General features: G+C 65.6%; 53 protein-coding genes and 4 pseudogenes (2 of these 57 cut by a window edge). 42 read left to right on the top strand and 15 right to left on the bottom strand.

Annotated features, from left to right (window positions below; genetic code table 11):
• Together HK436_RS29755 and HK436_RS29750 are read left to right on the top strand one after the other, a co-directional pair.
• Window positions 1–5, top strand: the 3' end of a protein-coding gene (locus HK436_RS29755; RefSeq protein WP_173195166.1) for a hypothetical protein. The gene continues 268 nt to the left of window position 1, outside the view; the window shows 5 of its 273 coding nt (coding positions 269–273); its start codon lies off the left edge, out of view; its stop codon occupies window positions 3–5.
• Window positions 6–215: 210 nt separating this feature from the next.
• Window positions 216–1,115 (top strand): DUF3991 and TOPRIM domain-containing protein, encoded by a 900-nt coding sequence (locus HK436_RS29750; RefSeq protein ID WP_173195165.1) that lies wholly within the window; start codon window positions 216–218, stop codon window positions 1,113–1,115.
• Window positions 1,116–1,171: 56 nt separating this feature from the next.
• Here HK436_RS29750 and HK436_RS29745 read toward each other — a convergent pair whose 3' ends face one another.
• A complete protein-coding gene (locus tag HK436_RS29745) occupies window positions 1,172–1,804 on the bottom strand; it encodes a hypothetical protein (protein WP_173195164.1) in 633 nt (210 codons plus the stop codon).
• 116 nt (window positions 1,805–1,920) lie between these two features.
• On the opposite strand from HK436_RS29745, the gene HK436_RS29740 reads away from it, so the two are divergent.
• Genes HK436_RS29740 through HK436_RS29715 form a run of 7 tightly spaced genes read left to right on the top strand, consistent with a single transcriptional unit; the run spans window position 1,921 to window position 5,648 of the window.
• On the top strand, window positions 1,921–2,391 hold the full coding sequence (locus HK436_RS29740; protein ID WP_173195163.1) for a hypothetical protein: 471 nt from the start codon (window positions 1,921–1,923) through the stop codon (window positions 2,389–2,391).
• Window positions 2,388–3,170, top strand: a complete 783-nt coding sequence (locus HK436_RS29735; RefSeq protein ID WP_173195162.1) for a hypothetical protein — start codon at window positions 2,388–2,390, stop codon at window positions 3,168–3,170. Before HK436_RS29740 ends, HK436_RS29735 begins: the two co-directional genes overlap by 4 nt.
• Window positions 3,059–4,216, top strand: a complete 1,158-nt coding sequence (locus HK436_RS29730; protein ID WP_173195161.1) for a PcfJ domain-containing protein — start codon at window positions 3,059–3,061, stop codon at window positions 4,214–4,216. The genes HK436_RS29735 and HK436_RS29730 overlap by 112 nt, the downstream gene beginning before the upstream one ends.
• A gap of 51 nt (window positions 4,217–4,267) precedes the next feature.
• Complete coding sequence (locus HK436_RS32150; protein WP_244649550.1) at window positions 4,268–4,618, top strand: DUF6915 family protein; 351 nt, start codon at window positions 4,268–4,270, stop codon at window positions 4,616–4,618.
• 6 nt (window positions 4,619–4,624) lie between these two features.
• Window positions 4,625–4,969: a DUF6915 family protein gene (locus tag HK436_RS32145; RefSeq protein WP_244649549.1), complete on the top strand. Its 345-nt coding sequence runs from the start codon at window positions 4,625–4,627 to the stop codon at window positions 4,967–4,969.
• Window positions 4,956–5,249: a DUF5983 family protein gene (locus HK436_RS29720; protein ID WP_173195160.1), complete on the top strand. Its 294-nt coding sequence runs from the start codon at window positions 4,956–4,958 to the stop codon at window positions 5,247–5,249. Before HK436_RS32145 ends, HK436_RS29720 begins: the two co-directional genes overlap by 14 nt.
• 42 nt (window positions 5,250–5,291) lie before the next feature.
• Window positions 5,292–5,648, top strand: a complete 357-nt coding sequence (locus tag HK436_RS29715) for an iron chaperone (protein WP_173195159.1) — start codon at window positions 5,292–5,294, stop codon at window positions 5,646–5,648.
• A gap of 54 nt (window positions 5,649–5,702) precedes the next feature.
• Here HK436_RS29715 and HK436_RS29710 read toward each other — a convergent pair whose 3' ends face one another.
• Together HK436_RS29710 and HK436_RS29705 are read right to left on the bottom strand one after the other, a co-directional pair.
• Window positions 5,703–6,239, bottom strand: a complete 537-nt coding sequence (locus HK436_RS29710; RefSeq protein ID WP_173195158.1) for a GNAT family N-acetyltransferase — start codon at window positions 6,237–6,239, stop codon at window positions 5,703–5,705.
• Window positions 6,236–6,514: a type II toxin-antitoxin system TacA family antitoxin gene (locus HK436_RS29705; protein ID WP_173195157.1), complete on the bottom strand. Its 279-nt coding sequence runs from the start codon at window positions 6,512–6,514 to the stop codon at window positions 6,236–6,238. The genes HK436_RS29710 and HK436_RS29705 overlap by 4 nt, the downstream gene beginning before the upstream one ends.
• 174 nt (window positions 6,515–6,688) lie before the next feature.
• Between HK436_RS29705 and HK436_RS29700 the strand changes: the two genes are divergently transcribed.
• The 18 genes and pseudogenes from HK436_RS29700 (at window position 6,689) to HK436_RS29615 (ending at window position 25,484) form a co-directional block, all read left to right on the top strand.
• Entirely contained in the window at window positions 6,689–6,943 is a 255-nt protein-coding gene (locus tag HK436_RS29700) for a hypothetical protein (RefSeq protein WP_173195156.1), read from the top strand.
• A gap of 68 nt (window positions 6,944–7,011) precedes the next feature.
• Window positions 7,012–8,544, top strand: coding sequence for an adenine nucleotide alpha hydrolase family protein (locus HK436_RS29695; RefSeq protein ID WP_206680660.1), 1,533 nt, complete (start codon window positions 7,012–7,014; stop codon window positions 8,542–8,544).
• Window positions 8,545–8,750: 206 nt separating this feature from the next.
• Window positions 8,751–9,356, top strand: coding sequence for a DUF1419 domain-containing protein (locus HK436_RS29690; RefSeq protein WP_173195155.1), 606 nt, complete (start codon window positions 8,751–8,753; stop codon window positions 9,354–9,356).
• Between the two features lie 10 nt (window positions 9,357–9,366).
• A pseudogene (locus tag HK436_RS29685) lies at window positions 9,367–9,764 on the top strand (DUF3085 domain-containing protein).
• A gap of 86 nt (window positions 9,765–9,850) precedes the next feature.
• Window positions 9,851–14,947: a helicase-like domain-containing protein gene (locus tag HK436_RS29680; RefSeq protein WP_173195154.1), complete on the top strand. Its 5,097-nt coding sequence runs from the start codon at window positions 9,851–9,853 to the stop codon at window positions 14,945–14,947.
• 336 nt (window positions 14,948–15,283) lie between these two features.
• Entirely contained in the window at window positions 15,284–16,990 is a 1,707-nt protein-coding gene (locus HK436_RS29675; RefSeq protein ID WP_173195153.1) for a ParB N-terminal domain-containing protein, read from the top strand.
• A gap of 87 nt (window positions 16,991–17,077) precedes the next feature.
• Window positions 17,078–17,554, top strand: a complete 477-nt coding sequence (locus HK436_RS29670) for a UCP036055 family protein (protein ID WP_173195152.1) — start codon at window positions 17,078–17,080, stop codon at window positions 17,552–17,554.
• A gap of 79 nt (window positions 17,555–17,633) precedes the next feature.
• Window positions 17,634–18,437 carry a DUF7007 domain-containing protein gene (locus HK436_RS29665; protein WP_244649548.1) on the top strand — a complete coding sequence of 268 codons (804 nt, stop codon included), beginning with the start codon at window positions 17,634–17,636 and terminating at the stop codon, window positions 18,435–18,437.
• Complete coding sequence (locus HK436_RS29660) at window positions 18,434–18,763, top strand: hypothetical protein (protein WP_173195151.1); 330 nt, start codon at window positions 18,434–18,436, stop codon at window positions 18,761–18,763. Before HK436_RS29665 ends, HK436_RS29660 begins: the two co-directional genes overlap by 4 nt.
• Before the next feature lie 42 nt (window positions 18,764–18,805).
• On the top strand, window positions 18,806–19,225 hold the full coding sequence (locus tag HK436_RS29655; RefSeq protein WP_173195150.1) for a hypothetical protein: 420 nt from the start codon (window positions 18,806–18,808) through the stop codon (window positions 19,223–19,225).
• Window positions 19,226–19,238: 13 nt separating this feature from the next.
• A complete protein-coding gene (locus HK436_RS29650) occupies window positions 19,239–19,466 on the top strand; it encodes a hypothetical protein (protein WP_173195149.1) in 228 nt (75 codons plus the stop codon).
• Between the two features lie 31 nt (window positions 19,467–19,497).
• Window positions 19,498–19,824: a DUF7673 family protein gene (locus HK436_RS29645; RefSeq protein WP_312860806.1), complete on the top strand. Its 327-nt coding sequence runs from the start codon at window positions 19,498–19,500 to the stop codon at window positions 19,822–19,824.
• Window positions 19,825–20,321: 497 nt separating this feature from the next.
• Complete coding sequence (locus HK436_RS29640) at window positions 20,322–20,909, top strand: hypothetical protein (RefSeq protein ID WP_173195148.1); 588 nt, start codon at window positions 20,322–20,324, stop codon at window positions 20,907–20,909.
• A 578-nt stretch (window positions 20,910–21,487) separates the two neighbouring features.
• Window positions 21,488–21,673 carry a hypothetical protein gene (locus HK436_RS29635; RefSeq protein WP_173195147.1) on the top strand — a complete coding sequence of 62 codons (186 nt, stop codon included), beginning with the start codon at window positions 21,488–21,490 and terminating at the stop codon, window positions 21,671–21,673.
• 273 nt (window positions 21,674–21,946) lie between these two features.
• Window positions 21,947–22,891 carry an ArdC family protein gene (locus tag HK436_RS29630; protein WP_173195223.1) on the top strand — a complete coding sequence of 315 codons (945 nt, stop codon included), beginning with the start codon at window positions 21,947–21,949 and terminating at the stop codon, window positions 22,889–22,891.
• Window positions 22,891–23,952 carry a phosphoadenosine phosphosulfate reductase domain-containing protein gene (locus HK436_RS29625; RefSeq protein WP_173195146.1) on the top strand — a complete coding sequence of 354 codons (1,062 nt, stop codon included), beginning with the start codon at window positions 22,891–22,893 and terminating at the stop codon, window positions 23,950–23,952. Before HK436_RS29630 ends, HK436_RS29625 begins: the two co-directional genes overlap by 1 nt.
• 649 nt (window positions 23,953–24,601) lie before the next feature.
• Window positions 24,602–25,000, top strand: coding sequence for a single-stranded DNA-binding protein (locus tag HK436_RS29620; RefSeq protein ID WP_173195145.1), 399 nt, complete (start codon window positions 24,602–24,604; stop codon window positions 24,998–25,000).
• A 319-nt stretch (window positions 25,001–25,319) separates the two neighbouring features.
• Complete coding sequence (locus HK436_RS29615; RefSeq protein ID WP_173195144.1) at window positions 25,320–25,484, top strand: hypothetical protein; 165 nt, start codon at window positions 25,320–25,322, stop codon at window positions 25,482–25,484.
• A gap of 49 nt (window positions 25,485–25,533) precedes the next feature.
• On the opposite strand, the gene HK436_RS29610 is transcribed toward HK436_RS29615, so the two are convergent.
• Window positions 25,534–25,779 (bottom strand): WGR domain-containing protein, encoded by a 246-nt coding sequence (locus HK436_RS29610; protein WP_173195143.1) that lies wholly within the window; start codon window positions 25,777–25,779, stop codon window positions 25,534–25,536.
• A gap of 535 nt (window positions 25,780–26,314) precedes the next feature.
• Here HK436_RS29610 and HK436_RS29605 point away from each other — a divergent pair.
• From HK436_RS29605 to HK436_RS29585, 5 genes are all read left to right on the top strand, one after another.
• Window positions 26,315–26,758, top strand: coding sequence for a hypothetical protein (locus HK436_RS29605; protein WP_173195142.1), 444 nt, complete (start codon window positions 26,315–26,317; stop codon window positions 26,756–26,758).
• Window positions 26,759–27,154: 396 nt separating this feature from the next.
• Window positions 27,155–27,709, top strand: a complete 555-nt coding sequence (locus tag HK436_RS29600; protein WP_173195141.1) for a hypothetical protein — start codon at window positions 27,155–27,157, stop codon at window positions 27,707–27,709.
• A 308-nt stretch (window positions 27,710–28,017) separates the two neighbouring features.
• Window positions 28,018–28,563, top strand: a complete 546-nt coding sequence (locus HK436_RS29595; RefSeq protein WP_173195140.1) for a hypothetical protein — start codon at window positions 28,018–28,020, stop codon at window positions 28,561–28,563.
• Window positions 28,564–28,902: 339 nt separating this feature from the next.
• Complete coding sequence (locus tag HK436_RS29590) at window positions 28,903–29,337, top strand: DUF3846 domain-containing protein (RefSeq protein WP_173195139.1); 435 nt, start codon at window positions 28,903–28,905, stop codon at window positions 29,335–29,337.
• Window positions 29,338–29,738: 401 nt separating this feature from the next.
• Window positions 29,739–30,287 carry a hypothetical protein gene (locus tag HK436_RS29585; RefSeq protein ID WP_173195138.1) on the top strand — a complete coding sequence of 183 codons (549 nt, stop codon included), beginning with the start codon at window positions 29,739–29,741 and terminating at the stop codon, window positions 30,285–30,287.
• 237 nt (window positions 30,288–30,524) lie between these two features.
• Here the strand turns inward: HK436_RS29585 and HK436_RS29580 are convergent, their stop codons facing one another.
• The 4 genes and pseudogenes from HK436_RS29580 to HK436_RS29565 all read right to left on the bottom strand — a co-directional run bounded on the left by HK436_RS29580 (window position 30,525) and on the right by HK436_RS29565 (window position 34,118).
• On the bottom strand, window positions 30,525–31,724 hold the full coding sequence (locus HK436_RS29580) for a DUF1173 domain-containing protein (RefSeq protein ID WP_173195137.1): 1,200 nt from the start codon (window positions 31,722–31,724) through the stop codon (window positions 30,525–30,527).
• Window positions 31,724–33,645: pseudogene (gene traG, locus HK436_RS29575) on the bottom strand (Ti-type conjugative transfer system protein TraG). Before traG ends, HK436_RS29580 begins: the two are co-directional and overlap by 1 nt.
• The gene (locus HK436_RS29570) at window positions 33,569–33,862 is read right to left on the bottom strand and encodes a conjugal transfer protein TraD (RefSeq protein WP_312860805.1); all 294 of its coding nucleotides are present in this window, start codon (window positions 33,860–33,862) and stop codon (window positions 33,569–33,571) included. Before HK436_RS29570 ends, traG begins: the two are co-directional and overlap by 77 nt.
• A gap of 31 nt (window positions 33,863–33,893) precedes the next feature.
• Window positions 33,894–34,118 carry a TraC family protein gene (locus tag HK436_RS29565; RefSeq protein ID WP_173195136.1) on the bottom strand — a complete coding sequence of 75 codons (225 nt, stop codon included), beginning with the start codon at window positions 34,116–34,118 and terminating at the stop codon, window positions 33,894–33,896.
• A 370-nt stretch (window positions 34,119–34,488) separates the two neighbouring features.
• Here HK436_RS29565 and traA point away from each other — a divergent pair, with 370 nt between their 5' ends.
• The 6 genes and pseudogenes from traA to HK436_RS29535 all read left to right on the top strand — a co-directional run bounded on the left by traA (window position 34,489) and on the right by HK436_RS29535 (window position 41,914).
• Window positions 34,489–37,386: a Ti-type conjugative transfer relaxase TraA gene (gene traA / locus HK436_RS29560; protein ID WP_173195135.1), complete on the top strand. Its 2,898-nt coding sequence runs from the start codon at window positions 34,489–34,491 to the stop codon at window positions 37,384–37,386.
• Window positions 37,299–38,768: a BID domain-containing protein gene (locus HK436_RS29555; protein WP_173195134.1), complete on the top strand. Its 1,470-nt coding sequence runs from the start codon at window positions 37,299–37,301 to the stop codon at window positions 38,766–38,768. Before traA ends, HK436_RS29555 begins: the two co-directional genes overlap by 88 nt.
• 174 nt (window positions 38,769–38,942) lie before the next feature.
• Complete coding sequence (locus HK436_RS29550) at window positions 38,943–39,422, top strand: thermonuclease family protein (protein ID WP_173195133.1); 480 nt, start codon at window positions 38,943–38,945, stop codon at window positions 39,420–39,422.
• 169 nt (window positions 39,423–39,591) lie between these two features.
• A complete protein-coding gene (gene traF / locus HK436_RS29545; protein ID WP_173195132.1) occupies window positions 39,592–40,125 on the top strand; it encodes a conjugative transfer signal peptidase TraF in 534 nt (177 codons plus the stop codon).
• Between the two features lies 1 nt (window position 40,126).
• Window positions 40,127–41,280: pseudogene (locus HK436_RS29540) on the top strand (conjugal transfer protein TraB).
• Between the two features lie 13 nt (window positions 41,281–41,293).
• Window positions 41,294–41,914, top strand: coding sequence for a TraH family protein (locus tag HK436_RS29535; protein ID WP_173195131.1), 621 nt, complete (start codon window positions 41,294–41,296; stop codon window positions 41,912–41,914).
• A gap of 141 nt (window positions 41,915–42,055) precedes the next feature.
• On the opposite strand, the gene HK436_RS29530 is transcribed toward HK436_RS29535, so the two are convergent.
• The 3 genes from HK436_RS29530 to HK436_RS29520 are packed head-to-tail and all read right to left on the bottom strand — an operon-like array spanning window position 42,056 to window position 45,271.
• The gene (locus HK436_RS29530) at window positions 42,056–42,856 is read right to left on the bottom strand and encodes a TlpA disulfide reductase family protein (protein WP_173195130.1); all 801 of its coding nucleotides are present in this window, start codon (window positions 42,854–42,856) and stop codon (window positions 42,056–42,058) included.
• A gap of 57 nt (window positions 42,857–42,913) precedes the next feature.
• On the bottom strand, window positions 42,914–44,674 hold the full coding sequence (dsbD, locus tag HK436_RS29525) for a protein-disulfide reductase DsbD (protein WP_244649547.1): 1,761 nt from the start codon (window positions 44,672–44,674) through the stop codon (window positions 42,914–42,916).
• A 33-nt stretch (window positions 44,675–44,707) separates the two neighbouring features.
• Window positions 44,708–45,271 (bottom strand): DsbA family protein, encoded by a 564-nt coding sequence (locus HK436_RS29520; RefSeq protein ID WP_173195129.1) that lies wholly within the window; start codon window positions 45,269–45,271, stop codon window positions 44,708–44,710.
• 586 nt (window positions 45,272–45,857) lie between these two features.
• Between HK436_RS29520 and HK436_RS29515 the strand changes: the two genes are divergently transcribed.
• The 4 genes from HK436_RS29515 to HK436_RS30845 all read left to right on the top strand — a co-directional run bounded on the left by HK436_RS29515 (window position 45,858) and on the right by HK436_RS30845 (window position 50,708).
• Window positions 45,858–46,955, top strand: a complete 1,098-nt coding sequence (locus HK436_RS29515; protein WP_173195128.1) for a TRAP transporter substrate-binding protein — start codon at window positions 45,858–45,860, stop codon at window positions 46,953–46,955.
• Window positions 46,956–47,067: 112 nt separating this feature from the next.
• A complete protein-coding gene (locus tag HK436_RS29510; protein WP_173195127.1) occupies window positions 47,068–48,057 on the top strand; it encodes a TRAP transporter small permease subunit in 990 nt (329 codons plus the stop codon).
• A 6-nt stretch (window positions 48,058–48,063) separates the two neighbouring features.
• Complete coding sequence (locus HK436_RS30850) at window positions 48,064–49,671, top strand: TRAP transporter large permease (RefSeq protein ID WP_206680659.1); 1,608 nt, start codon at window positions 48,064–48,066, stop codon at window positions 49,669–49,671.
• A complete protein-coding gene (locus HK436_RS30845; protein WP_206680658.1) occupies window positions 49,620–50,708 on the top strand; it encodes a hypothetical protein in 1,089 nt (362 codons plus the stop codon). Before HK436_RS30850 ends, HK436_RS30845 begins: the two co-directional genes overlap by 52 nt.
• A 240-nt stretch (window positions 50,709–50,948) precedes the next feature.
• Here HK436_RS30845 and HK436_RS29500 read toward each other — a convergent pair.
• From HK436_RS29500 to HK436_RS29485, 4 genes and pseudogenes are all read right to left on the bottom strand, one after another.
• A pseudogene (locus HK436_RS29500) lies at window positions 50,949–52,060 on the bottom strand (8-amino-7-oxononanoate synthase).
• 388 nt (window positions 52,061–52,448) lie between these two features.
• On the bottom strand, window positions 52,449–52,988 hold the full coding sequence (locus HK436_RS29495; protein WP_173195126.1) for a biotin transporter BioY: 540 nt from the start codon (window positions 52,986–52,988) through the stop codon (window positions 52,449–52,451).
• A 98-nt stretch (window positions 52,989–53,086) separates the two neighbouring features.
• On the bottom strand, window positions 53,087–54,124 hold the full coding sequence (locus tag HK436_RS29490) for an ABC transporter permease (protein WP_173195125.1): 1,038 nt from the start codon (window positions 54,122–54,124) through the stop codon (window positions 53,087–53,089).
• Window positions 54,124–55,076 carry the 3' portion of a sugar ABC transporter ATP-binding protein gene (locus tag HK436_RS29485; RefSeq protein WP_173195124.1) on the bottom strand. 559 nt of this gene lie beyond the right edge of the window, so 953 of the gene's 1,512 nt are visible here — the last part of the coding sequence; its start codon lies beyond the right edge, outside the window; its stop codon occupies window positions 54,124–54,126. The genes HK436_RS29490 and HK436_RS29485 overlap by 1 nt, the downstream gene beginning before the upstream one ends.

Below are 55,076 nucleotides of genomic sequence, written 5' to 3'. Positions count from 1 at the left end.
ATTGATCGGGCGGAGGGTGCCGCTTGCGCGCTACGGCCGACAAGGGAGGCTGCGCCGCGGCCCTCTCCCGGCAAACCCGGCAAACCCGGCAACAATGCCGGGTTGCGGGGCCGCGCCCTTGTCTGCCTTGCTCTTCGCGGCCTTGCGGTTTCTGCCCCCTAACGGAAGGGGGAGCGTGAAACCGAAGGAAGGGCGCCCGAGGGGCGCCGACGAAGATGGAACGAGCAGAACTGGAAGAGCTGAGAGGAAAGGTGTCCTGCGCCGCCGCGCTGGAGGAGCGCGGCTTTGCGCTCGACCGCAAGGAAAGCACACGCCGGGCGCGAAAATATCGCCGGAACGGCGAGATCATCATCGTCATCCATGATGGGCTCGGCTGGTTCGATCCCCTGTCCGAGGCCAAGGGCGACGTCTTCCGGCTGGTCGAACGTCTTGCGGGCGTGCCCTTTGTCGAGGCTCTCGGTCACGTCGCCGGTCTCGTCGGATATGAGCCTGCCGAACCGGCATGGAACCGGGAGGAACGCTCCCGCAAGCCGGATCGCTCCGTCCCCGAGCGCTGGCAGGCCCGCCGCAAGCCGTGGCGCGGATCGGCCACCTGGCGCTATCTGCGCGATACCCGTCGCCTACCCGAACGCATCATCCGGGCAGCGGTCTCGGCCGGCGTTCTGCGCGAGGGACCGTATGGCAGCATGTGGGCGGCCCATACCGATGCCGATGCGGCCATATGCGGGTGGGAGGAGCGCGGTCCCGAATGGCGCGGATTCGCGACCGGGGGCGCCAAGGTGCTGTTCCGGCTCGGTCCCGCGGACGCACTGCGGCTGTGCGTGACCGAGGCCGCGATCGACGCCATGAGCCTTGCCGCCCTCGAGAACCTGCGGCCCGACACGCTCTATCTCAGCACGGGCGGCGGCTGGTCGCCGGCAACGGCCGCGGCGATCTCGATGCTGTTCGCCCGTCCGGGCGCCCGCTTGGTCGCAGCCACCGACGCCAATGCGCAGGGCGAGACCTACGCCGCCCGGCTGCTGGCGCTCAAGGGCGGACCGAGCTCAAGTGCCGAGCGCCTGCGCCCCTCGTGGGATGACTGGAACGTGGTGCTCAAGGACACCCCGCACCAATGACGCCCGCTATGGCGAGGTGCGTGGCAGCAGGCGCACGAGCCCGACCTTGTGCGTGGTCATCTCCATGCGCAGCGGGCGCCGATCCGGCTTTCGCTTTCGCGCCGCAGCGCCTCGACATCGACGCCATGGGCCTCGGGCGCGTAGATCTCGAGCACGATCTCCCCGGACCGTTCGTCCGCATAGGTTCTCTGGAGGCCAGGGAAGGTCCCGCGAAGCCATTCCAGGTTATCGGCGTGACGCTTTTCGAGGTCTTCGCGCGCGTGCATCTGCCCGGCGATGAACGCGACGGTGAGCGGCTCGCCGCACACCGTCAGATGGCGGTCGGTCTCCCGCTCGTCGCCGACGAGGCGCACCACCAGCCGGCTCGCCTCGCCCTCCCGCTGATCCCAGAACAGCCCAGCCAGCCGATCCGCATAGGTTTCGCGCAGTTCGCGCACGATCGCGTCGCCGCCGAACTGGACGCGCAGGCGCCTCGCCATTTCCCGAGTGTCCGCATCGAGGATTGGCGTCGAGCAATCGAACGGGGGATCGACCCGGTCCGGGGAGTCCTGGGCGGTTGCGCTGGGCGTTGCGGCGGCGAGAAAGCCGAATGCGAGGAACGTCCTCAATCTCTTGGAGCGAGCACAGCCGATGGGTGCGGCCAAATTGGGGAGGGAGAGGGGAAAGGAGGAAACGGTCAACTGCCGCATGCCCGCCGTCCGCGTCAAGGGTGAAGCTTCGCCCGGCTGACGCCGGCCCTTGACCCGGCCGGACGGCGAGGCGGCCGCCCGGAGGTGTTTTCAACACCAATGGGAAGGACCTGAAAATGGACCACAACCAGCGATTGGGTGCGATCCTGCGCGCCCTCGACATCATCGAAATCGAATACACGCTCAATGGCAGCGGGGATTCGGGCGAAACCGACCTCGAACGCGTCCAGTACCGGGGAGGCCGCCCCGAGACCTCGACACTGCCGGATATCCCGATCTTCATCACCGATGGCGGCGCTATCCTGTCGCTTCCGAACCTGCTGCACCGCATCGTCGCGGACGCCCCGGACGGCGACTGGGTCAACAACGAGGGCGGATACGGCACGGTCTATGTGCGCCCGTTCGAGGACGAGGGAGACCCCTTCGTCGAATGCAACATGACGTATCGCGAGGACGGGGACTACGGCGACGGCGACGGCGACGACTACGACGATGAAGACGAGTTCGTCGACGACGGGCTGAGCGAAGCCGAGACCCGGATCGACGTGGCGGTCCCGCTGATCGTGGTCGGCGAGGTGGCGTCATGAGCGCGCGAAGCTGGACCCGGCTCAAGGCCGATGCGGCCGCAAACCTCACCGCCGCGTGCCCCGGACTCAAGAAACAGTCCCAGATCCTCGGCGCCCTCTCGACCGTTACCGCCTTCAAGGACGTTGACGTCACGATCCGGACGATCGCAGACCGCCTCGACCCCGAACTGCGCATATCGCCCAGCGTCGCCGGCGACGGGCTTGCGCAAGAGCTCGTCGACATGATCGCCCAGGCGGCGACGGACAATGCGTCCACGGCGGACGCCTTGTTCGCGCCCGCTTTCGGAGACTGGATCGAGGATCGGGGCTTCTCCGACATGTGCATCGCGCTCCTTTCGGGCGGTGCCGACTGGCAGACGCTCAAAGCCGCCGGGAGCATCGTGGCGCGCGCGGTGAGGGACGTCTCCGGGCGTTCGCTGGAGCTGGGGCGGGATCATCTCCAGGACATCCTGACCCGCGACCTGCCCCCGGCGCTGTTTCTCCAACGCGGTCTCAACAAGGTCGCGGCATGGCTCCTCGCGCCAGAGGCGAGCGGGCAAGCCGATCGACCCGAGATCCTCAAGCGCCGCATGCAGGCCATGACGCTCTATGGCGCGGTGTCCGGCACGCTGCGCGACGATGACGTAACCAGGGTCATCGACGCAGGCCTCCCCTCGCGCCCGTCCTTATGGACAGGCTCGGGCTCAGTGCCTCCGAGCTCCGTTCGCTGCGCGGCAGCCGCACCCTTCGGCACACGATCGAAGCCCAGGCCGACTTCCATGTCGCGGTCGAGGAGCTGAAGGTCCACGAAGTGCCGCTCAACGAATGGCCGGGCGGCGGGCAACCCGATCAGCCGCGGGCCTGGCAGACCTCGGCCTGGACGACGGGCTCACGGCAGCACTTCGTGCGCCCGGACTACCTCGAGCCCCACAAGGAAGCCGTCAACGACGCGATCAACGCCCTGCGTCAGGATCTGCTGCGTCCCCTGGTCACCGAGCGCATTCGTATTGGAGGCTACCAGCAATCCTACGCGGCCGGGAACTTCGCCCGCAGCGTCGAGCTCGACAGGTCAGGGGCGACCGCGCCCGCACGCCGCCGGCTGATCGGCGCGCTGCGCACGGCCATCGTCGGCAAGCGCAAGGCGAAGGCGCTTCATGCCGCCGTCGCGTTGTGGCACCGGCGCGTCGCCTCGCTGTCGGCCTTGCGCCACGAGCGCACAGCCGAACGCCCCGGCTGGCCGGCGCTGTGCAGTCCGTGGCGGTCGGCCTGCGGCCGCTTCGAGATCGTCGTGCTGGCCTCGGCCGCGGACCTCGTTGAGGAGGGCCGCATGCTCGATCACTGCGTCGGCGGCTACTATGACATCTGCAGGCGCGGCGATACCCAGATCCTGTCGTTGCGTCAGGATGGCAAGCGGGTTGCGACGGTCGAACTGAAGCTGCGCCCCGATCTCGATGCCCTCGTCTTCGAGGTCGGCCAGTTCAAGGGCTGGCGTAATTCGGCCGCGGGTGTCCATCTCCACGATCCGCTGCGCGCGTTCCTCAATTACGTCCGCACCGGTAACCACCCGGTCAACGCCCTCGCGCTGGCGCGCTATCGCAAGGCGATGCGTGATGTGTGGGACGGCGCATCGAGCAGCACGCCACTCTCGCTCAACCATGCACGGGAGGTCTTTCCCTTCTACCTCCCATTGCTTCCGCGCGGCACACCTGTGAGCCTCGATGCGTGGAGCGAGGCGACGGGCCTGGTCGCGGCAATCGACGCGGCACTGGCACATCTCGAAGCGTCGGGCGAGGCGAAGGGAATGGCCACGGCGATCGATGCGGCCCTCGCCATCCTACGGGCCTAGCGCCATCCGGCCTCAATCGTTCCAACCCTCATCTAGCAAAGGAGAGCAACGATGCATCCCTACGATCACGCGCGCTCGTCGGCGCGCACCCATGGCGGCGCATGGCAGGACTATTTTGCCCTGCACGCCTGGTTCGACCACACCAAATCACTTCTGTGCCGCTTCACGCACCGCGCGCTGCGCCACCACCGAGAAGGCGTGGCCGAAGCGGTCTTCGTCTTCGGCGCTGCGATCCGCAACCAGGACGGCATGGAGATCGACACTGTTGAACTCGGCCGCCAGCATCTCCTGGAAGATTGTCCCCGCATCGTTTGCGCGGCCGACTGGATGGCCGGCTTCGAGCCCCGGAATGGCTTCCTGTCTCGACCCCGGAAGCGGACGACCTCGCCGGGGCGAGCGTGATGCGGTTTGGGGGACAAACACCATTTCCTGCCGCTGCACCGCTGGTTCCTCGCGACGGCGTCGTGGTCCGCAGGACCAGAGTACCTTGCCTTTCGTCACCACGCGTTCGGCGTGTTCGAGGCCGAGGCGCGCTTCGGCCCGGTCATCGCGCTGGGGGACGGCAAGGCGATCCCGACCCGTGTCGTCGCCGAGCGCCACGTTCAGGAGGTTCTTGGCCGCATCCCGCCGGCCACCGAATTTCTCCGCCGCATCAAGGGCGAGCGCTGGATGCTGCAGGCGACCTCGCCCCGCCGGCTCGGGCTCGACGGCTCGCTGGCCGATAGCAGGGAGACCGCCAATGTCCTCGCTTGAAGTCCGAACCTTCGTCGTCATCGGAACGGCGCATGTGACCGAGGCGAGTGCGAAGTTGCTCGACACGGTGCCGTCTTCGCAATGGCCGTGCGTTGGCGGCCGCTATGGCGACTATGGCTGGTTCCTCCATGCCCATGAGGAAAACTGCGGGACCGGAAAGGACAGGATCCCCGACGACATTTTTGCCGTCATGACCTGGGCACGCCAGCAGGGCTTTGAATACGTGCTTGTCGACTGCGACGCCGACAGCGTCGACGGACTGCCCTCCTACGACTGGTAGAGCAGGGTGGCAGCCTTGCACCCCATTTGGCATACTGTCGGCATGACGAAGAAGGATAGCCACGACGCCTATATAGCCGCCGCCCCGGAGCAGTTTCGCCCCTTCTTGAGCCGACTGCGCGCACAGCTATCGCGGGCACTGCCGGACGCCGCAGAAGTCATGAAGTACGACATGCCCGGATTTCAGATCGAAGACACGATCATCGTGGGCTATGCCGCGTTCAGCAAACAATGCGGCCTGTATGTCGACCCGGGTGCGATTGCTGACCATGCACACGAGATCGCTTCCTTGAAGCTAAAGGCGACGAAGACAGGGGTTACGTTCTCGGTAAGCAAGCCTATCCCTGCGGAACTGGTCGAGAAGCTGGCTATCAGTTCGCGCATCAAGAAGGGATTTTAGCGGCCGCCCTGGGAGACCGAAACGCGCTTCAAACCGCCGCAAACCCGGAGCGGGTCATACAATAGGCTTTCCCGCCTGCTCGAGGGCGGCGGCGAACACGGAATAGGGCAGCACCAGGGACAGCGGCGCCCTGGGGATCGGAACAGCACCGTAGGTCCTGTACCACTCTGCCGCGCGTTCGTCCTTGGCGTCGATGAACAGCAGGGTGCCACCCACCTCCACGGAGACGCGGATGCAGCGGCGGGCCGCCGCGATCAGCAATTCGCCGCCAAGGCCTTTGCCCTGACAGCTTTTGCGCACCGCCAGCCTGCCGAGGCGGAACCCGCCGATCGCGTGCCGTCCCGCGCCCGCCGGGCGCGCCGATCCGGGCACGGCGTCGAAATCGATCTGGGCGGGACTGAGCGTGTAGTAGCCCAGGATCGTCTTCTTGTCGGCGCTGTCGAGCGCGACATAGGTCTTCGACGCGCCACTTTCGTGCGCCTGCCGTGCGTGGCGCATCAGGAAATCGTTGAGATTGGCCTCACCGCAATCGAAACCCTTGCGGTCGTGGACTTTCGCGATCGGCGCCTCGTGCCAGTCCGGAACCGTCATTTACGGGCGGCGAGTGAACGCGCCGCGCCACGGAGCTTCGCATTGGGCTCCGGCGGATTGTCGAGCAACTCGAGCATGAACCGCGTCTGCTCGTCGTCGAGACTGATCCTCTCGGCCCGCTCGATGACGGTCTCGGCGGCCTGAAGCGCGTTGCGCAGCACGAACTCCTTGAGGCTCGTGCGCTCGAGCGCGGCCGCGCGCATCAACCGCGCCTTGTCGGCAGGCGGGATCTGCATGGGGAAGCGGCTGGTGTTCTCGGTGGCTGTCCTGGGCATGGGTCCGGTCCTTCGTCGCGGACAATATAGCGATTCCACCATCAATCCTCAAGGTAGGTTCATTGAAAGCACAAAGAGACGGCGGCGAGGGGGACAGCGATCTGCCGCGTGCCCGCCGGCCGCCCCAGGGGTGTTTTCAACACCCGATGGAAGGGCAGAGCGAGGTAAAGAGACATGGTCAAGAAAGCTCCAGAGTTCGCCGTCGGCGACCGGATCGCCTATGCGGCGGCATTCCTGCGATCGACGGGCCAGCATTCGGGCAAGGCGCCGTTCATGCGCGCGACGGTCACGAGTGTCGGGCCGCCAGTCTCCAGCAGCGCGGGTGCGATCATCACGTTCCGCACCGATGACGGCACCGAAAGCGGGGGCCTCGCCTGCAATTTCACACTGGTCTCCCGCATCGCCGTCGACGCCGCGCGCCGCAGCTGACCACCCGAAATCCTGTTTCGCCGTCCCGCGCACGCGTGCGCGGCGGCTTGCCTATGGAGAACCGACACATGTCCTATCAGGAGCTCGACACCGTTCCCGCCTATGAAATCGCCCGCTGGGAAAACGACAAGGTCGCCAATGCGCCCGGCGCCGTCAAATGGGCGCGCACCGATGGCCTTCAACCCCCGGCGATCGGCTCGACAATCATCGTCCTGATCAACGATTGCGGCCCGGCCATCGTCACCGGCTACTTCATCGAACATGGCTGGCTGGGCCTTCGCTGCCGGCTGACCGATCCCCGGACTGGCATGTGCGCCAGAACGAGGGCGATCCGAACGGCCATGTGTTCGGTCCGGAGTTTCGTCTCCCGCCAGAGCCGTAACGCGGCCGATCGGCCAGATGAACGCGGTCAGCAGCCCGCCGGACCTCGCGGCGATCCACCATCCAGCAACCCGGCATCACGCCGGGTTTTTCGTATCCCGCGAAAGGCGAGCCGTCATGCCCGACCCATTGGCGTCCGCCGCCGCCAAGGCCTCGGTTTTGGCGGGGGCGAGATGCTTCTTCCGGATCATCAGCGCCGTCTGTTGCGCGCGGCCCTGTCGGGCCGCCTTCTCGCAGCCTGCTTCGGCGCCGGCGTCGACTCGACCGCAATGCTGGTAGCGCTCAAGCTCGCCGGCCTGCGTCCCGACATCATCACCTTCGCCAATCTCGAGGCCGAGAAGCCGCCAACCCTTCTCCATGTCGCGCGCATGAACGACGTCCTAGCGCAATGGGATTGGGAGCCGATCACCGTAGTGCGCAAGCAGACGCTGCCGGGCACGGGCTATTCCGACCTCTATGGCAACTGCATGGTCAACGAGACGCTGCCGTCGCTCGCCTTCGGTATGAAAAGTTGCTCCATAAAATGGAAGCAGAAGCCCCAGGACCAGATCATCAAGGGGTGCAAATCCGGCCCCAACGCCTCCGACCCCCACCCGATCTGGCTCGAGGCCCAGGCGCGCGGCCAGCGCATCGTCAAGCTGATCGGATACGATTGCGGTCGCGCCGATCTGCGCCGCTCGCGCAACCTGCCCTTGGCCGATGCCGATTTCGACTTTTCCTATCCGCTCCAGATCCTCGGCTGGGACCGCGGCCAATGCATCCATGTCATCAGCGAAACCCTCGGGCCGGACATGGTTCCCATAAAGTCGGCGTGCTTTTTCTGCCCGGCCTCCAAGATCTGGGAGCTCTTCTGGCTCGCGGCCCACTATCCCGAGCTCCTCGAACGCGCCCTGTTGCTCGAGCGCAACGCGCTGACCGGCCGGCATAGCCGTTTCACCGAACTTGAGTTCGGCGCGTCCTGGGAGGAGCTCGTGCGTTCCCACGATCGCTTCCCCTCGACCTCGACCACGGTCGGGCTTGGACGCAGCTTTGCCTGGAACCAGTGGGCAAGGACGAACAACGTGGTCGACGACGACTTCCGGGTCAGGCGAGGCGCGGACGATCGCGCCCGCTTCATTTCGCTCTCCGATCTCCACCGTCGCGAGGACAATGCGCTGGATATCCGCCGCCGCCCGGACAATAACGCGGCGCCCGGCGCGCCGCTCGCTCGCGCCGAATGAGGAGAGACTAGAAAAGGGGAGGAGGGAAGGCGCGTGCCGCATACCCGCCGGCCGCGTCAAGGGTGAAGCTTCGCCCGGCTACCGCCGGCCCTTGACCCGCCCGGACGGAGAGGCGGCCCCGGGGTGGGGTCACGAAGGGCTGAAGACGGTGGTGATCCGCAAGGGATGAGCCGCGCTCCGGCCCGCCAGGCCAAAGGAGCCCGCCCATGACCCCGACCCCTCCCATCCGCAAGATCCATCAGGGCATCGCCGATCGACGGCAGATGTTCCGACTGTTCGACCGCCACGCCCAGCGTCCCGATCGCGGCGCTGCCGACGGCGCGGCGCTCTATGCCGGCGAGTGGTTCGAGATCGCACGGCCCGAACACGACTACATGCTCGATATCCTGCCTCCGCTGTGGATGCGCGGAGAGATGTTCGCCATGCGCGAATTCCTCACCGGCTTGGTCACCAGCGTCTTCTATACGCTCAGGATCGACGGCAGGCCGCGCTACTTCCACGCCTATTGCGATCTCGCGCAGGACCGTTCTCCGGTCGAGATGCGCGACGCCATCGTCGAGCGCGAGTCCTGGCCGGTGCGGGCCATGACTCGCGAGGAGCGCCTCGAGCATATCTGGAGCGCCACCCATGACGAATATCGTGGCTATGCCGGCGAGCGCTGGCTTCCCGAATATCGCGGGCAGCGCACCATCCTGGTTTACGGCCGGCGCGGCGGCACGACGCTCAAGCTTCTCGCCGAACTGACCGATGACGAGATCGCGGCCAAGCTCCCGGTCCACCTGCGGCACCTGCCCGACCGGCAAGCGGCGTGAGGCGAAAGCGATGTTCACCTTTCCCATACCGGGCGTGCGCAAGGTCATCGCACGCGGCATCGCCGACGCAGCCGCCAATGGCGGCTTCCGCAATCCCTATTACGGCACCCGCCCCGGCGAGGGCGAGCGCCCCGGCCTCTGGCTGGTCGGGGACGAGGGCGTCTATCTCTGTTCCAACGGCAAGCTCGCCGAAGGCGCCCGCCCGCTCGTCCTTTATTCCGAGCAGTGCCACCCGGTCGGCAATCCCGACTGGTGGGACTACAAGCGCCGCCATTTCGGGGTGACGACGGCGTCGAGTTCATCGAGGCCGAGCGGCTGATCCCCGATTTCGACCGCAACTTCGGCGCCACCCATCTCAACATCATGCTGACCGAGGACACGATCACGCTCTCGCTGATCACCCGGTAGCGCCTCATCCCCATAGACGCCTCTCGCGCGGCCGCCCGCCCCGGCAGCCGCGCGAAAGCGCGTGCCTGCACCAGAGGAGAAATCCCATGTCCCATGAAGATCCATTCACCATCGACCTTTTCGGCAACACCGCCCTGTCCTCGGGCCTCGGCCTCGGCGTCACCGCATTCGGCAATGTCGTCGATGACGACCCCGACGATGACCCCGATCCTTGTACCCCGGCGCCCGCCATGCCGATCCCCGGCGCGCCGCCGCCGCCTGCCGCCAGCGCTCTCAAGCGCGGAGCGAACTTCTTTCTTCCCGCCGCCCGCAAGCTCGCGAAGGGCTGGAAGGAGCGCGCCCGCGACAACATCGCGGCGATCCGGCTCGCCGCCGATATCGAGGCCGCCAGCCGGCCGGCGACCCGCGACGAGCAGGAGCGGCTGATCCGATTCATCGGGTTCGGCGCATCCGAGCTCGCCAATGGCGTCTTCCGACGCCCGGGCGAGATCGACTTCCGTCCGGGCTGGGACGAGATCGGGTCCGACCTCGAGGATATCGTTGGCGAGGCCGACTATGCCTCGCTCGCCCGCTGCACGCAGTACGCCCATTTCACGCCCGAGCCGGTCATTCGCGCGATCTGGTCGGGCCTCGAAAGGCTCGGATGGCGCGGCGGCCGTATCCTCGAACCGGGGATCGGCACAGGCCTCTTCGCGGCGCTGATGCCGGAGGCCCTGCGCGACGTGTCCCATGTCACCGGCATCGAGCTCGACCCGGTCACGGCGCGCATCGCCAGGCTGTTGCAGCCGCGGGCACGGATCGTCACCGGGGATTTTGCGCGCACCGAATTGCCGCCGAGCTTCGACCTCGCGGTCGGCAATCCGCCGTTCTCGGACCGCACCGTGCGCTCGGATCGGGCCTATCGCGCGGTCGGGCTGCGCCTGCACGACTATTTTCTAGCGCGCTCCATCGATCTCCTGAAACCCGGCGCGTTCGCCGCCTTCGTCACCAGCACGGGCACGATGGACAAGGCGGATGGCACGGCGCGCGAGCATATCGCCAAATCCGCCGACCTCCTCGCGGCCATCCGCCTTCCGCAAGGCAGCTTCCGCGCCGATGCCGGCACCGACGTCGTTGTCGACATCCTGTTCTTCCGCAAACGCAAGGTGGCCGAACCCGAAGGCGACCTCTCCTGGCTCGACATCGAGGAGGTGCTGCCGGCGGCCGAGGACGAGGGCGCGATCCGCGTCAATAGCTGGTTCGCCCGGCATCCGGATTTCGTGCTCGGCACGCACGCGCTGACCTCGGGACCGTTCGGCGAGACCTATACCTGCCTCCCGCGCGCGGGCGAGACGCTCGACGCCGCGCTGACGGCCGCCATCGCCCACCTCCCCGAAGGACGCTATGACGGCGAGCCGACCGTGATCGATCCCGATCTCGACGATGACGCTGAGACCGCGCTCGCCGACCTGCCGCCCGACCGGCATGTGCGCGAGGGCAGCTTCTTTTTCGACAAGGCGCTCGGCCTGATGCAGGTGATCGACGGTGAATCCGTCAAGATCAACGTCCGCAAGGGCCGCAGCGCCGAGGGGATATCGGAGAAGCACGTCCGGATCGTCACCAAGCTGATTCCGGTCCGCGACGCCGTGCGCGCGGTGCTCAAAGCCCAGGAGCTCGACCAGCCCTGGAAGGAGCTTCAGGTCAAGCTCCGCATCGCCTGGTCGAGCTTTGTCCGCGATTTCGGCCCGATCAACCACACCACGGTCTCGCTCACCGAGGATCCGGAGACCGGCGAGGTGCGCGAGAGCCATCGGCGCCCCAATCTCCAGCCCTTCCTCGACGATCCCGATTGCTGGCTTGTGGCCTCGATCGAGGACTACGACCTCGAGACCGATACCGCCAGACCCGGACCTGTCTTCACCGAGCGCGTCATCTCGCCGCCTGCGCCACCCGTGATCACGAGCGCCGCCGACGCGCTCGCCGTGGTGCTCAACGAACGCGGCCGCGTCGATCTCGACCATATCGCCGAGCTGCTGCATCGCGACCCGGCCGATGTCGTCGCCGAGCTCGGCAGCGCCATCTTCCGCGACCCCGCCGACGGTTCCTGGCAGATGGCCGACGCCTATCTCTCCGGCCATGTCCGCGACAAGCTGAAGGCTGCCGAAGCGGCCGCTGCGCTCGATCCCGAATACGAGCGCAACGTCGCGGCCCTCGCGGCGGTGCAGCCCGTCGACCTTAAGCCCTCGGACATTACCGCCCGTCTCGGCGCCCCCTGGATTCCCGCTGCCGATGTCGTCGCCTTCGTCAAGGAGACGATGGCGGCGGCCATCAAGATCCACCACATGCCCGAGCTCGCCTCATGGACGGTGGACGCCCGCCAGCTCGGCACTTCGGCCGCCGGCACCTCAGAATGGGGGATCAAGCGCCGCCACGCCGGCGAGCTGCTCGCCGATGCGCTCAACAGCCGCGTGCCGCAGATCTTCGATACGATCAAGGAGGGCACCACCGAAAGGCGGGTGCTCAATGTCGTCGATACCGAGGCCGCCAAGGAGAAGCTGTTCAAGATCAAGGAGGCGTTCGGGCGCTGGATCTGGTCCGACCCCGATCGCACCGACCGGCTCGCAAGAGTCTATAATGACAGGTTCAATAATATCGCCCCACGAGCCTTCGACGGTTCGCATCTGAAGCTTCCAGGCGCCTCGGGCGCCTTTTCTCTTTATGGGCACCAGCTTCGCGGCATCTGGCGCATCATCGCAGCTGGCTCGACCTACCTCGCTCACGCGGTCGGCGCCGGCAAGACGATGACGTTCTCGGCCGCCATCATGGAGCAGCGCCGCCTCGGGCTGGTCAACAAGGCGATGCTGACCGTCCCCGGTCACTGCCTCGCCCAGGTCGCCCGCGAGTTCCTGGCGCTCTATCCGATGGCGCGCATTCTCGTTGCCGACGAGACGAACTTCACCAAAGACAAGCGCGCCCGCTTCCTCTCGCGCGCGGCGACGGCGAACTGGGATGCGATCATCATCACCCATTCGGCCTTCAGGTTCATCGGCGTGCCATCCGCCTTCGAGCAGCAGATGATCCACGACGAGCTAGAACTCTACGAAAAGCTCCTGCTCGAGGTCGATGAGGAGGACCGCGTCTCGCGCAAGCGCCTCGAACGCCTCAAGGAGGGGCTCGAGGAACGGCTGCAGGCGCTCTCGACCCGCAAGGACGACCTCCTGACCATCGCCGAGATCGGCATCGACCAGATCATCGTCGACGAGGCCCAGGAGTTCCGCAAGCTCTCGTTCGCCACCAACATGTCGACGCTCAAGGGGATCGATCCGAACGGCTCGCAGCGCGCCTGGGACCTCTATGTGAAATCCCGCTTCATCGAGACGAAGAACCCGGGCCGGGCGCTCATCCTCGCCTCGGGCACGCCCATCACCAACACGCTCGGCGAAATGTTCACCGTCCAGCGGCTGATGGATCACGCAGCCCTCATGGAACGCGGTCTGCACGAGTTCGACGCCTGGGCGTCGACCTTCGGCGACACCACGACGGAACTCGAACTTCAGCCCTCGGGCAAGTACAAGCCGGTCTCGCGCTTTGCGAGCTTCGTGAACGTCCCCGAGCTCATCGCGATGTTCCGCAGCTTTGCGGACGTCGTGATGCCCGAAGACTTGCGGCAGTATGTGAAGGTGCCGGCGATCTCGACCGGACGGCGCCAGATCGTAACCTCCAGGCCGACCGAGGCCTTCAGGCACTACCAGATGGTGCTCGATGCCCGCATCAAGGCCATCGAGGAACGCGACCGGCCGCCCGCGCCGGGCGACGACATCCTGCTTTCGGTCATTACCGATGGAAGGCACGCCGCCATCGACCTGCGTCTGGTCGATCCCGCCAATGACAATGAGCCGGACAACAAGCTCAATACCCTCGTCGCCTATGCCTTCCGCATCTGGAAGGAGACGGCGGGCAACGCCTATCTGCGCGCTGACGGCAAGCCCTACGAGCTGCCCGGCGCCGCGCAGATGATCTTTTCCGATCTCGGCACGATCAACGTCGAAAAGACCCGGGGCTTCTCCGCCTATCGCTGGATCCGCGACGAACTGGTCCGGCGCGGCGTTCCTCCGTCCGAGATCGCCTTCATCCAGGATTACAAGAAGACAGAGGCCAAGCAACGCCTGTTCGGCGACGTGCGCGCGGGCAGGGTGCGGTTCCTCCTTGGATCCTCGGAGACGATGGGCACCGGCGTCAACGCCCAGCTGCGCCTCAAGGCGCTCCATCATCTCGACGTGCCCTGGCTGCCCAGCCAGATCGAGCAGCGCGAGGGCCGCATCGTGCGCCAGGGCAACCAGCACGACGAGGTCGATATCTACGCCTATGCCACGGAAGGTTCGCTCGATGCGACCATGTGGCAGAACAACGAGCGCAAGGCCCGCTTCATTGCCGCCGCGCTGTCCGGGGACACCTCGATCCGGAGGCTCGAAGACCTCGGTGAGGGGCAGGCCAACCAGTTCGCGATGGCCAAGGCGATCGCGTCGGGCGACCAGCGCCTGATGCAGAAGGCGGGGCTCGAAGCCGACATCGCACGGCTCGAACGGCTGCGCGCCGCTCACATCGACGATCGGCACGCCGTCCGGCGGCAGATCCGCGATGCCGAACGCGATATCGAATATTCGACCCGGCGCATCGCCGATATCGGGCAGGACATCGAGCGCCTGGTTCCGACCGCAGGCGAGGCCTTCGCCATGACCGTCGCGGACGCGACGTTCGCGGAACGCAAGGACGCGGGCAGGGCGCTCATGAAGGAGATCCTGACGCTGATACAGCGCCGGCATGAGGGCGAAACCGTCATCGCGACCATCGGCGGGTTCGAGCTCGAATATGACGGCAAGCGTTTCGGGCAGGACGGCTATCGCTATACGACCGCCCTCTTGCGCACCGGCGCCGACGACGAGATAGAGCTTCACGTGACGGTCACCCCGCTCGGCGCGGTCTCCCGCATCGAGCACGCGCTCGACGATTTCGAGGGCGAGCGCGAGCGCTGTCGCCAGCGCCTCGCCGATGCGCGCCGCAGGCTTTCATCCTACCAGGCCCGCGATGACGGCAGCGAGTTCGCCTTCGCAGGCGACCTTGCCGATAAGCGCCGGCAGCTTGCCGCGATCGAGAACGCGTTGGCGCTCGACGTTGAGGGCAGGGCGGAGCCGATCGCAGCCTAATCCCGCCGGTCGAGCCAGCCGCGCCATTGCGCGTGGCTGGCTCATCTCATGTCGCAACCGCATGCCCGAGCACCTGGATGGAAGGGAGGAAAGGAGACGGGAGAGGTTTGCTCGCAGATCGGACGAACCGCCGACGCTGGCGCTCAACCGCGCCGCTCGCGATCCCGGCCGGTCGCTCCGCGCAGGGCTGAAAGCCCCGCTTGATCGGCCCGGCAGGGATGCTCGGCCGCAGTTGCACCGGCCCGCCCGCTCCGCGGGTCCGGGGGTGTCTTCGGAATGAAGACGAGAAGGGACCGGCGAAGGGCCGGCTTCCAGATCCCCGAAAAGGAGCAATCCATGAGACTCATGAAAATCGATCCGCGCGCGCTGGTGGACAATCCCGACCGCTCGCGCCAGACCCCGTCCACACCGCAGGCCGACAAGATGTTGCTTGCCTCGATCAAGGTCCTGGGCATTATCGTTCCGCCAGAAGTCGCTCCGCAGACCAATGGCGGAAACGGCTTCGTCATCAATGCCGGCCACCGTCGAACGAGACTGGCGATCAAGGCGGGCCTCGAAGAGATCGACATTCTGGTCAAGGACGAGGCCGACAACGACAACGGCGCCATGCGCTCCTTTGCCGAGAACATCGTCCGCGAGGGGCTGAATCCCGTTGACCAGTGGCGGGCGATCGAGCGCCTTATCGCGCTTGGCTGGACCGAGGATGCGGTCGCGCTCGCCCTTGCGCTACAGGTTCGTGTGGTCAAGCAGCTCCGTCTGTTCGCGAGCCTCCTGCCCGCGATGCTCGACCAGATCGCCAAGGGCGACTCCCCCAAGGACAATCAGCTTCGCACGATCGCGGCCGCTCCGCTCGACGAGCAGGCTGAGGTCTGGAAGAAGTACAAGCCGTCCAGGGCGTATCCCAAGGTCGATTGGCACTGGGTGGCGACCGCGCTCACCAAGACGCGCATGTATGCGAAGGATGCCAGCTTTGGCGACGATCTTGCGCAAGCCTATGGTATCGAATGGGCCCTCGACCTTTGGGCGCCGGAGGGCGAGGATGGCCGCTATACCACGAATGCCGAAGCCTATCTCGGTGCTCAGCAGGAATGGATGGCCAACCATTTGCCGAAGCGCGGCATCATCGTCGAGACAAATACGTGGGGAGGACCGGTACTCCCGCCGAAGGCGGAGCGCATCCACGGCAAGCCGTCGAAGTCCGACCACACGGCGATGTACATCGACCGCGATGGCAAGGTCCAGTCCGTCCACTACCGGATGCCCGAGGCCAAGAAGGCGAAGAGCAAATCCGGTGCAAAGCATGGCACGGGTGAAACCGTCGTCTCCAGACCCCGCCCGGAAATCACCGGCAACGGCGTCAAGATGATCGGTGACTTCCGCACCGACGCGTTGCACGACGCGCTCGGCCGGGCTCCGATCGAGGACGACACGCTGATGGCATTGCTGGTTCTTGCATTTGCCAGCCAGAATGTGCGCGTCGATTCCGGTGCGGGTGGCGAATATGGCTACGGGCAGCGGTTCGGCCGTCTCGCGGCTATGTTGTTCAATGGCGAGGGTGACCTGGCGTTCGACATTGATACGTTGCGGGTTGCCGCGCGTCTCACGCTCATCGAGGTCCTCTCGTGCCGGGAGAACGCCACCAGGAGCGGCATTGTCGCCCGCATCGCCGGCGAGGCGATCGGAGCGGACAGCTTCCTGCCCAACATGGGCACCGACGATTTCCTGTCGTGTCTGTCTCGCCCGGTGATCGAAGCGGCGTGCAAGGAAGCGTCGGTATCGCTTTGCAAGACGGTGCGCGAAACGCGCTGCGCTCTCGCCAAGCATTTCACCACGAACAGCTTCGTGCATCCTGCCGCGCTCTTCGCGCCGGATGCTGAGAAGCTACGCGACTGGCTGTCGTCCAACACCGTCGTGGTGAAGGACCAGGCCGCCGATGCGGTGACCGACAAGCCCGAGGCCCGTGAGGACGAGCCTATCGTCGCTCCTGACGCCGGTCAGCCCGCCGATGGCGAGGACGAGGGATTCCGCGAAGCGGCCGAATAGCGGGCGCCCCCATCATCCCGACCACTACCCGCCGCCGGGGCGACCCGGCGGCGCTTTCGTTTCCACCCGCAATTGCTGGAGGACGTCATGTCCGCGCACAAGATCATCGAGTCCGCCCCCATCGGGGCCATCATCGCCTGGTCGGACGGAGCCCCGCGTCCACCGGACCGGCACCGAAAGAAGCTCTCCGCCTGGAAGGAAAATAACAGCCAGGGGCGGCTCATTCGCAAACAGGGCGCCCGCGAGGGAGGTGCCTTCGACGCCGAGGCCAATTTCACGCTCCACGAGGCCGACTACGGCACCGCGTCCGGTATCGCGATCCGCGTCCGCCGCACGTTCGGGCTACGCTCTGCCTTGCAGTTCACGATCATCGAACGTCCGCCCATCGGCTCGGCCCGTGTGTTCGACCGGCCCGGCGACTATGGCGAGCTCGTTCACCTTGCCACGCATCGCGCGGCGGCCGAGGAGTGGCTTTCCCGGCACGGCTATCCCAATGCCGTCATCGACATCGTGACGGCGGCCGAGGCCGCGGCCGACGCTATCGAGGGGAGGGACGCGGCATGAGCACCGATACATCTCGCCCCCGATCGATGCCAACGCCGGATTTCCGGAGGTTTCTTTCGGAAAGAGCGCCGACGGCCTCATGGTGGCGCTGGTCGGCGACACGGCATTCGCCATGGTGCCATGCCGCGACTTACGCTATTTCCTTGCCACCGGCTGGCGCCTTCGCCGGCCGATGGAGGCGTGGCGGCGCGACGACTTCTACGGCAACTCCGGAGATATCGCCGACGAGGACGCATTTCGCGCCAGAATCGCGGAAAAGGCCGAAAACCAGCGTGAGCTGCGTGGTCTTGGCCGCCAGGACGTCCGCTCGACGGCCAATACGCCCTGGGGCCCGTCACAGGGCGCGACCATATATGCCGAGGGCGTCGTCGCCCACTCGACCGCCGGTCATGGTGGATTCCTGCTGTCGGGCGAGCGCAATCGCAAGGTCCACCCTCTGCTGCGCGTCCGTGGCGGCGCCTATGAAGAAGATGCGGACTGGGCGATCGTCGCCTTCACCTTCCCGCACCTCTTCACGTCCTTCGAGCGCCGCTGCGCCGAGCGCACCATCAAGGACAGCTATCCCGACGCCTGGGAAGCGATCACCGGAACGGTGCTCGAACCCGGCGAATCCCGCAAGAAGGACGAGCGAGCCTTCCTCGAAAAACACGCCGCGGACTGGATCGTGGTCTCGGCGATCACCTCTGAGCACGAGAAGGGGTTCGTCGAATGTGTTGCGACGCCCGGCGGCCGGCGCGGGGAGGGCACCGAGGAACGCCGTTTCCTCGTTCCGGCCGGCGAATACAACATCGGGCGCTTCGGCTTCGTCATCGATCCAGAGCGCCACCGGGTCTATGGCGGTCCGTCGAGCTTCATCGGGTGGCAGCGGAGGACGTCGCCATGACCTCTTCCTCCGAGCTCGACCGGCGGCTCTCGCGCATGGAGGACGCCCGCCGGCAGACGCAGCACCAGCTCACCATGATCGAGCGCCAGATCACCCGGCGGATGACCGCCATGATCCCGCTGATCGGGCGCAAGCACGCCGGCTATCGGCGGGGCAAGGCGCCCGAACCTGCCGCGTTCCTCGAACGGTATCGCTCCAACCTTGCCGCCATCACCGCGGAGCGCCAGCACGAGATCGATGCGCTCACGCGCAAACTGGCGCGCCAGGACAAGGCGATCGCCGTCCTGCAGTCCCGCCTCACGCGCGGCGTCGCGCGCGCCGCCTGACCCTGGCTTTTCACCACTACCGCAATAGCAAAGGAGGGCGAGATGCCCCGCTACACGATCGAGACCACCTACAGGCTGCCCATCTATCGTCAGCAAACCTATCAAGCCCCCACTCTCGAGGAGGCCTGCGCGCTCGCCTTGGACGACGAGGACTGGACAGGCGGCAAGGAGGATCACGAGACGTCCGGCGCCACCTATGTCACCGGCATCTGGAAGGGCGAAACCGATGGTTCCGGCCCTAGCCTCGCCATCCCCGAACAGTTCGACGAGGCGCTCGCGCGCAAGGCCGATCTCTTCGACGACCTTGTCGAGGTCCTGAAGGAGCCGGCGCGGGTCATGGGGCTGTCCCGCGACCAGTTTGCGCATTGGCTCCCGCGCGCTTTGACCGTGCTCGGGCGGGCCGACAATATCGTCCATGACGCCACCGGGCAACGCCCGGCGCGGATGCCGGCGGCGGAATAGCCGAGAGCGGACAATGACCCGGGCCGCGCGTCCTGGCCCCGACCATCCGCTTGTCGAGCACTGGGACGACGAACGCGATATCGGCAACGGCATCATCGTCACGCTTCTTCCCGGCCACTTCTTCTACGATGATTGCGGCGTGATGGGCTTCGACACGGTGGCCGACGCCCGCAATGCCGTCCGGGGCGTCGCCGGACGGGCGCGGAAGCCGGCGCGTGCATTGCGCCGCCCTCGGCTGTAAGGTCACGCGAACAGCACAGGGAGCTTCTGCGATGAGCGAGGCATCGGGATCCGGCATGGACCTTGAGACGCGGTTCGCCTTCGAGCGTCTGCTCGATGTCGCGCGCAGCGACACCGGACAGGCCAAGAGGGTGGCTGACTTCATCCTTGCCTGGTGGAACCAGGCGAGCCTCGGGCGCTTCGATCTCACCGATCTCTTTGCCGTCGAGCGCGAACTCGCCGAGGCGATGGCGACTGTCTTCTCCTGGCTCGCCCGGCAGCCGGAGGCCGTCTATCCCACCGAGTACCGCGCCGAGATCGAAGCGCTGATCCAGGCGTGGCGGCCGGACGTCTGGAAGGCATCGACACAGTCCGCCTGACCGGCGCGCGTCGGGCGCATCACAGCCATCTCCTATCGATCCTGCGCGGTCTGGATCGAGTTCGATTGCGGCAGACGTCCGGGCGCGCGCGATCATTTTCGGGACCGATGTGGTTTTCCTCGCAGCGGCCTGGAGCTGGCCGGGGCGGCACGGCGGCATGTCGAGAGCGATCCTCTCCTGTTGCCCGTCCCTTTTTGGCAATCGAACCCGTGCCGGCCCTCCCTTCGGTTCTGGCTGCGGTCTAAACCGGCGGCCGTTCGCTTCAAGGCCGCTGGCGCGCCGGGGGCGGCCGGTGCCCGCCGCTCTCGGCAATGGCGGGCCGCGTCCCGCGCGAGGGCTATCCAGCCCTGCTTGTCCGCAGCCCGCCATCGCTCGATCTGGCGGACCCGGACCCTGAAGCGCCCGTCTTTCCGCCGGTTTTCGTGACCGCGCCCGAAGGGAGGGCCGGCACGGGCCGGTCTTGGCCTTCGGGACAAGCGAAAGGAAAGGGTACTCCCATGACAAAACCCGCACGCGCACCCCGTCAGCCCGCGAGGACCGTCGAGCGGCGCAAGGCCACCACGCTCGAGATGATCCGGCACTGCTGCCCGGATGCGGCCCTGGCCGCCCACATCGCCGAGATCTTCGCACGGCAGTCCGTCGACAGCGACGGCGTGCGCGAGCTGCACCGCCGGATGATCGTCGAGACGGCCGACGCCATGAGCGAAGGCGTAGGCGAGCGCGCCATGCAGATCCACCTCCAGCGGATCGTCGGCGCCTATGTCGGTTCCGCCTTCGGCGCCGGCCAATTCTACAGCCGGGCCGTGAGCGAGGCCCGGGCCGCGAGCAGCCGGCTCGAAAACGACGCGCGCGACGAGGACCGCGACGGTCCGGTCGGGTTTGACAGTGCGGCCGACCGCAAGCGAGAGTTCGCCGCCGACATGTGCCTGCAGTCGCACGCCCTGCTGATGGCGGCCGAGGGCGCCGTCTCCGGCTACGAACATGTCGTGGGCGAGCGCTGGAAGCCCTATGAGCGGGCCGTCGAAAACCCCGGCCGGACGCTCGACCGCAAGGTCGCTGAGATGCAGATGGCCGCATTCGGCTGACGCCCGATACCGGAGCGGGGCTTCGGCTCCGCTCCATTTCCGCTGGCTGGCCCTGAGCAAGCCGGAAATCTGGCGCCGGCGCGGCGCCCTGCTGGATCGCCATCGACGAATAGACCCCTGACATAGATAATGATTTCGGCACGGTCGAGCTGACCGGACCGGTCCCTGCCCCGTCTCCGCGCGGGGACGCCGCGGCGATCAGGACGGCGGCGCGCCGCGCCGATCCTGGCGGTGAGGCGCACCCGATCCCTCCATGGTCCCGTTGGCGGGCTGGCGGCGGTGCGTGAACCGTGACCGGCTTGGGCGGCGAGACCGAGGGCTCATCGGCAGGTCCGCAACCGCGCATGGCCAGCGTCCGAATTGGGCATGGCATCGGCGCTGCATCGTGGCGCGGTCCGATCCCGCTCTCTGGTGATGGCTTCCTGGTCCGGCTCCGGGTCTTCCACGATCAACCCGCAAGGGGTCCGCTAGCAAGCTGCGGCCGCTTGGCTGCGCCTGCGCGGTGATCGCGACCGGAGCCGGACACTGACGGAGCCATCGAGCGGGATCGGCCCGCTCGGCAAGATGGAGCCTCAGCCATGTCGCACAATCTCGAACTCGCCCAGAAGCACGCCTGGAACCTCGCCCGCACCCTGATGACCACGGTCATTCTCTTCCGCACCGGCGGGACATACGGCGTCCTGCCCGCCGACGAGCTCGGCGATGCCGATGTCGTCGCCCTCTACGAATACGACCCCCACGCCGGCGCCAGCTCGGTTCACTGAACCGCCCCGACCTCCCCGCCATCGCGCCCTGCCTCGGCAGGGCGCTTTTCCCGCGCCCATCGCAAGTCTGCCCCCGGGGGGCTCTGCGAGGAGGGGAATGAGAGGGGCGCGCATCCCGCCCCGTCCCGGACGGCGGTTCCTGCCGGACCCGGGACCAGGGCGCAACGGCTTCGCCGTCCTCCACTGGCGTTCCGGCCCTTCGGGTGCGCCCGCCCCGACTGGCCCGGCCGAGGGACCGCCGTGACGGGGTCGCGATAGGCGCGACCACGAAAACTGGAGGTTCAGCGAAATGAGCAGGAAAGAGAAAAGGAGCCCCGCGTCGATATCCATGCCCGGATAACCGAGCGGATCGTCGCCCAGCTCGAAGAGGGCGTGCGCCCCTGGGTGCAGCCCTGGAGCGCCGGCAACGCGGCGGGCCGTATCACAAGGCCGCTTCGCCACAATGGCGAGCCCTATTCAGGCATGAACGTGCTGCTGTTGTGGTCCGAGGCCATGGAGCGCGGCTATGACGCCCCGATCTGGATGACCTATCGGCAGGCGGCCGAGCTCGGCGCGCAGGTGCGCAAGGGCGAGACCAGCACCACGGTCATCTACGCCAGCCGGTTCACGAAGACCGAGACCGACGCCCGCGGAGACGAGGTCGAGCGCGACATCCCGTTCCTCAGGGCCTATGGCGTTTTCAACGTCGCGCAGATCGACGGCCTGCCCGAGCACTATCATCACCGCCCCGTGTCGATCCTCGATCCGGTAGAGCGGATCGAACATGCCGACCGGTTCTTTGCCAATACCGGCGCGGTGATCCGGCACGGCGGGTCGAAGGCCTTCTATGCGCCGGCGACCGACCATATCCAGATGCCGCCCTTCGAGAGTTTTCGCGATGCGGCCTCGTACGTCGCGGTCCTCAGCCACGAAAGCGTCCACTGGACGGCGGCTGCGAAGCGCGTCGGCCGCGATCTCAGCCGCTATGGCAAGGACCGCAGCGAGCGCGCCCGCGAGGAACTGGTCGCGGAAATCGGCTCGGCGCTGCTCTGCGCCGATCTCGGCATCGTGCCCGAACTAGAGCCGCGGCCCGATCACGCTGCCTATCTTGCAAGCTGGCTCACGGTGCTTGCCGACGACAAACGCGCCATCTTCCAGGCCGCTGCGCACGCGCAGCGCGCCGTCACCTTCCTGCACGGCCTGCAATCGCAGGCCGATGCCATGCCGGAGGCGGCGTGATGGCGCTGGCCATCGCACCCGCCATCGAGCGCCTGATCGCGACGGATGCTCCCGTCGCGATCGGCGTTTCCGGCGGCAAGGATAGCCAGGCCGCCGCGCTGGAGGTCTGCGACCACCTCGACCGCGCGGGCCATGCCGGCCCGCGCCTTCTCGTTCACGCCGACCTCGGCTCGGTCGAGTGGCGCGATTCCCTGCCGCACTGCCAAGACCTCGCCGATCATCTCGGGCTCGAGCTGGTCGTGCTGCGGCGGCAGCGCGGCGACCTCATGTCCCGCTGGGAAAGCCGCTGGCAATCGAGCGTCGCCCGCTACGAGGACCTCGCGACGGTGACGCTCGTGCCGTGCTGGAGCACGCCGGCGATGCGTTTCTGTACCTCGGAGATGAAGTCCCACCCCATCGCCGCGATGCTCAGGCGCCGCTTTCCCGGCCGGATCGTCGTCAACGTCACCGGCGTCAGGCGCGCCGAAAGCCGGCGGCGCGCGCGGCTCGACAGTGCCGATCCGGACCGGGATGGCCGGATCTGGACCTGGCGGCCGCTCCTCGACTGGAGCGAGGAGGCAGTCTTCTCCTCCATCACCCGGCGCGGCCTCGACCCGCATCCCGCCTATGGGCGGTTCGGCATGAGCCGCGTCTCCTGCCGTTTCTGCATCATGTCCAGCCTGCCCGATCTCATCGCCGCGGCGGCGCAGCCCGAGTCCCACGATCTCTATCGCCGCATGGTGGCCCTCGAGATCGCCAGCAGCTTCGCGTTCCAGGGCGGCCGGTGGCTCGGCGACATCGCGCCTCATCTCCTCGGCAGCGAGGACCGCAACGGGCTTGCCGCGGCAAAGGAAAGGGCGCGGCTCAGGATCGAAGCCGAACGGCGCATCACCCGGCCCATGCTCTATGTCCGCGGCTGGCCCACGCGCATGCTCACCGACGACGAGGCCGACATCCTCGCTTCTGTCCGGCGCGAGGTCACGGCGCTGTTCGGCTTTCGCTCGCGCTTCCTCGACCGCGACGCCATCCACGGGCGCTATGACGCGCTTCTCGCCGAACGGTCGCGCCGGAAGGCGGCCTGACCCTAGTGGGGCAGGCCTTGCGGCCATAGGCGGAAACGCCATGTCCGCTTCCCCGCTCCGGTCGCCGGCGAAGGCGATGGTGGGTGTGACGATGACGCGGGGCCAGGACGCGGCGCCGGGCGGGTCTTCATGGTGTCCGGTCCGGCGTGGTGCGGATACCCCCGTCCGCGACGCTTCACACCTGGCTGGGGTGCGCCCCCGCCTCGTGCCATGCCGGTGGGTGGTGACGGTGCCGGGTTCGGATTGCCTGCCCGGCCGGCGCTCGGGCCCGATGACGAAGACGCTGCCAAGTCGTGTAGCAGCCGGGAAGAGGTGCGCGCTGGGGCGCAGATCGATGGGTCGTGTCGATCCAGCGGTGCGGGCCGCAGCGATCGTGCCGCGGTGATCCTCTGGTCGGCGTCCCGTCTCCGGTAACGCCCGGGGAAAGACAGCCCTCCGAAACAAAAACAGCCCCTACGGCCGTTCGGTTTCCGACCGCAACCCCTCCGGGCCGGGCCGTGTTGGCGCGTGCCGCGCCTGCCCGCTCCACCCCGGCCCTTCGGGGTTTCCCTCGCTCTTTGAAGGAAGCTTCGGTGCGCTCGCCTCCCGACGTCCGTCGCCGGGTCTTGTTCGGAGGGACGGTCCCCCGGACGAGCCAAGGAGACAGGAAATGACCAACTTCGTACTTCTCGTCGGCAATATCGGCAACGACCCCGAGACCACCCGGGTCAACAAGAAGACCACGATCTCCGTGTTCCGCCTCGCCACCTCCCGCCCGCGCCGCGTCGACGGCAAGGTCGTCAAGGGCGAGAACGGCTACGCCGAGCAGGACACCGAGTGGCACCGCATCAAGTCCTTCAACGTCCAGGCAGAGACGGTGGAAAAGCACTGCGTCAAGGGCATGAAGGTCGCGGTCTTCGGGCGCATCCACAACACCCAGTGGAAGGACAAGGAAGGCAATGACCGCTACGGCACCGAGATCCTCGCCGACCGCGTCGAGTTCATCGCCTGGCCCAAGCGCGACCGCGCCGGCGGCCAGACCGAGGATTCGGACGAAATCCCCTTCTAAAGGCCCGATCGCAAGGCCCCGCCCCGAAAGGGCGGGGCCTTTTCCCGTGCTGGACCGGGCGTGGGTCGCCGGACGCGACACCGGGCGCGGTGATGGTCGCGCCGCCGGACGGGCGCTCAACCGGGACCGGGAATGTCTGCTCAGATCGTCCGATCGTGCCATGGCGGCCCGAAGGCCTCAAGGACGAGCGGTCCCCCAAAATGCTGTTCGCATTTCGGCTCCCCCACTCGCCGGCTCCGCCGGTCGCTTCGCGCTCCTTGACCCCTCCGGCCCCCATGACCGCCGGCGTCATCTTTCACCACAATCAAGGAGATGACCAATGTCGATCGATCAGCACATCGAGGAGCTGCGCGCCGAGCTCAGGAACGCCGTCGACCGCACGGAGCGCGGCGAGATCATGGAGGCGCTGGAGATGGCGCTGGCCGAGCGCGAGGTGATCTGGGCCGAGCTCGAAGGCCAGCTGAGCGCCGAGCCGCCCTTCTAGGGGCGGCTTTCGCCGTCCTCGCCGGCGGGGGACGCCCCGCGCGCCGGTCTCAGGGATCGGCGTACCCGCGCCGGCGCTTCGCGCGCGCAAGGCGCATGAACGCGCCATCCGCCTCGTCCGGCCGGTCGAAGGTCTCGATCTTGGCTTGCCCGTTGGTGCCGATCCGTCCCCAATGTCGGATCACCGACGCGCCGCCGAACAGCGTCGGCTGCACGGCCAGCACGTAGAAGCGCCGCATGTTCCGCGATGGATCGATGCGGCGAAGATGGATCGGGCGCGTCTCGATTTCTGTCATGGGGGAGTCTCGCTTGCCTTTGGAAGCGGCGTCCAACGACTTGTATGAATCGATCCGGGGCGACCGATTCATCGTGGTGATGGGTGTGCGAGACCGGTCCCGTCGTGGCCGGATGTCTGCATTCGGAAGGGAGGGGTTGGGCGAGGCCCCTTCGGGGCACGGCTCTATTCGCTGCGCTCACCGAACCCGCTAATGCGGTTTCGGCCCATGCGGGTGACGATCCTCTCGCGATGCGGCAGCCCCGGCGCATCGTCCCCGGGCGAGGGCGGTGCGGGGAGGGCGCAGGGCCGGCTGGCCGCCGGAAGCGGACGCGGCCCCTGGTCGGGGCCGCGGGTTGTTCTTCTGACATCCCATTTTACGCCAGCCCCTCCAGCGTCAAGGACTTCGCGGTCCCCCAATTTTCAGCCGCCGCCCGAAAGGGGCGGCGCCAGAAAATCGGCTCCCCCGCTCGCCGCCGCTGGCGGTCGCTGCGCGATCCTTGACCCTCTCGGGTCTACAACGTGGCCACCTTTCGTCAGTACGAAAGGAGACAATCATGACTGAACTCAACCACATCGCGATGTTCGAAACGGTCAAGGCCATACGCAAGAGCGTGGACCTCAGCTACGAGCGCTGCGAGACGGCCTTTGCGCGCAGCCTTCACGCCACCTTCCTCAACAAGCTCGACGACATGATGGATGATCTCAGGCACGACGCCGACCGCCTGTCCGAGCTGCGTCAGCAGCTTCAGGCAGCGGAGATCACCGAGGAGGACTTCAACCTCCTGACCGACCGCATGGATTTCGAATGGAACTGGCTCGACGACGGCCCGCACTCGCTGCTCGATCAGATCCGCACCACGGCATGGGGCGACGGCGAGGAGTGCGTCGTCATACTGGACTACACCGTGGTTCCGGCCGCCGAGCAGGAGGGCCTCGCGGAGCTCTGCGAGCAGTTGAGGGAGCAGACCGGAGTCGTCTTTGTCGCCGCGCGACGCTGACATCACGGAGGGCGGGGTTCGCCCCGCCCTCCTTCAATGCGTCTCGGCAAGCGCGCGGGAGCGGATGGACCGCCCCCGTTCGCTGACGGCAGGTCCGCCCGATCACTGTCACCATGAAACCCGGCGCGTGCGGACAGGTCAGGCCCGGCTGGCGGCCGGATACGGTCACGGCCCCTGGCGGGGCCGTGGGTTGCATCACTCAGACGGCCCAGTATACGGGCCGCGCGCATCGCCTCAAGGACGAGCGGTTCCCCCAATTTTCAGCCGATGCCCGAAAAGGGCATTGCCGGAAAATCGGCTCCCCCACTCGCCGCGAACGGCCGCTGACGCGGTCCTTGACCCGACGCACGACTAGCCCGGGGCCGATCTCCGTCATCGTAATGAAGGAGATCAACCATGACGATCGAGGACCTCATCGACATCCACGACGACCGCATCGCGCGGCTGACCCATTTCCTGCGGCTGGTCCATCTCGGCCGGCGCGGCAAGGAGAATGCCGTCGCCCGCAAGGCGCGCCGCCGCCTTATCGGCGAGATCGGCCAGATGCTCGCCTACGAGCAGGACGCGCTGGAGGCCGACCTCGAATACCGCTACTCGACCACGCCGGCCCAGCGGGCGCTGGACGAGCGCGCCGAGCCGGGGTGCTGGGACGCTTGGGACCACTTCGAGACCGATTTCGCCGTCGTGCCTCTGCTCGATGCCGAGCCGCTCGCCGGCGACGATGGCCAGATGCTCGATCCGGCCACCGGCGCTTGGCTGCGCGTGGAGGAAGGCTATCCCAAGAAGGTCACCGCGCCGATCGAGGAGCTCGGCGACCTCGCCGGCCTGATCGGCCGGATCGAGAACGAGCTCGGCATCGCCTTCACGCTGGATCGGTACTTCTGGACAGAAGACGCCCTTGCGATCTGGGTGCTGTCGCACGAGCAGCGCCCGGGCGGCCGGTCCGGCTAGCGCGCCGAAATCGATCTCCGGGAGGCGGCTCCGGTCGCCTCTCGTCTCTTGGTTCTCGATGCCGGTCGTGGATCGGCCGGCTGGCCGCCGGATACGGACACGGCCCCCGGCGGGGCCGTGGTCTGGCGTCTCTCTGACGTCCCATCGTCGCACCGCCTCTCCGGCGTCAAGGACATCGCGGTCCCCCAAAATGCTCGTCGCATTTCGGCTCCCCCGCTCGCCGCCTCAGGCGGTCGCTTCGCGATCCCTGACCCCTCGATGCGGGCGGTGCGGCCTCCTTGCCGTCAGAACGACGAAAGGAGAACGTCATGACTTGGGACAAAGCCCTCATGCTGATGGTGAAGCTGTCCGGCTTCAAGCTTATCGTCCGGGCCAACCGGCTCGGCTGCGACACCGATCTCGCCCGTGACGCCCACGATATGGTCATCGGCCATATCGAGGAGTTCCGCGACGACCTCGACCGGGTCCTCGCGCTGTGGCGCGAAATGATGGCCGAGCGGGACCCCCGCAAGGCTGATCTCGCGGCCTACGCGCTGAGCGAGATGCGTATCCGCGTCGAGCACTTCTGGCTCCACAACAACCACCCCTACAATGTCGGCGGCTGGCGTCACGCCGACAATGCGGGCAGCTATCGCATCGCCGATGAATGCGACTACGAGCTGTTCAGCGCGCGCCATTGGGTGCGCGAGCTTGCCGATGACGAACTTTGCGGCCTGCGCCCGATCCTCGACCAGCTTGCCGAGGAGACCGGCTTCACCATCCCGGCCGTCGTCATCTACTACCGGCCCGATCCCGAGCGTCCGGCCGCGACGCCGATCGCGCCCCTCGATCCCGACGCCGAGATTCCGTGGTGAGGCATCCGGGGAGGCGGGTGCCGCCGTCTCCCCGTTTCCTTTGCGAGGACAGGCGCGGCCGCTTGTCCTGCGCTTTCCAACATGGAGACCGCCACCAGGCGGTCCCTTTTGATCCTTGGTCGGGGAAAGAGGGCGCCGCCCTCTCTCCCCAGCAAGGCCCGATCGCCGGTCTCCCCACCCTTCCGCGCTGCGCTGCGCTCCGCTTGTGCAGGGCGGGTGATCCCCGGCGCTCGCACCTTGCCCCCTCTCACCCGCTGCTCCGCGCGAACTCGGGAAGCAGGAGCGGGGTCCTGCTTCCTGACGGAAGGGACCTCGCTTCGCGAGAAAGGAGCAATCGACATGACCATTTCCGCCTACCTCGTTGAGGTCGAACGTCGCACCATCCGTATCGTGACCATCGACCGGGCAAACAGCCTTGCCGACATTCGCCAACACATTGGATGCGGGCTGATCGACATGGTGCGCATCGACCGGAGCCACTCCGTCGTCGTGGATGACAACGGGCTGACCGACACCCTGTCGTGCTTCACCGAGCTTGAGGACTACGCCAGCCCACTCGCGGGGAACCTCCTCATCGTCGGCACCGACGCAATGGGCGAGACGGTTTCGCCGCACCGGTCCATCGAGGACATCGCCGGGCTGCTGACCATCCGCTATCCCGTCTTCTCCCCGGTCTTTGAAGCCTTTTCCGGCCCGAACGTCTTCGGCAGCCGCGTCAAGGGGTTCGAGATCCGCGTCGAGAGCCGAAAGCCGGAGATCATCGCATCGGCATGATGCCGAGGCCGGACCCCACGAAGGGGTCCGGCGCCCCACCGGTGGAGGCGCGACAGGCGCGGGGGCGGACCGGGTTCCCGCCTGCGGGGCAAACGCAGGGGAGGATACCCCGCCGGATCCACCGGGCGGGCTATCCTCTGAGAAGGGGGCAGGGCCGCCCCTCTCAAGCTCTCCCCCAAAGGGGCAGGGCAGAGCCCCGCCCCCTTGAACCCCCACCCCTGGAAGGGGGTGGACCACCCCCTTCCAGACCATCCCCGAACCATGCGGACGCGGCCCCTGGTCGGGGCCGCGGTGCTTCTCTCTCTGACTTCCCATTGTCGCATTCGCCCCTGCGGCCTCAAGGACGAGCGGTTCCCCCAATTTTGCGGGCACCTTTTCGTCAGAACGAAAAGGAGGCTTCCATGTCTGATTTCTACTACACAAAACTCCACGCCAAGTTCGCCGGTTTCCGCATCATGGTTCTGGCGAACCGGCTCGCCTGCAACGACGATTTGAGCCGCGTCGCTCACGACACGCTCGTCGGCAAGCTGGACGAGCTCATAGACCTAGCGCGAGCAACCGTCGCGGCGGAATGCAAGCTCGCCCAGAATCCCGACAGCCCCGAGGCGGAGGATCTGGGCGAGCAGATCTGGGCCGCAGGGCAGGACCTCACCTACCTCTGGCGGGAGCCTGACGGCATCGATCTTTTGCACTGCGATGTCTGTGTCGATTGGGCCACGAAGGAATGGTACAACAAGCGCACGGGCGAGTGGCGCTTCCTCGACGGCTTTCCTCCGCCCCGGATCAAGATCGGCGACGACCGCCTGAACGGCCTTTGCAAGATCCTCGGCCAGATCGCCAAGGAGACCGGCATCGTGTTCAACACATATACCACCAAACAATATTTCGGGGTGGAGGAGCCGGACGAGGACCCGGAGTGCTACGTGGCGCTGCACGGTAGCGCCCACTGATTGCATCGAGCGACAGGCGGCCTTGACCGCCTGTCGCTCTTGCCTTGGCGATGGAGCAGCGCCGGCCGGATTGACCGGTCGGCGCTGCTGATGAAAGGGGGCAAGCCCCCTCTCAAACTCTCCCATGAGGGAAGGGCCAGCCCCTCCCTCAAACACCCTCCCATGGGAAGGGGCGACGGTCCCCTCGCCCCCTTCCCAAACCCATCCCCTCTCCCGGACGCGGCCTGCGGCCGCACGTCAGGAAGGGAGGTCGGGCATCGGCCCTTTGGCGATATCCCACACCCATGCCGGCATGCCGCTCTCGCCGATCAGATCTGCGAGCTTCTCGCGAAACGCGGCATCGGCATCGGCAGGGATGAGATAGAGCGCGGTCGACTCGCCGACGGCCCGCGTCACAACGAGGCTCGCCATCGGCTGGCCGGATGGAAGATTGAAACGCAGCGACTTGACGAAACCCGTACCGGTTTTCGTCAGCCGCTCCACCAGCATCGCCTCGTAGGCGGTGTCGACCGGAATCCAGTTCTCGTTAACCGCCATAAGCGCGATCGCCTCGACGGTGGCGACGCCGGCCGGGCCGATGCCGAAGGTAGCGACGGCCACCAGATGCGATTCCGAATGGGCGTCCCACAGCGCCAGCGCGTTGGCGAAGGTCTTCTTCACTCGGCGCTCGACATCCTTTGCCAGCATGAACGGGAAACGCGGCGCGTGTTTCACAATGAGCCGCGCGCCGAGGTGCGCCGGCGCGATCTCCTTGACCTCGCCGATCAGGATCGCCAGCGAACGGCGATTGCCGTTAGACTGAATCGCTCGGCTCAGGAACTCAGCCCGCCGGCGTGAGATAGCGTCCTCGCGTTTCGCGTCGAACATCTCCGGAATGTAGAGCGAATGCGCCAGCGGCTTGCCTTTCGCCATCGACGCATCCGCGGCGTCGAGAAGGAACTTGCGCAGCACGGCCCAGTTGCGGCGTCCGGCCATCGCCGGCCGCCAGCGATTGAAACCGGCGCGGTCCCACAGGAAATGCAGCGTCGCCTTCGGCGACAGCCGCGCGCCCTCGGCTTTCGCCTCGCTCGCCTCGGTGCTTTCGCCTGCAGCGGGCGCTGCGCGCCCGGCGACTTTCGACAGGCTGAAGCCGAGCCTCAGCGCCGTCGTGCCGTCCTCGATATTCTCGACGATCGCCTGGCCTTCGACGGCCGCTATTCCGGACAAGCCCGACGGCGGTTCGTAGGAATCGCAGTCGACGTCGTGCTGCGGGCCGGTTCCCGGCATCCGCTTCAAAATGTGCCGGTCCCCGAACCGGGCGATGTACATCGGCACGCCGTCAGGGCAGCACAGGCATCGCGGGTGCTCGCGCCGGGCGAACGCCTCTGCGAGCCGTTCACCCAGATCGCGCGCATCCCCCGCGACCTCCGATCCACCGATTCGAAAACGCCGTTCCATCACCCCGACCCCTTGCCGGTGTGGAAGCGGTTCACGCCGACCGAGGACAACATGTCCTCGCGCCGGAAATAGATGGCGCGCCCGCACCGGAGCGGCGGATTGCCGGCGGTGAAGATCACCTGCTCGTCGGTGCGCATCTGGAGAACCTCATGGGGCAGGATCAGCCGCCGCGAGGTCAGCGATTTCGAGCGGGTGCGCGAGGAGCCGCCCATGCGCGAGGTGCGGCTCACCTGATCGACCTCGACAGTGGTTTCGCCGCAGCGGCGCGAGATGAACTCGGCCGTCTCGGCGTCGTTGACGGCCGCGAACGACACCCACGATGCGCTCTCGAACCATTTGCTCGCCGCATCGCGGCCGCCATAGGCGTCGCGGAGCTGGCCGACCGACTGGAACAGCATCATGAGCGTGATGCCGTATTTCCGGCCCGCGTCGCGCGCGACCTCGACAATGCGCATGAAGCCGAGCCGGGCGGCCTCGTCGAGGACGAACAGCGCGCGTCCCGCGATATCGCCGTCGCGATTGTAGATCGCATTCATCAGAGCGCCGATGATGACGCGGGCGAGCGCGGGATGGGTCTCCAGCGTCTTGAGGTCCAGCGAGAGGAACACGTCGGTTCTGCCCTTGGCGATATCGTCGGAGACGAAACTCTCCCCCGACACCAGCGCGGCATAGTTCTCGTAGCTCAGCCAGTGCGTCTCCTTTGCCGCGGACGCATAGACGCCCGAGAAGGTCTCGGGCGTCATGTTGATGAAGGGGGCAACGTTCTCGCGCACGAACCGGCTGCCCGAATTGTCCCATATCGCCTGAAGCCTGCTTCTGAGCTTGGGCTCGGGCTCGGCCAGATTGGCGCGGACCTGACGCAGGGTCTGGTTCTCGGGCGGCGTGTTTCCGGACAGGCACACATCGGCGATCAGCGCGGTGACGAGCTGGAGCGAGGTGCCGCGAAAGAAGTCGTCCCTCATGCCGACCATGCGGGCGCTATCGGTCATCACCCATGTCGCGACTGCGGCAATGTCCTCCTCCCTGGTCGACCCGAACTTGCCGATCCAGTCGAGCACGTTGAACCCGATATGCGAGGTGGCAGGGTCGAGCACGACAACTCTGCGGTTGGCGCGTTTGCGATGGTCCATGACCATCGGCGCGATCTCGTTGGAGGGGTCAAGCACCACCAGCGCGCCGCCCCATTTGAGCGCGGCCGGGACCGCGGCGCTGACGGTCTTGAACCCGCCACTGCCGGCGAACACCAGACCGTGGCTGGAGCCAAACCCGCAGTCGAAACACAGGAGCGGTGCCTTGCCGCCCATTCCCCATGTGTCCTTGTCACCGGGATCGAACGGCACGCCTGCAACACTGTCGCGGTCGACGCGATAGCGCTCACCGACAGGGATGCCGCCGGCCGCCGGAAAGAGCTTTGCCGCCTGCTGCATCGTCATCCAGTCGGCATTGCCATGGATGGCGCGCGAGCCCCGGATCCGGCGCGGGCCGCTTGCCGCGAAGGCGGCGTTGCCGCGCATCGCGACGCGCAGGCCGAACAGCCCCGAGCCGAACAGCGCTGCCACCCCGACGCCGATCGCCATGTCCGCGTAGGAGAGCAGCGTGCCCTCCGTCACCCGATCGGCGAATCCCGACAGGCGCATCACCTCGCCGAGGGCGGCGAGGCTGCCGATCGCGAGGCTCGCGATCGCCACGCCCGCCCCTGCGTAGCGGATCGCCAATCCCCTGCGGCGGCGAACAGGACGATGAGCCCGATTGCGGCAGCCGCGACAAGGGGAAGGGCGATGCCGCTCCGCCCCAGCATCATCCGCGCGTCGTCCGTCGTGCCGAACGCGGAGAGCCAGTGCTCACTACCGCGCAGCAGGATCGCCGTCGCGCCCATCGCGAGGATCGGAACGATCATCAATGTCAGCTTCTTGGGGTTCACCGCGAAACGCCTCCTTGCCGATGGCCCGCAGGCGCTCGCGCTCGCCGGGTTCGGTGAGATGCCTTGCGCCCTCGATCATCATTCCGAAAATGACGGCATGGTCCTCGCCGCCGAGCCCGGCCTTCACCACCAGACCGCCGAGCTGGAACTTGAGCCGATTGTCGCCGCGGCGCTCGACATGGATCATGGTGCGCCTCCTGAAGGCGAGGCTGGCCATCTTCCGATCCAGACGCCGAACGACCACGTCATCATGTCCTCGGCCCGCGGCCGCGAAATCGCCCGGCCACCTCGCGGAACGCCTCGGTGAGCTCATCGTCGGCGATGTCGAGTTCGGCAAGCCCCGCATCGGTCGCGAGCTTGGCGATACGCTCGGCCCGTTTGCGCAGGACGTCCTTCTTCCTCTCCAGCAGCTTGGCCATCTGCGCGTCGATGTCGCTGATCACGGCCGCGTGCCGTGCCCGTTTCTCCGCCATGTCGGTCTCCGTCGTTTTCTCGCCGCGCGCGGCCGTCTGGTAGGGTCAGGCAACCCCACCCGCGCCCGCGCGACAACCCGGCAGAAGTGACGGGTCAGGTTCTCCCGAAATCGCCAAAACCCGAGCCTGTGGAATCGCCCTATCCTTGCGATCCGCCGTTTTCGGCCAGGACCGCCAGCGTTGCGGGTGCGGGAGGTGGTGCGTTAAGCGGTGCTCCGTTCGCTTCGCTCACTCCGCGTGTTGAAGGGCGCACTTATAAGATTGCTTTCGCAATCTTGCCGGGCGCGCAGATGCGCGCCTTTCCCCGGCATAAACGCCGGGGCGATTTCTCCAGCCCGACAGGCGAAGATTCCACTCGTGGATCACCACGATGGAAAACGGCGCTGTGCGCCGTTTTCCGGTTCCGGCGATCCTCGCAACTGCATGGTGCAGGCGAGCGGACGGGAATGGCGATCTATCATCTACGAGCGCAGGTGATTTCGAAGGGCGGCGGGCGCAGCGCCGTGGCGCGGCCGCCTATCGCCACCGCGCCGAGATGAAGCTCGACACCGAGGAGAATGTCCGCACGCTCCGCTACACAGGGATCACCGAGGACCTGGTGTTCGCCGAACTGGCGCTGCCGCCCGACGCGCCGAAATGGATCGAGCGCCTGGTCGAGGGCAAGCCGGTGGCCCGCGCCAGCGAGGCGCTCTGGAACGCCGTCGAGCAGGCCGAAACGCGGGTCAATGCGCAGCTGGCGCGCGAGATCGTGCTGGCGCTGCCGATCGAGCTGACGCGCGAACAGAATGTCGAGCTGGTGCGCGATTACGTGGCCGAGGCCTTCACCACGCGCGGCATGATCGCGGACTGGGTCTATCACGAAAAGGAAGGCAACCCGCATATCCATGTCATGCTGACCATGAACCCGCTGACCGCGGACGGGTTCGGCAAGAGGCTGGTGCCGCGAAAGGACGCTGACGGCAACATCGTGCGGGTCAACGGGCAGATCCAGTACGAGAACTGGGCCGGCGACAAGGGGCTCCTCAAGCTCTGGCGCAAGCAGTGGGCGGACAATGCCAACCGCCATCTCGCCCGGGCCGGTCTCGACGTCCGTATCGACGAGCGCTCGCACAAGGAGCTCGGCATCGAGATCACGCCGACGACACATTTGGGGCCGGGCGGACACGCGATCGCACTGCGCCAGGGCGCCTCCGAGCTCAAGGCCCAGGCCGACGAGGCGCGCCGCGACGCCGCACGCAAACTGCTCGATCAGCCGGACGGGGCGCTCGCCCTCATCACCAATGAGCGGTCGGTCTTCACCGAGGCCGATATGACAAAGCTGGTCGCGCGCTATGTCGACGACGAAGCCGAGTCGGAGAAACTGCTCGATGCCGCCTTTAACTCGGACGCGCTGATCCAGCTCGTGCCGGATTCGATCGATCCCGACACCGGCGTGGTGCTCACCGAAGCGCGATACACGACACAGGAGATGCTCGACATCGAGCGCGCCATGATGGACACGGCGCGCCGCCTTCGGCTGGTCGAGGGGTTCGGCGTTTCGGAAAAATCGGTTGATCGCGCATTGGCCGACGTTGCCGAGGCGCGCGGCTTCGCGCTTTCGGAGGAGCAGGCCGAGGCCGTCCGCTATCTCGGCCGTGACCGGGCGGTAGCCGTCGTCGTCGGCTTCGCCGGTGCGGGCAAATCGACCATGCTCGAAGCGGCGCGGCGCGCCTGGGAGGCCGAGGGCCGCCGGGTCATCGGCGGCGCGCTCGCGGGCAAGGCGGCGGCCGAGCTGCAGAAATCGAGCGGCATCACGGGGCGGACGCTGGCGTCGTGGGAGTTCGCCTGGAACAACGATCGCGAAGTTCTCGAAAAGGGCGACGTGATCGTCGTCGATGAAGCGGGCATGGTATCCTCCAAGCAGCTGGCGCGCATCATCGCCCGGGTTGAGGATGCCGGCGCCAAGATCGTTCTGGTCGGCGACGCCGAGCAGTTGCAGCCGATCGAGGCGGGCGCCGCCTTCCGCGCGATCTCGGAACGTGTCGGCTTGATGGAGCTCGAGGGCATCCGGAGGCAGACCGAGGACTGGGCGCAGGAGGCTTCCAGGGACTTTGCGCGCGGCAGGGTCGGCAAGGCGCTCGATGCCTACAACGATCGTGGTCATGTCACCTGGTCCGATACGCGCGAGGCCGCCCACGAGGCGCTGGTCGCAGACTGGCTGGCCGATGGCGGCGTCGAGGCGGGATCCTCGCTCGCGCTCGCTCATTCGAATGCCGACGTCTTCATGATCAACGGCCTGATCCGCGAGGCCCGGAAAGAGCGTGGCGAGCTCAACGACGGGATCGAATACCAGACGTCTCGTGGCGTGCGCGAGTTCGCCGGCGGCGACCGATTGCTGCTCCTCAAAAACGACCGGGACGTCAAGAACGGCATGCTCGGCACGGTCGAGTCCGTCAGCCCGGATGTCCTGACCGTCAAGCTCGATTTCGGCCGCACCATCGAGGTCAAACCCGACGAATACGATACTTTCGATCACGGCTATGCAGCCACGGTTCACAAATCCCAGGGGGCGACCGTCGATCGCGCCTATGTGCTCGCCACCTGGGGCATGGACCGCCATCTCGCCTATGTCGCGATGAGCCGGCACCGCGATGCCGTGACGCTCTATGCGAACCGCAAGGACTTTTCCGACCACAGCGCTCTGACCGAGCGCCTGGGGACAAGCGGGGCCAAGGGCACGACGCTGGACTACGAGGAGCGCGCTGAATATCTCGAGCGCCGTGGCCACGAAAGCGAGCGCACGCTGGACCCGGTGAAGGCCGGATTGTTCGAGCGGCAGATCGAATGGGTCGACCAGCAGCGGCACAGGCTGGCGCGGCTCTGGTCGCGGATCGAGAGCGCGATCACCGGAATCCGCCAGGTGCCCATCGTGGTGCAGACCGGCACGGCGGCCCCGGCCCCGACTGCGAAACCGACGCGGCGGCTGCAGGCCGGAACGGGAGGGCAGGCCGGAACGCCTGCGGCGGGCGGGGCAGGGGGCGCGCGGCGCGGCCGTCGGCGAAACTGCCGCCCTGGCACGGTCCGCTGTTCGCAGTCACGACGAATTTCGAGGGGACCGTCGCCGAGGTGGCGCAGGCCAATGCCCTGGCCGCGCCGGAATACGTCGAGGCCTCGGCCCGCTTACAGCGTGCGGCGGGGGTGTTGTGGTCGGACCCGAAAGCGGCTTGCGCCCGGATCGAAACCGAATGGCGGCTCGGCTTCGACCCCGAGCGGCTCCGCGCTGAAATAGCGGAAACGCCCGAACGCTTCGGCACCGTGCGCGGTAGCATCGCAGGCGGCCAGCTGGATGGAGAACGGCGCGCCGCGCTCGAGGACGTCGCCTTCGTCGCCGAGGCGGCGGGACGCGCCGCGACCGAATGGCGGGATGCGCTCGACCTGGCCCGCGCCGACGAGATCGCCCGGCGCCAGTCGGCATCGGTAGCGGTTCCCAGGCCGTCGATACGGGCAGAGGGGTTCCTGCTCTCGATGGAGGAGCAGCGCAAGGATGCGGCGCATCCGCACCGCTATAGTAATTCCCTGTTCCGGCTCCAGCGCCTGCCGCGTTTGTCGGCCGAGGTGATGACGCTCGCGGATGCGCTCAACAGGCGGTTCGGGGAAGGGGCTTTCCTCGAAGATGCGGACAGCGCGACCCGCCGGGCCGCACGCGCTGCCGTCACCGGCGAGGCCGAGCAGAAACGGTTGTCGGCGCTGCGTCCGGTGTTCCAGTCGGCCCAGCAGCTTTGCCGGGAGGCGGAGAACCTCGGCATCCGGTACAATATCCAGGACCAGCTCGAGGCGGCGGCCGCCGTCACGGCGTCGCCGGTCTTCGACAGCGGCGCGATCGCGATCCGCGGCATAGCGACCTGGCCACGATCCCTTGTTCAAACGGTGGAGGAAAAGGTGACGTTCACCCCGACATTGCAGGCACAGTGGCAGGAGGTCACCGAGCGGGTCGACCGGATGTATCAGGAGCCAGACGCCGCAACGGCGCGCATGAACCTCGAAGCGGTCGCTGCCGCGCCGGACCAGCACAAGGCTGTGCTCGACCAGCTTGTCCGTCAGCCCGAGATTTTCGGGGAGCTGCGCGGCAAGACCGGCCTCTTCGCCTCCGCAGGCGACCGGGAGACCCGGCGCCTGGCAAGCGAGGGCGGGGCGGGTTTACGGGACGAGATCGAGCGGTATCACCAGCTCCATACCTCTGCCACGGCGCGCTTCACCCACGAGGAGAAGGAAGCCCGCGAGCGCGCCCGTCTCGACATTCCGGCGCTCTCGCCCAACGCGATCGTCGTGCTCGAGAAGGTGAGGGACGCCATCGACCGCAACGACCTGCCGGCCGCGATGGGGTTCGCGCTGGCCGACCGGATGGTCAAGGCGGAGATCGACCGTTTCAATGCCGCGATCGAGAATAAGTTCGGCGACCGCGCCTTCCTCGGGCTCGACGCCAAGGCCGCTTCCGGTCCGGTGTTCGAAGCCATCGCCGCGCAGGTCGCTGCGGCCGATCGCGTCGCGCTCGCCAGCCAGTGGTCGGACATGCGTGCTGCCCAGCAGCTTGCCGCCCAGGAGCGCACGCACACGGCGCTGCAGCAGAGCGAGGCGGCGCGGCGGAGCCAGTCGAAGGGGTTGAAGGCGTGACGGTGTCTTCAAGGCCGCACAAGCGTCAGTGCCCTCATCCAAAGTGGTTCGCGCCTCATTCGCCGCCCCGTCACTTTTGACGGGTCGCGCACCAGGTCGGCTCGGGCGAAAATCTGACCTGTAGATCATCGCGCGTGGTCCCTTTCCACGCCTTGCATTGCGGCAGCGGGGAAGATGCACGACCAACATTTGGAGGCCGTTCTGAGGGTCGCTCACGCCGGCGTGCTGGGCTGCCTTGGCCTCATCGGAACGGGCTCGCTCAGCAGCTCGCTAGCGGACGCCGCAGATAACCATTTCGTTGTCGACGTCGTCCTCTGCACGACGAGCTGCGCTCCGGTAGCTCTGCGCATCTGGGATGGTGACACGTTCCGTATAGGGTTCGGATCCGGGTCGGAGCGGGTGCGGCTTGCTGACATCGATGCGCCGGAGATCGAAGGGAAATGCGCCTATGAACGCGAGCTCGCGCGGCGGTCGCAGCTTCGCCTCGCCGAACTCCTGAGCGGCCGCCCGATTGTGATCGTCCGGCAGGGTCAAGACCGGCACGGGCGCACGCTGGCGATCCTGTCGATCGCAAGTGGCAATGTCGGTGGGATCTTGGTGCGGGAAGGATTGGCGAGGAACTGGCATGGTCGCCGCGAGCCGTGGTGCGGCTGATCCGGCGAGATCGCCGCCTGGGATCGTCCTTCCCGACTGGGCGGGCATGGCGGCGGCCAATGCTCGCCATACTCCCATCGACCGTTGCTGCATGCTTGCCGGCGAGCAGGCCGATCAAGCGTGCCGCTCCGCAGCTCCCTCGCAGCGAACGAACACTCGAGGCAGTCAAATGACCAGTCGGCGCCGGGCGCTTGCCATTCTTCTCGCCGGCGCGGCCGCCTCGATCGGGCTCTTCGTTGCCGGTCAGACGGGTGGCCTGCGGATCAATCTCACGCCGAGCTATGCGCTCGGGCTGTGGCGCATCGTGCCCATTGAGCGCGCGGCTGCGGTTGGCGATCTAATCTTCATATGCCCGCCGGTGACACATGCATTAGTCCTGGGGACCGAGCGCGGCTACATGCGCCGCGGTATCTGTCCGGGCTGGATGAGCCCGCTCCTGAAGTCGGTGGTCGCCGGCCAGGGACAGCGCATCCAGATCGGAGATCTGGTGACCATCGATGGACAGCCGCTCGCCAGATCCGAAGTTCGCACAGCCGATGCACAAGGCAGGGCGCTTGCTCCTTGGTCCGGAGGAATCGTACCGGCCGGACACCTCTTTCTCCATTCTGAATTCGCGGGTTCCTATGACTCGAGATATTTCGGGCCGATCCCGGCCGACGGTGTCCTCGGACTCGCCCGCCCCGTTCTCACGGTCGATCCGTGACATGCAAAAATCGGCCGGGCTTGCAGTTGCGGCAGTCGCGGTTGGCACGGTCGCCTGGAGTGGCGATCCCCTCGCCCTGCCGCTCGCCTTCGCGTTCCCGGCGCTTTGGGCGCTCGCTCCTTCGCGCCTCACCGCCGGCATCGTGTCGGCAGGGTACTTTCTTGCCGCCTCCCGCGGCCTGCCGCAAGGCGTCGTCAATTTCTACGGCAGCGGGTTCGGTGCCGGCATCGGCCTCTGGTTCGCCGCCGCATTCGCCTTTGTCTTCGTCCATGCCTCGCTCTGGACCTCGCGACCGGGGTGGAGGAGAGCCGGGCGCTACGGCTTGGCGGCCGTGCTGATGAGCGTGCCGCCGCTCGGCATCGTCGGCTGGGCCCATCCGATCACGGGAGCCGGCATCCTCTTTCCCGGTTGGGGATGGTGGGGTCTGGCTGCGGGAGCGATCGGCCTCCTCGCAATGACGACGCGGGTCTGGCCGATCGCATCGCTCGTCTTGGGAGGAGCGGTTGCCTGGTCCGCCGTAACGTGGACGGCTCCGATCTTGCCTCAGGGCTGATCGGTGTCGATACGAAATTCGGCGGTGAGCGCGGCGGGAATGCGGGGTTTTTCCAGCATCGCGAGACCAATTCAGTCGTGAAGGCCGCTGCCGCCGAAGGCTACGAGGTAGTGGTCCTTCCCGAGGGCGCTGCCGGTATATGGACGCCTACGGTCGAGCACCTATGGGCCAGTGAACTTGCCGGGCTCGAGATCATCGTCAATGCCGGTGCGATCATAGTGGATGAGCAAGGGTACGACAATGTCATGATCGAGCTCGGGAGTGAGGGAGGGAGCATCCTCTATCGTGAGCGGATGCCGGTTCCGGTGTCGATGTGGCAACCTTGGCTGGCGTTGACGGGCGATGTTGGCGGGGCGCGGGCTCATTTTTTTGCCAATCCGATCGTAGAATTGGCCGGCCGGCGGGTGGCGCCGCTGATCTGCTACGAGCAACTCCTGATCTGGCCAGTGCTGCAATCGGCGCTGCATTCCCCCAACACAATCGTCGCGACAGGGAACGGCTGGTGGACGGAAGGCACAAGCATCGTCGCTATCCAGAAGGCGGCCGTTGTTGCTTGGGGTTCTCTATTCGGCCTGCCGCTCGTCCTCTCTTTCAATACATAAAAGGTACGTTGCCATGTTCGACGCCGCCCTGATCCAACAATGTGCCGATCCAAGCCTTCCGCCAGCGATCGTCGAAAGGTTCATCACCGAGGTTGGCGTTCCCGATCCGCTCGCAGTCGATGTCCGGGTCGGCAATCGCGTCGTCCTGATCCCGCCAGTGAGGACAAGGGACGAGGCAATGGCGGTCGTTCGTCAATATGTGGGTCGCGCGATTGTCCGCGTCGGCGTCACGCAATATCCCGCCGGTGTCGGAATTGCCGATGCATCAGAACTATTTGATGACCTCGTCGATGCCTGCGCCAACATTTCGATGGGTACTGCCCTGTTCGGAAAGGTCTACCGGATTGTCACACGCTGGTACGGCGCGGAGCCTGACGAGGCATTCGAGGACGCCGTGCTCGCCTGGCGCAGCGGATTTTTCGAAGGCCGTGCGGTATTTCACGAGAGCGACCCGGGAGCGTCCAGGTCGCGCCCGATGCAGCCTCCTGGATATGTCGACCAAGATGATGCCACACTTGGCACCCACGGCGACATCGCCAGGCGTCAACCGATGGCTCACCACGATGATGAAGATCCCGACAAAGCAGGAATCCGGATCGACCTTTCGCGTATCGGAAGTGGAGAGCTCGAATAGACATCGCATGTGGTGCCAAGCTAGAAGAAAACTCGACTGATCCGGCAAGACGGCATCCAATGCGTTATTCGGACTCGATGATAGGCGATAGGTCTCGCACGGGATCAGTGCGCGAATACTCAATCGGTTGCGGCTGCGGCTTCATTGTATCCGAGCAATTCCAGCCAACAGTCCCTCGCGTGAAATCTCTCCCATGTGAACCGACTGAAGCATGCCGTCGCTGCCAACAAAGAAGGTCGCGGGCAGGCCCGGCACTTCGTAGTGGCGACCGAACTCGCCCAGCCCGTCGAGCACGACATGCTCTAGATCGAGATTTTCCGTCGTCAGGAAACGCTGGATGATCTCCTGGCCTTCCCCCTGGTTGACGAAGACAAGCCGGGCGTCGTCTGTGTTTGCAGCCACATCCGCCATCATCGGCATCTCGCGCCGGCACGGCGGGCACCACGTCGCCCAGAGATTGATGACCATGGGCTGACCTTCGAGATCGTGCGGATCGAACTGTTCCCCGGCAAGCGTGCGGTATGTGTCTCCGGTCGGCAGCGGGGTCGCCGGCGTGCCGGCCGTGAGCTGGAGCACGAAGAAGGCGACATAAGCTGCCGCCGCGCTTGGCAGGGCAGTCCATAGGCTAAGCTTCAGTTCACGACGGAAGCGGACCAGCGTGTAGGCGATCGCCAGCGCGACGCCAGCCTCGATCATGAACCCGCCCTGCCAGATGTAGAATGCGCGCAGCGGCTCGGCGAGAAAGCTGCCCGCATGCTGGAGGACGTGCCCGATCCGCGCACCGGCGATGAAGGATATGGCCGCGCCCCACGCCCATGACGAGAAGCGCTGATCGACCTTGCGAGCAAGGACTTCGCTCAGGAGGAGAAAGGAGGCGATGGCCAGGATCGCGGCGAAGCGGTCGGGGGCGAAGACGAAGGGACCGATGACGACTGCATTCATGTCACTGCCTCGCTTGCGAGATCGACGCCAGCAGCGTGTCGACGCCGACGTCGCCGATCAGACGGGTTCCGACCGGCTCGGCCGCATTCGCGTCGAAAAGATCATCGTCGGTGGACCGACGACGGCGAGGTCGCGCATCAGGCCATGATTGGCCTGGTTGAAGTCCGTCAGGTCGACCTTGATACGCTGGAAGCCGTCGAGTCCGGCGACGACATCGGCGCTCGGAAACAGGTCCCGCTCGATCGTCTTGCAGATCATGCACCACTCGGCCGTGAAGTAGACGAAGGTCGGGCGTCCATCCGCCGATGCCATCGCCTGCTCGAGCTCCGGCGTCGAGTTCGCCGCGACGAACGTCATCTCGGTCGCGGCGGCTTGCTGACTTGAACCACCCAGGCCGAAATGGGCAAGCGGGCGGAAGGGGTCGGTCCCGCCGGATGCAGCACCGATCGCGAGGATCACACCGGCGAGTGAGGCTGCGAGCCCCGTCGCCTTTCTGAAGCGCAACCCAGCTCCGGCTTCGGCCGTCAGCCGATCGACGGCACCGAGGAAGACGGCAGCGGTCAGAAGGAACCCCGCCCAGAGCGCCAGCGTCGCCTGCGGCGGCAGGATGCGGGAGACCATCCAGATCGACGCGCCGAGGAAGACGAATCCGAAGGCGTATTTGACCTGCACCATCCACGCCCCGGCCCGAGGCAGCGCGCGGCTGCCCATCGTCCCGAAGGCGATCAGCGGAATGCCCTGGCCGAGCCCGAGCGCGAAGAGGGCGGCGGCACCGAGATACGCGTCCCCGGTCTGCGCGATGTAAAGGAGGGCCGCGGCGAGCGGAGCGGTCACGCACGGGCCGACGATCAGTGCGGAGAGAAAGCCCATGCCGGCGGCTCCGCCCACCGAGCCGCGCGAGCCGGCCTGGACGCCCGCCATGCGGCTGACCCAGGCGGTCGGCAATTGTAGCTCGAACATGCCGAACATCGAGGTCGCGAGCACGACGAAGACCACGGCGACCGCGCCGATGGCCCAGGGCGATTGCAGCACCATCTGGAGGTTCTGGCCCGACCATGCGGCGACGATGCCGAGCAGGCCGAAGGCTGCTGCCATCGCCAGCACATAGGCGAGCGACAGGACAAAGCCGCGCCGTGCCGTCAGCGCCTCGCCTTCGCGCGCCAGTGTCGCGCTCAGGATCGGATACATCGGCAGGACGCAGGGCGTGAAGGCGAGCAGGAGCCCGAAGGCAAGGAAACTCACGACCACCCAGATCGCGCCGCCGCTGGCGAGAAGCGAGCCGACCATGCCGCCGCCCAGCGTTTCTGCAGCGAGGCTGAAGCCGCCGTTCCCCGTACCGCCGGTAGGCGCTGCCGACGGGGCCGCGACGCCGAAGCCGACGATGGGCTCGGAAACCTGCAAGCTGGCCGTGTCCACCGTCAGGGTCAGCGGCGGATAGCAGATCGAGTCCTTCTTGCAGCCCTGATAGGTGACGGCGACCTGCGCCGGCGCATCGGCTCCCAGACGCGCGAGCGCTTCGAGGTAGTAGACCTCGGAAGGTCCGAAATTGGCATCCTCCGTCTCCATGATGCCCGGTTCGGTCTGGAGCGGTACGGCTACGCCACTTGCGGCGTCTTTTGCCTCCAGATGGTCCCGATAGAGGTAATAGCCTTCCTCGATCTCCCATCGGAGCTCGATCTCTTGGTCCGCGCTTCGCTCGATGGAGAAGCGGAAAGCTTCCTCGGCTTGCAGGAGATCGTCCTGCTGGCCTGCGGCAGGCATTGCCAGGAACGCGAGTAGCAGAGTGGCAAGGAGGCGAAAGGCGGTCAGTCGGGACATGAGGTCACTCGGATCGGTTTGATCGGGCGCGCGTCACGACGCTTCACGTGCGTCGGCTACGACCTGGCGGAAACCGTCCTCGTCGAGAGCGGAGGCGACCAGGAAGGGACCGATCAGGAAGACGGGCGTGCCTTGCAGGCCGAGCCCCTCCGCCTGCGAGTTGTTGCGCTGAAGGAGGGTGGTGATCTCCGCGTCGCGACGGTTGGCTTCGGTCTCAAGTGCCGTCATGTCGAAGCCGACGCCTTCCAGCGCTTGGCGCATGCGCTCTTCGGGCACACGCGAGCCTTCGATGCCCATCAGCGCGTCCTCGTACCGGTCCTGAAACTTCGCCGCGAGCGCGAGCTTGGCACCGTAAACGGACGACTGTGCGAGGATCGGCCAGTCCTTGTAGACGTGACGTACATTCCCGTCCGAGGCCAGCACGGCATTCAGCGGCGCGACGGTGCGTTTGCAGAACGGGCAGTTGTAGTCGAAGAACGAGACGATGGTCACGTCGCCGTTCGGATTGCCGCCGACCGGCGTCTCCGGATCGTTGAGGATCATCTCGGCAGACAATGGCGGGAGGAAGAAACGCGGATTTGCGCACGCGCCGCTCATGCATGTCCAAAGCTCCAGATGATGCTGTTGGCGTGAGCGGACGCCTCCGAGCTTAAGGCAACCTTAAAGCCCTCCGCCTATGCCGCAGTTAGCGTCCGCCGGGAGGGGACGAAGCGCGACGAGATCGATCAGGGCGGAAAGACCGTCATGGCCGCGACCCTCTCGGATCTCCGTGTCGTGCTCCTCAAGGCTCAGGATCTCGGAGCCGGCGAACGCATCGAGGAGGAGGGGGCACTGATCTTCGCTGCCTCACGCGCATAAATTCTCCCCAGTATGCCTTTTTCATAGGCAAAGCGCACCTCTAACCTGAGTCGATAAATCGCCTGCCACGGCGCCGTTTAGATGACTTTGGCAGCCTTTGCGGCCTTTGTTTATATTCCAATAGCATCCGTCTTCGGAGAGCGCCGAATTCGGAGGTACCTTCAGATTTGCGCTTTGATCGCGTGAAACGCTACATATGCACTTGACGGCTTCAGTTGAGTCATGGTTCAAATGTGACGCGGCGTCAGCGAGTGTAGCGACGGGAACACGCCTCTCGCAGCGACGCCGGAGTGTCGCTATCGATTCTCACATGGAGGAGGACCGCATGGACCGCAGGTCATTCATCAAAACTGCCGGAATTGGCAGTGCTGGCGCAGCAGCCGCATCTACGCTCGGCGCTCCCGCGATCGCACAGGCTCGAACACCCATGGTGATCGTTTCATCGTGGCCACGTGACCTGCCCGGACTCGGAACGGGGGCTCAACGCCTGGCCGTGCGTATCGAGGAGTTGACGGACGGAGCGATTGCTACCGAGTACTACGCAGCAGGCGAGCGCGTCGGTGCGTTTGATGTCTTCGACGCCGTCTCTTCGGGCAACGCTCAGGCATATCACTCAACCGATTATTACTGGAAGGGTGTACACCCAGCATGGTCCTACATCACCACCGTGCCGTTCGGTCTCAACTATGTGGAACAGAACGCATTCATCCATTGGATGGGTGGCCAGGAACTTTGGGACGAGCTGGGAGAGCAATACGATATCAAAGGGTTTCTTGCCGGCAACAACGGCGTACAAATGGGTGGGTGGTTCAACAAGGAGGTCAACGGCCCTGATGACTTCCGGGGTTTACGCATGCGAATTCCGGGCATCGGCGGTGACATGATGGCCAATATGGGCGTCTCGATCGTGACGCTCTCGGGCGGCCAGATTTTCGAGAATCTCATCTCGGGCGCAATTGACGCGACCGAGTTCATTGGCCCGTGGAACGACTTCTTCCTCAACCTGCACCAAGCCGCACGCTATTATTATTGGCCTGGTGTGCATGAGCCTGGCGCGGCTATGTCCCTTGGCGTCAACAAGTCGTGGCTCACTGCCCTTCCCGCATGGCAACAGGCCGCGATCGAGGCGGCATGTCACGAAGAGAACGACAGGATGACGGCTGAATTCAACGCCAATAATGGCTTGTATCTCAGCCGGCTCGTAAACGATCACGGCGTACAGCTTCGCCGCTTCAACCCCGAAATCTACGATGCATTCGGTGCTGCGGCCGAACAGACATTCGACGAAATCCGGCAGCATTCGGATCTTGCAAACCGCATGCACGAGGCTTTCCTGCATGCGCGCCGAGAGGTTGGAGGTTGGATGAACATCGCCGACGTCGCGTATCTGCAAGAGCGTAACCGGGTGCTCGGACTGGAGTAGTCGAGCGCATGCGTCGACCGCGGGCGTCGCTCTCCTGGCGTGTACGCCCGCGGTTCAATAAGGGCACTGGCTACATGGAATTTTCCGCGAGCAATGGTTTGGGGATGGTTGCATGACGCGCACCGATGCACACGCACATGACGTTTTCGGAACGCTGTTGCGGTTGTTTGCATGGGGCACGGTGACAATCACCTTCGCATTCCTGCTCGAGGCATGGCTGGTGTATTGGCAGGGGCAATCTCCCGCCTCCAGAATGTTGCGGGGAACCGGCGGCTACTGGGCAGCGGCCGGATACGCAGTTGCTGTCGCGGTTGCCGTCATTCTGGCGTTGCGACCTGTCAGTCTGCTCGGCGACGCCGCACGTATTGACGGGCTTGTCGCCTACATTGCGCGGGCGGCATTCTTCTCCGTGTTGTTCATCGGCATGGCCGACGCAACCGTGTCGTTCCTGCGTGTCGAGGGGCTCCTGTCTGCTTTGGTCGGCAGCGAGACCGCAGGGCTCCTGGGCCAGACGCGCTGGCGCGCGGCATACGTCCATACGCCGTTCTTCCTGGCCGGTCTGGTTGCAGGCTTCTTTACGCGCACGCTCGGATTCATCTGGCTCGCCTTGCTAGTCGTGGTTGTCCAGCTGGTGCTGGTCATTGGCCGTTACGTCTTCTCCTACGAACAGGCGTTGATCGCCGATCTGGTGCGCATGTGGTACGCGGCGCTGTTCCTTTTCGCCTCCGCCTACTTGCTCGTGGAGGACGGGCATGTGCGCGTCGACATCTTTTATTCGACCATGACACGAAGGGCGAAAGCGCTTGTGAACGGCCTCGGCGCCGTCCTCATTGGCATGACGATGTGCTGGACAATTCTGATAGTCGCAACGGCATCAAATGCTAGCCCCATCGTGGGGCCGTTTCTGCGTTTCGAGCAGGGTCAGCAGAGTTACGGAATGATGACCAAATACCTGCTGGCCATCTATCTTGGCGTCTTCGCTGTCACCATGATGTTTCAGTTCGCGTCGGTCGTGCTGAAGTCGCTTGCCGAATGGCGTTCGCTCGGCGAGTCCGTCCCCGAGGACCAGCAGAAACGCGAACTCAAACCCATGGAAGGGTAACCCCCGATGGAGCTTCTCTTCCTTATCATTTTGCTGCTTCTAATGATGTTCACGCTCGGCGTCGGATTCCCGGTCGCTTTCGCGCTTCCCGGTTCGGCAATCATCACCATTGGCCTAGCCGCATTGTCGGGCTGGCTGTTCGCGAGCGATGCGAGTGCCTACTTCATGCACGGATCCGCGATCGAATGGCTGAACGCGGGCGTCACGAACTTCCGTGGAACCTATTGGGAGGCAGATCGGGACACGCTGATTGCGATCCCCCTGTTCGTCTTTATGGGCATCATGCTCCAGCGGTCCGAGATCGCGGAGTCGCTGCTGGTGACGATGGCAAAACTGTTTGGCGGACTGCCTGGCGGGCTGGGAATATCCGTTATCTTCGTCGGTGCCCTGCTCGCTGGAACTACCGGGATCGTCGGCGCAACCGTGGTCGCCATGGGGCTCATCTCACTGCCCGCGATGATACGCAACAATTACAGCCATCCGCTTGCTACCGGCTCAATTCTCGCATCTGGCACGCTTGGCCAGATCATCCCGCCGTCGATCGTGCTCATCATTCTGGCGGATCAGTTGTCCTCAGCCGTTGACCAGGCCGCGCAGCTTCGCCAGCAAGAGTATCAAGCCGCCACCGGCGAGATGTCTATGCCGTCGGAGTTCTCGGTGGTGCCGACCTCGGCCGGCGACCTGTTCATGGGCGCGCTCCTGCCTGGTTTCGTCCTGATCGGCCTCTATATGGCGTTCATCCTGGTCTACGGCCTGCTGCGCCCGAAGAACGCGCCGGCCGTGCCTGTCGAAGGCAAGATGGACCGGACCTTCTGGATCGATGTCTTTTTTGCCGTCATTCCCCCGCTGCTGTTGATCGTTCTGGTTCTAGGTTCCATCATCACCGGCGTGGCCACGGTCACACAGGCTGGCGCGATCGGTGCTGCTGGCGCGACCGTGATGGCGGGTTACAAGCTTCACTCGGGCCCGCGCCGGTACTGGCCGGCGATCATCGCCGTGGCCAGTCTGCTGATCCTCTACATTCTCGGCCGGGCGTTCAATCTCAACATACGTCTCGTCGACATGACCGGGGCACATGTGGGCGTGACGCTGGCGGTGATTGTCGTGATCATGCTGTCTGCTCTCGGTTGGAGCGCGCTCAGGACCTTCAGGATCAACGACACGCTGCGCCAAGTGATGATCGAGACCACAAAAATGACGACACTCGTCTTCATCATCCTGCTGGGCGCGGCCATGTTGATTGCGGCCTTCCGCGCCTTTGGCGGGGAAGTTATAGTGAAGGACTTCCTCACGGGCCTGCCCGGTGGTTTCTGGGTACAGTTCTCGATCGTGATGCTGGTCATATATCTGCTTGGCTTCTTCCTCGACTACATCGAGATCGCCATCGTCGTCGTGCCGATCGTGGCGCCGATCCTGCTCATGAACCCCGAGGCCAATGTGACGGCCGTCTGGCTCGGCGTCATGATCGGCCTCAATATGCAGACCTCTTTCCTGACGCCTCCGTTCGGCTTCGCGCTCCTCTATTTGCGGGGGTGGCCTCCGCCGCCGTCAAGACGATCAGCATGTACAAGGGCATCATACCCTTCGTTACCTTGCAAGTCGTTGCGCTGGTGATCGTCGGCCTCAATCCGCAACTTGTGAACTACCTGCCGTCTCGTGTTTCGCTGCTTTCCGAAACCGCACCGCCGCCGCGCAATCCGCGTCTCCAATATTGTGTCGAGCATATGCTCTCCGATCAAGTGCCTCGCCAGGAAGAGAGCGTGAGGCAGCGCCTGGCGGAGATACGCGGCGCGATCGATGATCTACCGGCCGATCGTGCCGACCAACTGGAGCAGGCGATGGCCGGATACGAGGAAAGCTTCGACCAAATGGACAATCTCAGCGCCGTGACCGCCCGCATCGAGGCAGCGACTCCCGACTATCGGCCGCTCCACCAGCAGGTTTCGGCGATCCGTCGCGAGATCGCGCGTATCGACATCCGGGTTGATAATCTTCAGCGGCGGCTGCGGGCGCATCGCGGCGACGCAGCCGATGCCGTAGCCGCCCGCCAGCGGATCGACGCAGAGATCGAGGAACTCGCAGCCAGCAAAGCCCAGGCGCAAGCGGCCATACCAGCGAGTTGGGATGAAGCACATGATGGGTTTCTAGTCCTTGTACGCGAGGAGCAGCAGATCAGGGGAGCATTCCGCCAAGCCTCCGAGCGGTCATATACGACGATCCGTGATATCACGCAGGCGATCCGCACCGGCAGCGAATTGGAGGCGATCACGGCCGAGATCGAGAATCTGGCCGTTCGGATCGAGTCGTCCGCCGTCGATGAGCTGGGCGAGACGTTCCAGGACCTGGATCGGCGCCTGGGCAACATAGCCGGAAGCAACGCGGCGCGCGAAGCAGTTGGGAGATTGCGTCGCGACCTTGCGACATCACCAGATGGCGGGCGCCAGGCGGTGGAATCGGCCGTCGAGACGCTACGTGGCGAGGTTCAGTGGCGGTTGGATGCGACGCCGGATCTGCTGCCGCCTCTCGCGGCACTTGAGGCCGAAACGCGCTCGACGCTTGGCCTGCGGGTGCAGGATCGGTTTGACCGCCCACAGGCGCTCGGAGTGGCGAGCTGTCTGGCCCATCATCGCGACATCTCCCTGCGGTTCTGACGGAACCGAGTCCGCAAGACGAGATGGAGATCGATTGATGAATGCGTGCCAGCGCGGTCAGACTGCGCCGAGGTGGTCGGTACATGCCGATACCGGCCGGGAGCGAACCAGAACCAGGGCGGCTGTGGAACGGGTGTAAGCTTGATTGACAGTTTCCGCCGAGACGACACGTAGAGGTGACCGCTCCGGGCAAGGCGATCTCGTCAACGCCGAAGAGAGGAGATCCAACAATGTTCGAACTTACACGGCGTTGCTCTCGAGTTCCTCGATCAATGCTTCGACCATATTGGAGACATCGGTTTTCTTGACGTTGAGGGTAAGGGAGATCCGCAAGCGCGACGTGCCCACGGGCACAGTCGGGGGACGGATACCGCGCAGATCAAAGCCGCGCGCCTGAAGGGCGGCAGCAATTGCCATTGCCCGACTATTGTCGCCGATGATAACGGGAACGATGTGCGATCCGCTCGGCTCAATTCCGCACCGGTCCAGAATTGTTTTGTTGGCGAAGGAGACGAGTTCCGCAAGATGGGCACGGCGCTCGGGCTCGTCACGAAGGATGGCGAGTGCCTCTGTAACCGCCACCGCAATCAGCGGCGAAGGGGCGGTCGCATACATGAATGGCAGGCAATGGTTCACGAGGAACTCGCGTAGCACACTTGGTGCGGTCACGAGAGCACCGAAGCAACCGAGGGCCTTTCCGCAACTGTGGAGCACCAGGACATTCTCGCGGCCCTCCAGGTGATGGGCAAGTCCGCGCCCGTCGGGACCGAAAACACCGGTCGCGTGCGCCTCGTCGATAAAAAGAAAGGCATCACGGCGATCAGCGAGAGCGGCGATCTCAGCCAGTGGCGCGTGATCGCCATCCATGCTGTAGAGGCTCTCCACCGCGATCCAGGCGTGGCCTTTCCCGCCAGCCGTTCGCCATGCGGCGATGGCTCCATCGATCGCTTGCACGTCGTTGTGGGGGACTTCTGTGACCTTCGCACGGCACGCTCGCGCGGCCTCGCGCGTAATGACATGCACGGACCGGTCAATGACGATCAGGTCGCCTTTCTGGAGCAGCGTGGTGAGAACAGCGAAGTTGGCGAGATAGCCACTGCTGAAGAACAAGGCGCTCTCGGCACGGAAAAACCGTGCCGCAACGGTCTCCAACTGTTCATGCTCCGGCGTATTGCCTCGCAGGAGGCGTGAACCCGTGGCCCCGACCTGCGTGCCGGCGGCAAGCGCGTCGGTCAAAGTGCAGGTCAGTCGCTGGGACGTAGCAAGACCTAGATAGTCGTTGGATGAAAAATCGATCCCATTGCGGGGGTCAGCAATCGCAGATGACTCCTCCGAGCAAGCCCCCGAAGCATCGCATCATACCGATCGAGACGCTGCGAAGCCGTCACTGGATCGTCGGCTCCCTCGATGATAGGTCAAACCGCCTGAAGACAGCGAGATCACCGCAAATGCCAGGAAGCTTCGCAATCAGCAGCTCGCTACGGGCAATTATGGCGTTGGCACCCGTAAAGTAGCAACCAGGCCGAAATTCACCTTCACGCCCGTCCGTCGCATCAGCCACATTACAGGTCATCAAAACCTCCGTTCGTGAGTGGTACGAAACGCTTCGTCCTTTGTTTCCTGCCCTCGACGCGGCTGGGCCGCGAAACGTTCGTGACCGGCGAACGCAGCCCACGGGAGCGATCGCCGATCACAATCAGGGTAGCAAAGCCGATCGTTCACTCGACTATCGCGTTTGTCCTATTTCTGATCCGACGAGATCTTGTTGACGATCTTCCACGCCAGCGGCAGCGCGATCGTCGCCAGAACGATCTTAAGGGCGTCGCCCGGAATGAACGGAATCAATCCAAACTGAAGCACCGGCATTTCCCAGCCGATGACCGACCCTAGCCAGATCAGACCGAAGGCGTAGATGATGGTAGTGCCGGCCAGCATCGCGATCGCACTGGTCGAGACATGGCGATCCCATCCCAGTTCTGCAAGCCAACCGCACAGGGCCGCGGCCGGGAGCATCCCCAGTAAATACCCGCCCGTGGGGCCGGCCAGGTAGGTGAGGCCGATGCCCTTCTCGGGCGAGCCAGCGAAAACCGGCAGTCCCACTACGCCCTGGGCGAGGTAGAGGGCTACAGTCACCGCTGCCAGACGCCAACCAAAGCTCATGCCTATCACCAGCACCACGAAGGTCTGCATCGTGAAAGGAACCGGGTAGAAAGGAACCTGTACCTTCGCCGAGATCCATAGCGCCAGCGAGCCCCCTGTCGCGAGGAGAAACTTGCGCATCAAGGGCGCCCGTTCGCCGGCAAGTGTGGAAGCCAAAGTCGGGAGTGGTGCGAAGCTTGACATAAGGGGGTTCCTTTAATTCGTGATCAACGGGTGAGTCAGGCGCGGCCAACCAGCATCCGGTAGCGGAACTGGTCGAGGATGACCGCAAGGATCAGAAGGCTCCCGAGCAGGACCATCTGAAGGTACGAGCCGATCTGGGCGATGTTCATGCCGTTCTGGACGAGCACGATGAAGAAAGCGCCCAAAACCACGCTCTCGACGCGGCCTATTCCGCCTCGCAGCGACACGCCGGCGATCACGCAGGCGGCGATCGATTCAAGAGCGACGGAGCCGCCGAGATTGGTCTCGCCCGACTCCACCCGAGCTGTCAGCAGAAGGCCCGCCAGCGACGCGAGCAGCGCGCACATGACATAGGCCAGAAACAGGACGCGTTTTGTCGGTACGCCCGATAGATGCGCGGCTTTGGTGTTGCCGCCGACGGCGTAGACGTGCGCGCCGAACTTCGTGCGATTCATGACGATCCAGATCACGACGATGGCGACGATCGCGATGATGACCGGAACGGGCATGCCGTACACACGGGCAAATCCGAACGTATTGCCGAACTCTTGCGGCAGGCGTGAGACCGGCACCCCGCCCGTGAGAAAGAGAGCCGTGCCCGCTCCGACAGATTGCACGCCCAGCGTCATAATGAAGGGAGAAACGCCGAATTGGGCAATCCCGATGCCGTTGAGGCAGCCGACTGCAAGCGCCGCTCCGAAGCCTGCAAGGCAACCAAGTGTGATCACGAGCCATACATGCTCCGGCATGGCGGCGGCAAGCGCGACCATTGCGAGCGCGCTCACGACGGAGGTCAGCGCAATCGCGGTGCCGACAGCAAGATCGAAACCGCCGGTGATCAGCACGATCATCTGGCCCAACGAGACGAGAATGAGGTACACCGATTGCCGCGCGACGTTGGTCAAGTTCTGCAGCGACAGGAACTGACCCGAGATCAGCGAGAAGACGACAAGCGCGACGACCAGGAAGAAAGGAAGCACGCCCACTTTCAGAAAGACGGCCTTGGCCACCCCGGTAACCGAGAGGCGGCGCGACGATGAATCTGTGCTGCTCAAGACATCAGGCGAGCTCATCACGCGGAATTCCTTTGTCCATTGAAGAAGTGTCCTAGGACGGTCTCCTCTGAGATGTCCGTGCCCTCGAGCTCGGCGGAAATCCTACCGCCGCAAAAGACGACGAGCCGATGCGACAGATGCATGACTTCGGGCAGGTCGGACGAAACCACGACGACCGCCTTGCCAGCCTCGGTGAGATCGCGAATGAGAAGATAGAGCTGCGAACGCGTACCCATGTCGACGCCCACTGTCGGCTCGTCCAGGATGTAGACCAGCCGTTCCTCGCCGAATCCCTTTCCGAACAACACCTTCTGCTGGTTGCCGCCGGAGAGCGTGGCCACGGTCTTGGGCATGGCCTTAGGCGCCAGATCGACGCGCGTGCCGATCGCATCGGCTTCGGCACGGCTGCGGGTCGGCGAGTGCATACCCAGCAAGCCGGTGAGATCAGCTCGGTCAAGCAGGTTGAGTTGAATGTTCTCGCGAGCGGACGCAGTAAGCACCAGACCTTCGGACTTGCGGTCCGGTGGCAGATAGAAGATGCCGGACCTCAGCAGTCGGCGTGTGGCCAGGCCGGTCACGTCGCGGTCGCGCATTGTCACCTTGCCCGCGGTGAGCGGTTGCAGGCCGAGGATGCCGCGCCAGACACGCGACTTCCCCGACCCGACCAGGCCCGCCACCCCGAGCACCTCGCCTGCGCGGACGTCGATGTCGATCCCGTTGACGCCGGCTGTGCGGATGCCGCGCAGCGACAGCAGCGCCTCGCCGCCGTTCTGCCGGCGGATCTGGGGGTAGACCTTGTCGATTGTCCGGCCGGTCATCAGTTCCACCAGCGCGGCCTCCGAGATTTCGCGGGCGGCGACGGTGCCGATCAGCTTGCCGTCGCGCAGCACGGTGATCTGGTCCGCGATTGCGGCGAACTCCTGAATTCGGTGAGAGATGTATATGACGCCTACGCCGCCGTCGCGAGCGC

Origin of the sequence: Neoaquamicrobium sediminum, from assembly GCF_013240295.1 — a bacterium.
Lineage (GTDB): Bacteria > Pseudomonadota > Alphaproteobacteria > Rhizobiales > Rhizobiaceae > Aerobium > Aerobium sediminum.
This window is presented reverse-complemented; position numbering and strand designations above follow the sequence as displayed.

What these genes read in the sequence shown, in the direction of transcription:
- HK436_RS29750 (WP_173195165.1), top strand. Translation starts at nt 216, where the DNA reads ATGGAACGAGCAGAACTGGAAGAGCTGAGAGGAAAGGTGTCCTGCGCC.
- HK436_RS29745 (WP_173195164.1), bottom strand. Translation starts at nt 1,804, where the DNA reads ATGCGGCAGTTGACCGTTTCCTCCTTTCCCCTCTCCCTCCCCAATTTG.
- HK436_RS29740 (WP_173195163.1), top strand. Translation starts at nt 1,921, where the DNA reads ATGGACCACAACCAGCGATTGGGTGCGATCCTGCGCGCCCTCGACATC.
- HK436_RS29735 (WP_173195162.1), top strand. Translation starts at nt 2,388, where the DNA reads ATGAGCGCGCGAAGCTGGACCCGGCTCAAGGCCGATGCGGCCGCAAAC.
- HK436_RS29730 (WP_173195161.1), top strand. Translation starts at nt 3,059, where the DNA reads ATGGACAGGCTCGGGCTCAGTGCCTCCGAGCTCCGTTCGCTGCGCGGC.
- HK436_RS32150 (WP_244649550.1), top strand. Translation starts at nt 4,268, where the DNA reads ATGCATCCCTACGATCACGCGCGCTCGTCGGCGCGCACCCATGGCGGC.
- HK436_RS29720 (WP_173195160.1), top strand. Translation starts at nt 4,956, where the DNA reads ATGTCCTCGCTTGAAGTCCGAACCTTCGTCGTCATCGGAACGGCGCAT.
- HK436_RS29715 (WP_173195159.1), top strand. Translation starts at nt 5,292, where the DNA reads ATGACGAAGAAGGATAGCCACGACGCCTATATAGCCGCCGCCCCGGAG.
- HK436_RS29710 (WP_173195158.1), bottom strand. Translation starts at nt 6,239, where the DNA reads ATGACGGTTCCGGACTGGCACGAGGCGCCGATCGCGAAAGTCCACGAC.
- HK436_RS29705 (WP_173195157.1), bottom strand. Translation starts at nt 6,514, where the DNA reads ATGCCCAGGACAGCCACCGAGAACACCAGCCGCTTCCCCATGCAGATC.
- HK436_RS29700 (WP_173195156.1), top strand. Translation starts at nt 6,689, where the DNA reads ATGGTCAAGAAAGCTCCAGAGTTCGCCGTCGGCGACCGGATCGCCTAT.
- HK436_RS29695 (WP_206680660.1), top strand. Translation starts at nt 7,012, where the DNA reads ATGTCCTATCAGGAGCTCGACACCGTTCCCGCCTATGAAATCGCCCGC.
- HK436_RS29690 (WP_173195155.1), top strand. Translation starts at nt 8,751, where the DNA reads ATGACCCCGACCCCTCCCATCCGCAAGATCCATCAGGGCATCGCCGAT.
- HK436_RS29680 (WP_173195154.1), top strand. Translation starts at nt 9,851, where the DNA reads ATGTCCCATGAAGATCCATTCACCATCGACCTTTTCGGCAACACCGCC.
- HK436_RS29675 (WP_173195153.1), top strand. Translation starts at nt 15,284, where the DNA reads ATGAGACTCATGAAAATCGATCCGCGCGCGCTGGTGGACAATCCCGAC.
- HK436_RS29670 (WP_173195152.1), top strand. Translation starts at nt 17,078, where the DNA reads ATGTCCGCGCACAAGATCATCGAGTCCGCCCCCATCGGGGCCATCATC.
- HK436_RS29665 (WP_244649548.1), top strand. Translation starts at nt 17,634, where the DNA reads ATGGTGGCGCTGGTCGGCGACACGGCATTCGCCATGGTGCCATGCCGC.
- HK436_RS29660 (WP_173195151.1), top strand. Translation starts at nt 18,434, where the DNA reads ATGACCTCTTCCTCCGAGCTCGACCGGCGGCTCTCGCGCATGGAGGAC.
- HK436_RS29655 (WP_173195150.1), top strand. Translation starts at nt 18,806, where the DNA reads ATGCCCCGCTACACGATCGAGACCACCTACAGGCTGCCCATCTATCGT.
- HK436_RS29650 (WP_173195149.1), top strand. Translation starts at nt 19,239, where the DNA reads ATGACCCGGGCCGCGCGTCCTGGCCCCGACCATCCGCTTGTCGAGCAC.
- HK436_RS29645 (WP_312860806.1), top strand. Translation starts at nt 19,498, where the DNA reads ATGAGCGAGGCATCGGGATCCGGCATGGACCTTGAGACGCGGTTCGCC.
- HK436_RS29640 (WP_173195148.1), top strand. Translation starts at nt 20,322, where the DNA reads ATGACAAAACCCGCACGCGCACCCCGTCAGCCCGCGAGGACCGTCGAG.
- HK436_RS29635 (WP_173195147.1), top strand. Translation starts at nt 21,488, where the DNA reads ATGTCGCACAATCTCGAACTCGCCCAGAAGCACGCCTGGAACCTCGCC.
- HK436_RS29625 (WP_173195146.1), top strand. Translation starts at nt 22,891, where the DNA reads ATGGCGCTGGCCATCGCACCCGCCATCGAGCGCCTGATCGCGACGGAT.
- HK436_RS29620 (WP_173195145.1), top strand. Translation starts at nt 24,602, where the DNA reads ATGACCAACTTCGTACTTCTCGTCGGCAATATCGGCAACGACCCCGAG.
- HK436_RS29615 (WP_173195144.1), top strand. Translation starts at nt 25,320, where the DNA reads ATGTCGATCGATCAGCACATCGAGGAGCTGCGCGCCGAGCTCAGGAAC.
- HK436_RS29610 (WP_173195143.1), bottom strand. Translation starts at nt 25,779, where the DNA reads ATGACAGAAATCGAGACGCGCCCGATCCATCTTCGCCGCATCGATCCA.
- HK436_RS29605 (WP_173195142.1), top strand. Translation starts at nt 26,315, where the DNA reads ATGACTGAACTCAACCACATCGCGATGTTCGAAACGGTCAAGGCCATA.
- HK436_RS29600 (WP_173195141.1), top strand. Translation starts at nt 27,155, where the DNA reads ATGACGATCGAGGACCTCATCGACATCCACGACGACCGCATCGCGCGG.
- HK436_RS29595 (WP_173195140.1), top strand. Translation starts at nt 28,018, where the DNA reads ATGACTTGGGACAAAGCCCTCATGCTGATGGTGAAGCTGTCCGGCTTC.
- HK436_RS29590 (WP_173195139.1), top strand. Translation starts at nt 28,903, where the DNA reads ATGACCATTTCCGCCTACCTCGTTGAGGTCGAACGTCGCACCATCCGT.
- HK436_RS29585 (WP_173195138.1), top strand. Translation starts at nt 29,739, where the DNA reads ATGTCTGATTTCTACTACACAAAACTCCACGCCAAGTTCGCCGGTTTC.
- HK436_RS29580 (WP_173195137.1), bottom strand. Translation starts at nt 31,724, where the DNA reads ATGGAACGGCGTTTTCGAATCGGTGGATCGGAGGTCGCGGGGGATGCG.
- HK436_RS29570 (WP_312860805.1), bottom strand. Translation starts at nt 33,862, where the DNA reads ATGGCCAGCCTCGCCTTCAGGAGGCGCACCATGATCCATGTCGAGCGC.
- HK436_RS29565 (WP_173195136.1), bottom strand. Translation starts at nt 34,118, where the DNA reads ATGGCGGAGAAACGGGCACGGCACGCGGCCGTGATCAGCGACATCGAC.
- traA (WP_173195135.1), top strand. Translation starts at nt 34,489, where the DNA reads ATGGAAAACGGCGCTGTGCGCCGTTTTCCGGTTCCGGCGATCCTCGCA.
- HK436_RS29550 (WP_173195133.1), top strand. Translation starts at nt 38,943, where the DNA reads ATGCACGACCAACATTTGGAGGCCGTTCTGAGGGTCGCTCACGCCGGC.
- traF (WP_173195132.1), top strand. Translation starts at nt 39,592, where the DNA reads ATGACCAGTCGGCGCCGGGCGCTTGCCATTCTTCTCGCCGGCGCGGCC.
- HK436_RS29535 (WP_173195131.1), top strand. Translation starts at nt 41,294, where the DNA reads ATGTTCGACGCCGCCCTGATCCAACAATGTGCCGATCCAAGCCTTCCG.
- HK436_RS29530 (WP_173195130.1), bottom strand. Translation starts at nt 42,856, where the DNA reads ATGAATGCAGTCGTCATCGGTCCCTTCGTCTTCGCCCCCGACCGCTTC.
- dsbD (WP_244649547.1), bottom strand. Translation starts at nt 44,674, where the DNA reads ATGTCCCGACTGACCGCCTTTCGCCTCCTTGCCACTCTGCTACTCGCG.
- HK436_RS29520 (WP_173195129.1), bottom strand. Translation starts at nt 45,271, where the DNA reads ATGAGCGGCGCGTGCGCAAATCCGCGTTTCTTCCTCCCGCCATTGTCT.
- HK436_RS29515 (WP_173195128.1), top strand. Translation starts at nt 45,858, where the DNA reads ATGGACCGCAGGTCATTCATCAAAACTGCCGGAATTGGCAGTGCTGGC.
- HK436_RS29510 (WP_173195127.1), top strand. Translation starts at nt 47,068, where the DNA reads ATGACGCGCACCGATGCACACGCACATGACGTTTTCGGAACGCTGTTG.
- HK436_RS30850 (WP_206680659.1), top strand. Translation starts at nt 48,064, where the DNA reads ATGGAGCTTCTCTTCCTTATCATTTTGCTGCTTCTAATGATGTTCACG.
- HK436_RS30845 (WP_206680658.1), top strand. Translation starts at nt 49,620, where the DNA reads ATGTACAAGGGCATCATACCCTTCGTTACCTTGCAAGTCGTTGCGCTG.
- HK436_RS29495 (WP_173195126.1), bottom strand. Translation starts at nt 52,988, where the DNA reads ATGCGCAAGTTTCTCCTCGCGACAGGGGGCTCGCTGGCGCTATGGATC.
- HK436_RS29490 (WP_173195125.1), bottom strand. Translation starts at nt 54,124, where the DNA reads ATGAGCTCGCCTGATGTCTTGAGCAGCACAGATTCATCGTCGCGCCGC.